The sequence below is a fragment of the Bacteroides graminisolvens DSM 19988 = JCM 15093 genome (assembly GCF_000428125.1).
In the GTDB taxonomy this organism is placed as follows: Bacteria; Bacteroidota; Bacteroidia; order Bacteroidales; family Bacteroidaceae; genus Bacteroides; species Bacteroides graminisolvens.
Map to the genome: position 1 here is coordinate 57672 of NZ_ATZI01000009.1, position 57671 is coordinate 115342.

Here is a 57671-nt window from a genome sequence, read left to right on the forward strand (position 1 = left end):
AAATAAGAGATCTTTTGATAAATCGTGGTGTGCTTGTATAGGGGATTTCCTTTTTCAAAAAGCTCATTATGTTTTTCAAAAAGCTGGTTATGTTTTTTAAAAAGCTCTTTATGTTTTCGGACTATACAAATAAAAGAACGACTGGTCAACTTGTTTTGGCCAGTCGTTTTCTTTTGAGAATCTACATAATTAATCACTTACCAAGTGCTGCAGTAAGCGCTTTTTCGTAATCGGGTTCCTGCGTAATTTCAGGCACCATTTCAGTATATACTACTTTACCGTCTTTATCAACCACCACAACAGAGCGAGCAAGCAATCCATACAAAGGACCATCTTCCATTAGCAAGCCATAGTTGTCAGCAAAAGGAGAAGGACGGAAATCTGAAAGGGCTACCACATTGGTAATACCTTCTGTACTACAGAAACGTCCATGTGCAAAGGGCAGGTCCTTGGATATAGCCAAAACAACTGTATCCGGCAATGAGGATGCCAATTTGTTAAATTGTCGTACCGAAGTGGCACAAACACTTGTATCCAAACTTGGAAATATATTTAAAATCACATTCTTTCCTTTGAATTCACTCAGTGAAACAGAAGATAAGTCTGATTTGGTGAGGTTGAAATCGGGGGCTGTTGCTCCTACTTTGATAAATTCACCTTTAATTTTTACAGGTTGACCTTTAAAATTTGTTGTTGTCATAATTCTACTTTATTAGTATTCTTTGTTTAAAATCATTTTATATCATATAAACAACGGACCAACCAATTGGTTCAAACAAAAAAAAGAAGAAGTCTCACAACCTCTTCTTTTTTGTTATTTTTTTGAATCTTCCTCAATATACGAAATCAGTAACAGTCCGTATATCAGTTGATGAAGCCCCTATGTACACTTTAAATTTTCCGGATTCTACTTTCCATTCACCACTTGCTTCGTCATAAAACTTCAAATCATCGGGTGTTAAAGTAAAGGTAATTAGTTTCTCTTCACCCGGATTCAAAGCAACCTTGGCGAATTTTTTCAATTCCTTCAATGGCCTTACAACAGAACACTTTTCATCTCCTACATACAACTGAACCACCTCTTTACCGCCTAACGTTCCATTGTTTTTCACCTTTAAAGAGATAGCTAAAGAGCCTTCGGCAGGCATTTGTTTCGAAGAGAGAGTTGCCTTATCGTAAGCAAAAGTAGTATAGCTCAAACCGTGACCAAATGGGAACAGTGCAGGAATCTTTTTAGTATCATGCCAACGGTATCCCACCAGAATGTCTTCTTTGTATTCTTGATTAATACTGTCGCCCGGGTAAGAGATCTCTCCGAAAGCATGCGCTCCATTATCAGCCAACTTCACCGGAAAAGAGAAAGGCAGTTTACCACTGGGGTTCACCTCACCGGTTAATATATTAGCGATAGCATTACCTGTTTCAGATCCCAGGTACCAACCTTGTATAATAGAAGGTACATCTTTTACCCAAGGCATCTCAACGGCGTTGCCACTTAATAGCACCATAACCATCTTCCTGTTCACATGTAGAAGCCCCTTTATCAAATCATTCTGCCCGAAAGGAAGTTCATAACTCAATCGGTCACCGGCTTCACAATCCTGCAGGTGGTTTTTATTCAAACCTCCTACGTAAATAACAAGATCAGCATCTGCAGCTTGTTTAATTGCTTCAGCGCGAAGTGAATCGGTCACAGATGGTGGTACAACATCCACATGATCGTACATCGCACGTCCTGATTCATAGCCTTGAGTATAAACAATCTTATCACCCAGCTTGGCTCTTAATCCATCCAAAGTAGAAATTTCTTGCTTCACTTTCAAAACAGAAGAGCCTCCGCCTTCGGTTAAGCGTCTCGTTGCATTTTCTCCAACAACCAATATTTTATTGTATTTCGTTGCATCAAGAGGAAGCAAAGCTTTTTCTTTTTTGGAAAGAGCTTTGTTTTGCAACAATACAATTCCTTCTTCAGCAACCTTGCGTGCAACCGAATAGTGTTCTTCCGAGGTAAACGATCCCCATGGCTTTTGGCTGTTCATCGCAGTACGAAAGATCAATTTCAAAATGCGGCTTGCTTTATCATCAATAGTAGACATCGGCACGCTACCTTCTTTTAGCATCTTCAGGTAAGGTTTAGCCAGATAATAATCATCATAAGTAAATGCCGATTCGGAAGTGAGTCCGTTAGTATACGACCCCATTTCAATGTCCAAACCATTCAAAGCCGCTTCACGTGTGTCATGTGCTCCACCCCAATCGGTAATCACCACGCCATCGAACTTCCAGTCTTTCTTTAAAATTCGCTGCAGCAACAATTCGTTGTGACAGGCATGCTGGCCCCTGACTTTATTATAGGAACCCATGATACTCCATACATGACCTTGCATGACGGCAGCCTTAAAGGCGGGAAGATAGATTTCCTGCAAAGCGCGATCGCTAAGTTCCACATTGATGTGCCCGCGCCACAATTCCTGATTGTTGAGCGCGTAATGTTTCACACAAGCAGCAACGCCATTTTTCTGTACGCCCTGAATATAAGGTACTACCATAACAGAAGCCAGATAAGGATCCTCACCCATGTATTCAAAGTTACGACCGTTGAGCGGTGTGCGATAGATATTCACACCAGGTCCCAGCAATACATCCTTTTCCCGGTAACGTGCTTCCTCGCCAATGGCTTTTCCGTAAAGTGCTGACATGTCAGGATTCCACGTGGCAGCCAGACAGGTCAGTGCAGGGAAAGCAGTGCACGAATCATTGGTCCAGGAGGCCACATTCCATGAGTTCCATTGAATTTCCTCCCTAACCCCATGAGGTCCGTCACTCATCCATATTTCAGGTATCCCTAAACGAGGAACACCCGGACTACTAAATTTGCTTTGTGCGTGACACATTTTCACCTTTTCCTCAAGCGTCATTCTGCTAAGTGCGTCTTTTACACGCTCTTCCAGAGGTTTAGTTTCGTCCAGATAAACGGGTGTCTGCGACAAAGCCGGTAATCCAAGGCTAGCAGCCAAGATAAAGACTGCTATAAATTGTTTTTTCATTTCAATAGTATTATATCCAAATTATTATTCTGCTAACGTGCTTCTAATGTCAATGCACCCTCTTGCAAACCGGCAGAAGTAGCTTTCAATGTAATCACACCTTGGGCTGTATTATTTTGAAGTACAACCAGGCATTTGCCATAGAAAGCCTTACGTTCCGGCTTTTTGAAACTCTCAGAAGAGATGGGACTGCCATTATCAACCCCACTCACAAAAGCAGCACCATCAACCTCAAACTTCACCAAGTTGTCTGCATGAGGGCAAAGATTTCCATCACGATCCAGAATATCCACCGTCACAAAACTCAAGTCAACTCCATCCGCCTTTATTGAATTCCTGTCGGCTGAGAGTCTGATCCTGGCCGGCTCACCTGCTGTGTGCAATTCACGGCTAAGCACCTCCTTGCCATTCTTTCGCGACACAACACGCACAGTGCCCGGCTCAAATGTAACTCGCCAGCTCACATGATAAACGTCCTTCTCTTTTTTCCTGATGCCACAAGATTTGCCATTGACAAAAAGCTCCACCTCATCTGCATTGCTATAATAAGCCCATAGATCAACCCTTTCACCTTTTTGCCAGTTCCAATGCGGAAAAACATGCAACACCGTTTTGTCAGTCCACTCACTCTGATACATATAGTACACATCTTTCGGAAATCCGGCCAAGTCAATCACGCCAAAATAAGAACTCCGGGCAGGCCACCAGTAGGGAGTTGGCTCACCTAAGTAATCAAATCCCGTCCACAAATACATGCCACTGATAAAATCATTGTTCTTCACCAGTTTCCAAGATTCTTCATGAGTAGTTCCCCAAGGAGCATGACAATTATCATAAGAAGAACAAGAGTACGAATCATCGTGAAAAGGAATATCCCAACGAGTAGGCCAGATATACATGGAGTCGCTAGGCATCCGATAATATCCGCGTGTCATTAGTGCAGAGGTTGATTCGGTCACAATAAACGGTTTGCCCGGAAAGTTACGTGGTACATCTTTGAAATAGGTTTCGTGATAATTAAATCCGATGAGATCCAGTGCTCCCGAGCGAAACAGGTGATTACTCGGATCGGGTTCATTGTTTCCTGCTGTTACGGGACGTGTGGGGTCAAGAGCCTTCACCATATCCACCAGTTTCTTGGTGAGGAGAGAATTCACACTCAGTTCCTTGCCATCTGCAGCCAATGATTTTTTATCACGTTTCATGTTCAGCAGCAGATTAGCCTCTTTGATATCAAGCGTATCAGCATCGGCATGCGTCCATTGTTCAAGAACTTCATTTCCAATACTCCACATAAAAATGGAAGGGTGATTCCTGTCACGTAATATATGGTCACTTAAATCACGTTCGTGCCATTCATTGAAATACAATGAGTAATCATACGTTGTTTTACGCTTTCGCCACATATCAAACGTTTCATCCATTACCACAAAGCCCATCCGATCACACAAATCGAGCAATTCGGGCGCAGGCGGATTGTGGCTGCAACGAATGCCGTTACATCCCATCTCTTTTAAGATCTCTAATTGCCTCTCCATGGCCCTCACGTTGATGGCAGCCCCCAGACAGCCCAAATCATGGTGCATGCAAACTCCCTTTATTTTTATTCGCTCTCCGTTCAGGATAAATCCTTGAGATGAATCAAAGGAGAAAGAACGAATACCCACAGGCGTGTCATACACATCTACCGTTTTACTGCCTACCTTGACCTCCGTGCGCAAGCTATAAAGATACGGAGTCTCCAAAGTCCAAAGCTTCGGCCTGTCCAAATGAAGCAGCTGACTGCAAACGGCCACTCCCTGAGGAGTAACAGATATGTTTTGTGCACTAGCTTGAGATACCACTTTCTGAGTGGCATCCAATAAATACGAAACAACCTCAGCCTTCAAGACCGATGCCGTGGTATTTTTCAGTGTAACATCAGCTTTTATGCTTGCCTTCTGTGCATTGGCAACGGGAGTCGTAACATACGTCCCCCATAAATCGACATGGAGAGAATTGGTAATAGAAAGCCATACATTCCGATAAATACCGGCTCCGCTATACCACCTGGAGTTGGGTTGTTCAGCATTGTCAACCCGTACCGCAAGCACATTTTCTTTTCCCTGTATGATATAAGGAGTCAGGTCATGACGGAACGAAATGTATCCATAGGGACGAATGCCTAATGACACACCGTTAATGAATACCTCCGCATTCATATACACCCCGTCGAAATCGATATATATCCGTTTACCCTTCATGGAAGCAGTGGCAACAAATGTTTTCCGGTACCACCCTATTCCACCCGGTAAAGCTCCACCTCCACTACCTGCAGGATGGTCCTCACTGAATTCTCCCTCGATGGCCCAATCATGAGGTAACGACAATTTGCGCCAAGAGCTATCATCATACGTTTTTGATTCCGCTCCTTTTATATCTCCTAAATGAAAGCTCCAATCTTGGTTGAACAGCAAACGCTGACGCACATTCTCGCCGGGTGCACCGACCATTGATAGCGGGAGCAACAAGAAACTCAGAAACAAGAGTAATGTTTTACCTTTTTTCATCGGAATCAAAGCTTTATCATGATTTCACTTCCTTCATAAGAAACCGTTTTGCCTTTTACCTCTTTTTCAATGCCCGCCGCATTTGTTTTATTGACAAATACCACTTCGAATGTACGCTTGTTCAACATGCCATCAAAACTGCCTTCACGGGTCCCTATTATCAGCGAACGTGTCGCATCGTTATAAATAAAAGGAATCATTGAATACTTTCCTTTTTCATAATTATAGTTCACCCCTTCATCTTCATACAACGTAAAGCTTCCATTTTTCCCTGCATAAACATAAATCTTGATGTTTACTGGTTGTTTCTCGGTGGTGTACTGCATATCAGGACCAAAAGGCACAATAGCACCTTCGCGCACATACAGTGGCATACGTTCGTATGGTGCTTCCACTGAAAGGAGCTGTCCACCCGCCAAATGCTTACCACTGTAAAAGTCATACCAGCCTGTGGTAGCAGGGAAATAGACATTTCTTTTACGTGCACCATATTCATATACCGGACAGGCCATCACCGATGGTCCAAACATATATTGATCACCAATATTATTCACCTGGGTATCTTTACCAAAATCCATGACCAAGGCCCTCATGATTGTATAATCATTGAAATAAGTCATTCCTGCCAAGGAGTAAATATAAGGCATCAAACGATAACGCAATTGAGTATAATAAACAATAGACTGATAAGCCGGGTGTCCTTCGGGAGCAATGTTCCATACCTCTCTATAGGGGAACTGTCCGTGAGCACGGAACAGAGGACAAAATGCTCCAAACTGATACCAACGCGTGTTCAGTTCTCTCCATTCTTTGTAATCAGCATTCTCTTTTCCGGTGGCGTTAAATTCATATTGTCCTTTCTCATAACGTTTTTCTACACAAAAGCCACCAATATCCATCGTCCAATAAGGGATGCCACTCATTGAGAAGTTTAAGCCGGCAGAAATCTGCGCTTTCATATCTTCCCAGCGAGTAGCAATATCGCCACTCCAGGTAGCAGTAGAATATCGTTGAAGCCCCGCAAAGCCCGAACGCGTAAGCAAGAATACACGTTTATCTGGATCAGTACCACGCTGTCCGTCATAAATAGCTTCCGCATTCATCAGAGCATATGCATTGAAGTACTTGGTTGAAGGACCCAATGCCGTAGGACCGCACAAGGCCTTTCTATATTCCATATCGGTGCAGTCGCGCACATTCGGTTCGCTCGCATCCATCCACCAGGCATCAATCCCCAACGGATACAAATGATCTTCCATTTGCTTCCAGAAAAGCTTACGTGCTTCGGCACTGTAGGCGTCATAAAATGAACCCACATAACCCGGACCTACCCAATCTCGTATACTGTCTTTCACGGCTTGCTGATACATCCATCCCTTTCTGTCAAACTCTTTATAATGTTCAGTGGTAACATAGAACTTAGGCCACACAGAAATCATCATCTTCGCATGCATTTGGTGAATGGAATCAACCATTCCTTTAGGATCGGGGAAACGCGCTTTGTCAAATTCATGGCTACCCCATGCATCTTCAGGCCAATAGTTCCAGTCAAGCACAATATTATCAATAGGAATTTGTCTTTTTCTAAACTCTTTGAGCACTCCCAGAATTTCGTCCTGCGTTTTATACCTTTCTCTACTTTGCCAATATCCCATGGCCCACTTAGGCATGATCTGCGATTTTCCAGTCAGCCTTCTGTAACCACTGATCACGTCATCCATTGAATGACCGGCCACGAAGTAATAATCAATTTCATCACCCATCTCACTATACAAAGCCAGCTTATTCTGCTCTTTGTCGGTTACCGGCGAAAGAGCACGTAATCCGCAATAAGAGACACCTCCATCGGGGCGCCATTGAATTCGTAACGGCACGCGTTTACCGGCTTGCATATTCACGGAGAACTTATAGCTATTGGGATTCCAGGCCGTACGCCAACGTTCGGGCACCACTTCTTTGTTGTCTAAGTATACGGTTACGTAACCCGCATAATAAAGTTGAAAACGATAAGCACCGTCTTCTTTAGCCTCAATCTCTCCCTCGTACGTCACCTTTGAACCGTCAAATGGAAAATCCTTGGGCAAATTCAGGATTGTTTTTATATCTTCAAAATAGATATTCTTTTCCGTACGAACCACAGGTTGAGCCTTCCTATTCGCGCCGGGTACGTATGTGCCGGTGAGACCGCCTTTGACACCTTTACTATCATAAAGTGTAAAGGTTTCATCTAACTGGGCATAATCTCTTTCATCACCAAATCTGCTCAATGAATAATTATCCCATAATATCCCATAGTTTTTATTTGATAAGACAAAAGGAACTGAAACCTTGGTATTGTATTGAAAAAGAGATTCGTTTTTACCTTTGTAGTTGAATTCATCCGCCTGATGCTGCCCTAATCCGTAAAACGCCTCATCATCCGGAGATTCAAACGACTGTTTAAGGGCATACCCATCTGTGGCCTCCACTGTAACCGGATCAAAACGTTTGCCTCCTCCCTCATTTTCGCGAAGAAGGATCTTCCCCGAAGCATCAAAGAACTGTACTTCACCAGTCTTAAGGCTAACTACAGCCTTCAAGTCGGCCGTGCTCACCACCACATCATCATTCTTCTCTTCCACAGAGAAATCACTGAATTTTTCTTGTGGAACAACGATCAGACTTTTTTCTTTGGAGAAAGATTTCTTTGGAGTAGCTGATACATGAATGATCTTACTATTTACCACATTCAATCTAACCAGCCGGGAGTCCGTTGATTCTTTTTGATCCAGACGGATCAATACACCCTCATCCGTTCTTTCGTACCCCGGTGAGGCACACGAAGCAAAAAACAATCCTGCTATCAACAACCAGTGCGTGTTCTTCATTATTTTAAAGTTTAAAAATTATAATAGGATAATTATTAGCGTAACAAAAATACGAATAACAACTCAACTGGAGCATTCACTTTGTATTATAGACAGGTGCCTTTTGTTTAGAAGAGGTATTTTAATTGTTTCCCATCAGGGCATATATTGTTAAATCCTAGAGAACGAGATGATTTCCCGGCTCTTTTTTCATTTCTGCCATGTAAGCTGAAGGCAGCATTCCGAATTCATCTTTGAAGTATTTGCTGAAATACTTTGGGTTATTGAATCCTACCTCATAAGCTATTTCAGAAATATTCATCTGACTTTCGCGCAATAGCTGAGCCGCTCGTTTTAATCTGAGTGTACGAATAAACTCTACCGGCGACTTTCCTGTTATATGAATCAATTTTTTATAAAGATGTACACGACTCATACCCAGTTCACGGCTCAGTTCTTCAACTGACAGTTCACTACGTGAAATATTGTTTTCAACATAAAGAATTGCCTTTTTAATCAGTTTCTCATCCAATGGAGTAATCGTTATCTCGCTAGGTTCAGGATCAATCTGTTTAGTAAATTTAGACCTTCTTACCTCTCTAAACTCAAGCATCTTTTTGATGCGTAAAGAAAGTATTTCAAAATTAAATGGTTTGGTTATATAATCATCAGCACCAATCTCTAATCCTTCAAGTTTATGTTCCTCTGCAGTACGGGCGGTCAGTAAAATGAGTGGAATGTGAGACGTTCTCACATCATTTTTAACCATGCTGCACAACTCGGTTCCATCCATCTCAGGCATCATTACATCACTAATGATGAGATCCGGCTGCAAATCAGGAATCATCTCCCATGCCTCACGCCCGTTCCGTGCTTCCCTAATTCGGTAATAACCACTCAAACTCTCTTTCATAAATGAGCGAAAATCTTCATTGTCATCCACAATCAGCAGCAACGGAATATCTTTGCCTGACAATTCAGGAGTGTTTTGTTTAAAAGCATTGCTAGCCGTATCTTTTCCATCAATAATAACTTCTTCAGTCATCGCGCCCTTTTCCATCCAATCAAATGATTCCTGAGCATTGACGACAGGGATAGTGAAAGTAAAAACACTTCCCCCTCCCACATTATCAGTGATTTGTATTTGTCCGCCGTGTAAATTCACAAATTCTTTCACCATATGCAAACCGATGCCACTACCTCCAAAGTCGTGAGCATCACCGTGTTGCACCTGATAAAAACGGTCGAATATGCGCTGCTTATCCTCATCTTTTATACCAATACCCGTGTCTGCCACACTGACCTGAAGCGATAGATCAGCATTCCCTTCCTCCTGACTCAGGCAAACGACCACATCAACCCTGCCCCCGGCATCCGTAAATTTAAACGCGTTCGACAAAAGATTCATCAGTATTTTATTCAATTTATCTTCATCAAAATCCATGTTAAGAGCATGGATAGCTGATTTCAGAGAAAGCTTAACATTTTTCTTATCCGACAAGTCGGCAAATGAAAGACAAGCATTGCGTATGCAAGCCATCGCGTCGGCAGTGACAGGCTTCAACACATTACCCTGTACATCACTTTTCCTGAAGTCCAAGATTTCATTTACCAAATTCAGCAACCGGAATGCATTGCGTTTCATCACCATTAATTTCTGCTTGTGTTCTTCGCTCTCCATGCTTTTAATCAGCCCGTCTATGGGTGAAATAATCAGTGTAAGCGGAGTACGCAATTCATGACTTACATTCGTAAAGAAACGTAATTTCATGTCGTCAAGCTCATGCTTTCGTTCAGCCTCCATCTCTATTTGTCGTATCCTAAACCTATTTCGTTCAGCTCTCAACACCATTCTGCGAGCCAAGATCAACAAACCCACCAATAACAAACCATACAAAGCATACGCCCAATAGGTTCTCCAAAACGGGGGACGGATAACAATAGTCAACGTAGCAGCTTCTTCATTCCAATACCCATCACTATTAGCCGCTTTGACTTTAAACGTGTAGGTTCCCGGAGCCAAATTAGTATAAGTAACCTCATGTACACTGCCGTCAACATACAACCAGTCAGGATTAAAACCTTCGAGCATATAAGCGAAACGACATTTTTCGGGTAAAATGTAATCCATTCCGGAAAAAGAAATCGAAAATACATTCTGACGATACTTCAATTCTACCTTATTCGTTTTATTTAATGCAGCAACTAATATTTTATGTCCGCTATACACGGAGTCAATTTGTACTTCTTCATTAAAAAGGGTGATACCCGTGAAACTCACTTTGGGCAATATCTGGTTATATTTTATCTTATCGGGGAAAAAATAATTTAACCCTCGCAAGCCTCCCATAATAATTTCACCATTCCGGGTGCCTGCTATGGAACGAATGTTAAACTCATTGCCTTGTAATCCGTCTTTCGAATCATAGTTATTAAACGAATACTTGTAGTCTCTGGTTTTGGGGTCTTCAGAAACCACCACATTAGATACTCCATTGGCCGTAGTTATCCACATATTTTTATGCTGATCCTCTACGATAGCACATATAATATCATCAGCCAAGCCGTCAGCCTTTCTTAAAATCCTGATTTGGTCCTGTTGAAAATTGAATATATTCAAGCCATCTCGAGTGGCTACCCATAAAAGCCCCCGGCTATCCTCATAAACCTGATTCACGTTCAAACTGGAAAACTGCTGAGTACCGGCACGATTACCGTTAAACCGTTCGAAACTCCCTTTATTCATGTCGAACACCGTCAGTCCGATGGCAGTACCAATAAACATTTTCCTGTTTTTACCCAGAAAGAGAGACGATACATAATTAGAAGTCAGATATTTATCGGCCTGATAAGTAATAAACTTTCCGGTTGCCGGATTCAACATCTGAAGCCCACCTCCCAAGGTGCCAATCCATATCATACCCTTCTCGTCTTCCACAACAGACCAGACATTATTATTAACCAATGAATTAGGATTCTTCGGATTGTGATTGTATCGAATAAATTTTCTCCCGTCAAAACAGTTCAGTCCGCCCAGGTAAGTTGCAATCCAAAGTTTCCCATCAGAAGCCTGGCACAACCCAACTATCACGTCTGCCGACAAAGAAGAAGCATCACTCGGATTATTTTTAAAAATAGTTTTTTCTCCGGTCAGTCTGTTTATCTGAATAAGTCCACTTCCATTGGTGCCAACCCATAAATTACCTTTTCCATCCTCCTCAATATACGTAATATCACTCTCAAAATTACCAATGTTTTGCAAAGATGTAAAATGCTCAACTCCAAATTTAAAAGTACTCTCACTGTAATATGACACACCTTTTTTATAAGTACCGATCCAAACAATTCCTACATCATCACAATACACGCAATTGATGCTGTTGTGCGATAAACTCCTATCATCCGCCAAATTATTTTTCAAGTTCACCAGAGAACCTTTTCTTTTATCAATGATGTCCACTCCTCCGTGATCAGTTGCCAGCCAGATCTTGCCATGAACATCCTGAGTGATATCTTGTACCACATCGCTCGACAATCGGTATGGCTTACTCTGCTTTCCATTGCTGTAATGCTCCCAGCGATTACTCTTTCGGTACCAGACCCATACGCCGGAAGCCCCTTTAGAATAAATCCAGAAATCACCGTCAGAATCAATAAAAAGAGAATACTTATCGGACCAATAGTACTGAGTTGAGACCATCATGAAATGATTCTGCATCACAATCCGCGACGAATTTTTATCAACAATATCTACGGCACCGTTATCAAAAAGAAAAACGCCCTTGTCTTTTAACGTACGAATACACGTTACCAGCCCTTTGCTCAAACCATTCTTCTGATTCTGAGGATAGAAGTGCAGCGTTTTGGTTTTGGTCAGATAAGAAAATCCCCCCAAATTCATCACATAAAACCAAAAGTTCTTATCCTCATCAATATAAACTACGGAGGGAATATGATTGATGCCGAATCCTTTCATGATTTCCGCCAAGTTGTTAACAAAAACTTCTTTTTTAGAGTCAAAAAACACATACCCCACTCCTGTATGTATCCAAAGATTGCCATCAGCATCCTCTTGAATCAAATCAACAAAGTTATCTGCAATAGAATGACCGATACTCTCTTTATGCCTGAATATTTTATAATTATATCCATCATACCTGTTTAATCCGCTAGCCGTTCCAAACCACATAAACCCTTTACTATCTTTGAATATATAGTTAACCTGGCTGTTAGAGAGTCCATTCTTCGTATCAAGGTGTTTGAACATATAACTGTCTTGGGCCATCAAGGGCCATGTACTCGTAAGTAAGAGGAAGAATAATGAAGAGAGGATGATACGTGCTTTCATAAATGTTTTTCATTAATAATGCAAACTTAATAAAAAAAATTCACTTTCACAACTGCTCAGAATAATACTTTCTTAATTAATTGTCATACTTTAGTTTCATAATGAGGTTGAATTAAATTTTTATACCTATTTTCGTAACCAGATAGAATTAAACCATTTGTTAAACGAATATTATGATGAAAAGAAAACTCTTTTTTGCAGCAACTTTATTGCTGGGAATTTTAGGTGGACAGGCCAAAGTCGTACTGCCTGACATTGTTGGCAACAACATGGTACTACAGCAAAATACAAAAGTTAAACTCTGGGGAAAAGCCAAGGCCCATGCAACCCTAAGCGTAAAAACATCTTGGAACTCAGAGACGTATACAACCAAGGTCGAAACTGACGGTAAATGGATCATTTCGATTCCAACTCCTAAAGCAAGCTTTACTCCGCAAACCATCAAACTGTCTGATGGCGAAGTGATGGAGTTAACGAATATACTCATCGGTGAAGTCTGGTTTTGTTCGGGACAATCCAACATGGAAATGCCATTAAACGGATTCACGAACTGTCCCATCCTCGGAGCCAACGAAACGATCGCTATGGCAAGTAAGTACAAAGCAGGCATACGCGTTGCGACCATCGCAAAAAAGGCTGCACTCACCCCTCAGGAATCCTGCGAAGGAAAATGGATGGAATCGACTCCGGAAAACGCCCAATGGTTTAGTGCAACAGCCTTTCACTTTGCAACAACACTCTTCCAGACATTGAATATTCCGGTGGGAATCATTAATTGCAGCTGGGGAGGCTCCACCGTTGAAGGGTGGCTACCCAAAGAAATCTTAAACAATTATTCAGACATTGACATCAAACAGGCATCCGGCAACGAAGGACCTGAATACATGAAACCGATGATTATGTACAACGGAATGCTAAAACCACTACAAAACTACACCATCAAAGGCTTCCTTTGGTACCAGGGCGAATCAAATCTGGGAAAACACAATACCTATGCACAAAGATTGGCCACCATGGTAAATCTATGGAGAGAAGAATGGGGATTGGGAACACTTCCATTTTATTTTGCAGAAATCGCCCCCTATGAATATGGAGACAATATATTAGGTGCTCTTTTGCGTGAAGCCCAATTCAAAGCACAAGAGCTTATCCCATCCAGTGGCATGATTTCAACCAATGATTTAGTGGAACCTTTCGAAGCTCGCAACATACATCCGCGTAACAAAACAACAGTGGGCAAACGCCTATGCTACCTGGCACTGACCAGAACCTATGGTGTGAAAGGCATTGTTGATCAAGGGCCCATTTACCAGTCCATGGAGATAAAAGACGGTAAAGCCATCATTCGTTTCAGTAACGCACCCGAAGGTTTCAGCCGGATGAATGGCATTGAGGGCTTTGAAGTAGCAGGAGCCAATAAAGTATTTTATCCGGCTGTGGCTGAGGTCGACTGGAATAAGCACATCATTGTAAGCAGTGATCAAGTACCCCAACCGGTAGCCGTAAGATATGCATTCAAGAACTTTCAACCGGGCAATCTGCACAACCACAGAGAACAGCCTGTATTCCCTTTCCGTACAGACAATTGGTAATCAGATAAAACGATATACATCATGACAATCAGAATCAAAGAATTACTCTGGATAGTGTTTGTTGGCATCGGCAGCACTACCTACGCCCAAAAGAGCTTTAAACTAACGTCACCCGACGGGCACTTGGTTACAACGATACAAACGGGGAATGAATTAACTTACTCCGTTGATTATAAACAAGAAAACATATTACTAGCCTCTCCGATCGCGTTAACTCCAACCACAGGAAGCGTAGAGGCGCCTCAAGTAAAATCGGCAAAAGGAAAAATTCAGCAAATAAAACAAACGATCCCCTCTCCTTTTTATCGGAAGAGTGAAATAAACGATCACTACAATGAACTCAAACTCAGTCTGGGAAAACAATGGAGCATCGAATTCAGAGCCTATGACGATGGAGTCGCTTACCGGTTTGTAAATCATTCAAAAAAGCCGTTCCATATTGAAAAGGAAACGGTTCGTTATAATTTCCCGGATGATCTGATGGCAACCGTACCTTACGTAGCGCGCGGTGAAGACGGTAACTATGAATCTCAGTTTCATAATTCCTTTGAAAACACCTACACCACCTTGCCTCTTTCTGAATTGAACAAGAAAAGGCTGATGTTTCTTCCTTTGGTCGTGCAGACTAAAAATGGAACAAAAATATGTATTACCGAAGCTGATTTAGAAAATTACCCAGGGCTTTACCTCAGCAGTGCAGAAGGTGGTAACTCCTTAAGCGGCGTGCAACCCGCATACCCTAAAACAACCGTTCAGGGAGGGCACAACAACTTACAATTCTTTGTCACCGCCCGCGAGTCATACCTTGCCCGCGTTGAAGGAGCACGTACATTTCCGTGGAGAACAATGATCATAACCGGCAATGACACTCAGTTGGCCGAAAGCGACATGACATACAAGCTGGCAAGTCCGTCACGACTAAAAGACATCTCATGGATCAAACCGGGGAAAGTAGCATGGGACTGGTGGAATGACTGGAATATTGACGGAGTTGACTTCGTTTCGGGAGTCAACAACCCAACCTATAAATATTACATAGACTTTGCGTCTAAGCACCACATGGAGTACGTGATATTAGACGAGGGATGGTCCGTTAACGGAGAAGCCGATTTAATGCAGGTAGTGAAAGATATCGACATCAAAGAGCTGATCGATTACGCCGAGGCGCGTCAGGTAAGCATCATCCTATGGGCCGGCTTTCACGCATTTAACCGCGATATGGAAAACATCTGCAAACATTACTCCGCTATGGGAGTAAAAGGATTTAAAGTCGACTTCATGGACCGCGATGATCAGGAAATAGTAGCCTTCAACCAACGTGCGGCAGAGACTTGTGCCCGTTATAAACTGATCCTTGATCTTCACGGCATGTACAAACCGGCCGGGATGAACAGGACATACCCTAATGTACTCAACTTTGAGGGTGTACACGGACTCGAACAAATGAAATGGAGTCCTGCATCGGTTGACCAAATGAAATATGATGTGACCATTCCCTTTATCCGCCAAGTGGCCGGTCCGATGGATTACACACAAGGAGCGATGCGCAACACAGCCCGCAACAGTTACTTCCCCTGTAATTCAGAACCGATGAGTCAAGGCACGCGGTGTCATCAGTTAGCTCTTTACACGATACTCGAGTCACCTTTTAATATGTTATGCGACAATCCGTCTAATTACATGCGCGAGCCCGAATCGCTGGAATTTATTACTCAGATTCCTACCGTATGGGATGAAACCCGCGTACTGGATGGGCAAATGGGTGAATACATCGTTACCGCCCGTCGCAAAGGCAATGTGTGGTACATAGGAGGCATTACCAACTGGACCGAACGAGATGTAACGGTCGACTTCAGCTTCCTGAACAATGCATCATTCCGTGGTGTCATGTTCAAAGACGGAGTCAACGCGCATCGTTCAGCCCGCGATTATACCAAGAAAGAGCTTGAAACAATAAGTCCGGTAAACATACACATGGCCCCCGGCGGAGGTTTCGTTATGAAACTTGTGTTGCCATAAATACAAGAAATACGGATCAACAAAAATGTCGCTTTGCTTTTTATGGAATAATTAAGCAAAGCGACATTCTTGTTATGTAGATGTTTATTGAAAAGCAACAAAGAAGCTTAAAACCACCATTTCTTTTTCCTATCCTTCTGAATAGGCATTGCATTATCCCGATAAATTTCTTCAAAGCTTACTTTTTCTTTAATAATGCGATAAATCAACCCCCAATCTGGCAAGCCGCCTAAATTCCGATCATCAATAAACATGTCAGCTTTCAGCTTACGAGAGAATCCTCTATCCTCACGAGTTTCTTCGGGATAATCGCGGTTAACGGCATAAAATTCCAAACCTCTTTCCTTGCACCATTGCACAGCCTCATCGAGTAAATGACCTTCGCGCACTGTCCATAAAATAAGTTTATGTCTGTCCTGTTGTAGCATTTTAAGTGTTTCTACTGAAAAAGGAATTTCTTTTCCTATCTCCGGATACCTATGTTCAACAATAGTACCATCAAAATCAATTGCAATAACCATATTTCTATTCTAAAATGTATTTGGAGTTGTACATCTATCTAATTAAAAGTTTGCAAATATACAGAAAAAAAACAATCCAAAACATTATCTTTGCAGACATTCACAAAATCACAAAAATCAATGAAAGAAAGAGAGCAGATTTTAATCCGTGCCTCATGGATCAGTATCATCGGTAATGCAATTCTTTCCATCTTAAAGATGGGAGTCGGCATATTTGCAGGTAGCTTGGCCGTGTTGGGTGATGGTATTGACTCAGCCACAGATGTGGTTATCTCCATCGTAACCCTATTCACCGCACGAATTGTTAGCCGCCCACCCAACTCGAACTATGCATACGGGTATGAAAAAGCCGACAGTGTAGCCGCCAAAGTACTCTCTTTCGTCATCTTCTTTGCAGGTATGCAAATGCTACTGTCAACGGGAAAAAGTATTATCTTTGCCGTGCCCCGGGAACTACCCTCTACCATTGCAATCTACGTCACCCTGTTATCTATCATTGGTAAATTGGGGTTAGCCTATTACCAATTTCGCCAAGGGAAAAAAGCCGGAAGCGTCATGCTTATTGCCAACGCCAAAAACATGCGAAACGATGTCATCATATCAACTGGCGTACTATGCGGACTCTTCTTTACATTCATATTAAAAATGCCAATCCTTGACTCAATTACGGGCCTGCTCATCAGTTTATATATTATTAAATCATCCATAGACATTTTCATGGAGACCAATGTGGTGCTGATGGACGGCGTCAAAGACACCTCTGTGTACAGCAAAATTTTCGATGCGGTAGATCGCGTGCCCGGTGCTGTTAATCCGCACAGAGTACGCTCACGCCAACTAGGCAATCTGTACATGATTTCGCTTGATATTGAGGTTGACGGTACTCTTTCTCTCAATGAAGCCCATGAAATAGGCAACAAAGTAGAACACAATATCAAAGAAACCGTGGATGTATATGATATCATTGTGCACATCGAACCCAAAGGAAAAACACACCATGAAGAGAAATTCGGTGTAGACAAAAACTCGTTGTCTGATAAATTAAGATAAAAGAAAGAACTCTTCCGGGCTCGAAATAACATCAGCCTTTCAGTGGCATCAAAGCATCCTGAAAGGCTGATGTTGTATTGATAATTAACCATGAAAAAGCGCACATGATTTCGCACACAAATTTAGGCACATAATACACTGATAATAAACAGTTTACAAGACCATACTTTTATTGAAACGAACATAATATGCCCACAATATAATATAGAATTAATAATATATATAATAATTCGGAGATTTCCTTTGTGTTTTCCTGAGTTGTCCTGCCGGTGAAGAGATTATATCGAAACAAAACTGCATCAATATGTGTTTCATAAAATAAAGTGTATCACATTGTGTTTTACTGAAATACATTAAATAAGCAGTTTTTAGTTATAATTGAAATTTAAAATAACATTTATAGGTCAAAAAGTATTTTTTTTATGAAAATTCCTTTGCGTTCTTAAAAAAATAACTACTTTTGCGTTATACAATGTTTAAAGACTATTGCAAACTATTGTACGTAAACGTTATAATTAAATCAGAATTATCAATTTTAATTTTTTTTGAGATGAAAATGAAAAGTAAATTATTCGGTTTGAGCGCAAAATCAGCGCTTTACCTGTTGGCAATTTGTAGCGCCCTTTTTACAAGTTGCTATGAGAAAGAAGAAGTTGACGTGACACCTCCTGTGGTTTTACCAGATGCAGCCTATGTCATTGTGGGTAATGTATACTTTGCTAAAAATGGCGAGCCGGTTGCTAATAAAACAGTCACAATTGATGGTGGAACTATACAGACCGACTCTAATGGCGCTTTCATAAAAGAAGGTCTCACTGCCGGACAACATGTTGTAACTGTTGATTTAGACGGATATGCAAAAGTAGCCAGAACAGTTTATTTAGTTGCAGTTCAAAAAGGTCAGACTAGTTTAGCCAATGTAGAAGTTGTTTTATATGACGCTAATGATGTCGCTGATTCACAGCCTGAACAAACAGCTCCGGGAACGCCTGCACAAGCAGAAGAACTTAAGGGTGCCGTAACAAGCTTAGTGCCAGGTGCTGCTGTAACAGTAAACACAAATGGTAATATCGTAGTTACAGAAGATACTCCGGTTAGCGTTGCTACAGGAGAAAGTGCTACAGTAAATATTGAAGTCTTTACCGGCTTTAATTCGAATATTACCCCTGCTACTACAAAAGCCTTAACTCCTGGAGAAATTTGGTTAGCTTCAGCTTCTAAATACCTGAACCGTACTTATGGGTTGCAAGTTAAATTGATTTCATACATCATTCCGGGTGTATTAGGTAAAACAATTACCGGATTCAAACAGACAAGTGTGTTGACTACAGAAACACTTACCTTCGACGGACTTACAGGTACTGTAATATATCAGGGAACTGCGAATAGTTATGTGATTGAACCGGTTTACGAATCACACGATTCACACGATGCTCATGGTGGTTCAAGCAATGCCGGTGGTGGTGCAGGTAGTGCTGAATAACTCCCAACCGAGTAAGTTGAATGAATTATCCAAATTAAAAAGTAAAAGTGATGAATAGTAAATTAGTAATATTATCCTTACTGTTGGCTGGTGCATCAACTGCGATGGCTCAAAGCAACGGCGCCAAAGATAAATACTTCTCTGAAAGATTCAAAGATAATATCTTTATCAGCGTTGGTGCGGGAGCTCAGTTGAATGTGAATCCTGACAACTTTGATTATGGCTTCGGACATGCCATAACTCCCCAGATTCATCTGTCGGTAGGTAAACTGTTCAACCCAACATGGGGTGTTCGTTTCCAGGCAGCCGGATTATGGTCTACCCTCTATTCTAAATATGGAATGCCGAGTGGTACTTACAATGAGATCAAGAACAAGCACTATCTGACAACCCGTATCGATGGATTGTATAACATCACAAACGCCATCGCAGGTTACAACCCCGATCGTTTGTTCACTGTATCTGCCTTTGCAGGTCCTGGTCTTACTTGGGCTAAAACATTCGGAGATCAAAAAGATATCAATGCTTTGATTAACGGTTCAGTTGGTTTGATGGGACAGTTCAATGTGAACAAATACCTTGATATCAACATCGAAGCACGTGGTGAAGTATCTCCTTCTATGTTTGGTCGCAAGAGCAGTGCATACACTGACGGAGCTGTATCATTGACAGCAGGTGTTACTTACACATTTGGTGGCAAAAACTTCGTATCATGCAACTCTATTGTTGACACAAAATCAATCAATGATGAAGTAAACAGATACAGAAATGAATTGGCTGCCGCTCAACAAGAGTTGGCTGCTGCTAAGAATGCTGCCGGCAGAGTAGAAACTGTAACCAAAGAGGTGGTTAAAGAAGTTCAGGTTCCCGGACCTCGTGCTATCTTCTTCCAAATTGGTAAAAGCAAGCTTAACGACCAAGGTAAAGTTAACTTATTGTTGGCTGCTAAGGCTATGAAAGCTAATCCTGACAAGAAATATAAGATTGCAGGATATGCAGACAAAGCTACAGGAAGTGCTCGCATCAACCAGAAGTTAAGCGAAAAACGTGCTAAAGTGGTTTATGATGCTCTCGTAGCAGAAGGTGTTAACCCCAACCAGATGGAAATCATCGCTAATGGTGGAACAGATAACATGTTCTATAACAAGAAAGAACTTAACCGCGTAGTGATACTTGAATAATTATTTTATTCTATCATAATAGAAACGGAGTACTAATTAGTGCTCCGTTTTTTTTGTATCTTTATTAAAAAATATATATTTGCAAAAAAACAACCTTTAGCGATGAAAAAAGACAGAATTCAATGGATGTGCCTGCTAGCAAGTTGCGCCATCCTCAGCAGTTGTAGCAGCGTTGCACTTACAGGGCGTAAGCAACTCATGCTAGTATCTGACGAGCAGGTGATGAGCCTGAGTGAACAAAGCTACACCGATTACATGAAAACAGCGACCCTTTCTACCGACAAGAAAAACACCGAAATGGTTGTGCGTGTAGGTAAGAAAATAGCGAGCGCAGTAGAGACCTATCTCACATCACAAGGTCGCCAGGCTGACATAAGTGGGTTTGCGTGGACTTTCAAACTAGTGAAAAATGCAGAAGCCAATGCATTCTGCTTGCCCGGAGGTAAAATTGTTGTCAACGAAGGCATCTTACCCATTACTCAAACGGAAGAAGGGTTGGCAGTGGTTCTGGGACACGAAGTGGCACATGCCGTAGCCAAACATTCAGCAGAAAGACTCAGCCAGCAAATGGTCATGCAATATGGCGGACAGGCACTCGATGTGATCCTGAGCGGTAAAACGACACAAACCAGGCAGCTAGCTCAAACAGTGTATGGATTGGGGGCGCAATATGGTGTCATGCTCCCTTATTCGCGTGCCAACGAAAACGAAGCCGACCAAATTGGCCTTATCTTCACTGCCATGGCCGGTTACAACCCGCAAGCTGCCGTATCCTTTTGGCAACGCATGTCTGCACAAGGGACACAAAAAGTACCTGAGTTTATGAGTACGCACCCTTCAGATGCTACTCGGGTAAGCAACATTCAGAAGCTCATTCCCGAAGCAATGAAATACTATAAGAAATAAAAAACATCTATAAAGAGAAAGCTCCCCACCGGTTTTTCCGTGTGGGGAGCTTTCTCTTTATAGATGTATCACCAGTTTTAATCAATAATCACCTTGTTTAAACCGTGATGGGGTACAATTAAAGTGCGCTTTAAAACATTTGCTAAAATAATAAGGATCATCAAAACCTACTTTATAAGAAACCTCCGAGACAGTCCAATTACCTTGCCTTAACAAGACTGCACTTTCATTAAGCCTTTTTAATTTAATCAGTTCATTAGGGGAAAAACCTGTAATCCCCTTCACTTTCTTAAAGAACAGCGTACGTTTCATGTCTGCTAATTCCACAAAGCGATCAATAGTGAAATGCACATCCTTGTAATTATCTTCAAGAATCTTTTCAATGCGTTCCATAAAGTCTTGATCTCGATCGGTAATAGCAACTAAACTACCATCAATTACGAAATCTTTAGAAAAACGTCTCTTTAGTTGTTCTCGCTGTTCAATAAGTTTCATCACTCGTTTCACAAGATATTTCAGACTGAAAGGTTTAGTTATGTAGGCATCCGCCCCACTCTCAATACCTTCCAACTGGTGTTCTGGTGACGAATGAGCCGTAAGCAATACAATGGGTATGTGACAGGTATGAAACTCACTTTTTAACTTCCTAGTTACTTCAAATCCATCCATTACCGGCATCATCACATCACAAATTATCAGATCAGGATTATTTTCTATCGCTTTATTTAGACCATTCTCACCATCTTCAGCCACATCTACCTCCATATAATTGGCAAAAGCATCTTGCAAAAAAATACGTATATCGTCATTGTCATCAATAATTAGTAAGCGGTATCCTGCAGGCACTTTTCCAGTCATTGCCAAACTAGGATCTTCAGGAGGAATCAAGCCATTAACAACAATTTTACCTATCGGTCCGGACAATTCTTCTTTTGCAACTTCTAACATTGGTAAATCCGATGATTCAAGAAAATTTTCACCTTCGTAAACATCTCTTCTAGCAGACAATATCACAGTAAAAATAGACCCTCCATCTATGTTGCTATCATAACTCACCTTACCTTTGTGAACTTCCACAAACTCCTTAACAAGAGACAATCCAATACCTGTACCCGAGGAAGAAAAATTGATTTGTGCAAAACGGCTAAACAACAAATCTTGTTTTTCTTTTGGAATGCCCACTCCATTATCCTTAACAGAAATAACACAAGAATCTGTTCCCTTATCGTATCTCAATACTAATTCTATTCTTCCACCACGAGGTGTAAATTTAAATGCATTCGACAGTAAATTATATAAAATTTTATCACACTTCTTCCTATCTAGAAAAATACATAACGAATCCACTTCTGTTATAAATAGATAATTCATATTTTTCTGATTGGCCAATTCCTGAAAGCCGGTGTAAATATCGTGAGCAAACTCCACCATATCCGTCTCCTCCAGATCCAATTTACGCATATCGTTTTGTAGCTTTCTGAATTCGAGCAGTTGATCAATCAATCTCGTTAAATTCATTGAATTACGATTTAAGATACACAATTGTTTTTCCATAGAAGAAGGTAAGCCACTATAACCATTCAAATTTTCCACAGCTCCCCTTATCAATGTTAGTGGAGTACGAAATTCATGTGAGATGTTAGTGAAAAATCTCAGTTTATGGTTAGTTAGTTGCTTCTCTACCTCAACAGCATTATTCAGACGATTAAATTTCATAACCAAACGTAAAGTCAAGTAAAACAAGCCACAAGTAATCAAGATATAAATGAAATAAGCGAGTGTCGACTTCCAGAAAGGAGGCAAAATGACTAATTCCAACGAAGTTTCAATCTCATTCCATACTCCGTCCGCATTAGCACCCTTTACCCGAAATACATAAGAACCCGGTGGAAGATTTTTGTAACCTACAGAGTTTTCATGCGTTGGAGCACTCCATTTCCTATCATAGTTTTCCAAAAAATAAGTATACATATTATTACCGGGTTTCTTCAGTGAAAGCGTAGCAAAATCAATGGATAAACTATTTTGTAGATAGTTCAATTCCACTCTATTTGTGTACGTTACAGAAGGAGCTTCTGGGCTTGGTTTCAACGTATTCCAGTCAACACCATCAACCTGCAACCGGGTTATCAACACATCCGGAACCTTTTTATCTGGCACAAACTTATCAGGATTAAACACAAGCATTCCGTCCAGACCTCCCCACAACATTGTTCCCTCTTTGCAATGATAATATGCCCCCTCATTGAATATGTTTCCGTACGGTTTTTCTGCAAACTGATATGTTACTACCGTTTCCTGTTTTTTATTAAAGCGCGACAAGCCGTTCTCACTGCTTATCCATAAATCATTTTTGTGTTCCAGAATTCCTAGTACATAATTATCTACCATCCCGTTAACAACAGTAAACGACTTGAATCTAAGCGCGCCTGCTTCGTGAAGTAATTTGTTCAGTCCACCTCCTGCTGTTCCTATCCACAACGTCCCTTCACTATCCTCGTATATTGTTTTAATGTCATTACTGCTCAGTGAATATGCCTGTTTCAGATCCTTCCTATAACACACAAATGCATTTTTATTTTTGAGTATCTTTTCCGGATTAAAAGAAATCAGTCCGTCGCTGCTTCCCGCCCATATCATTCCGCTTCGGTCTTGATGCAAACACCTTATTAGACTTTTATCACCCATTGATTGAATAAATCTCTTGAAGGAAACCTGTCCACCACTTTCTTGCACAAGATTCAATCCTCCACCAAAAGAACCTATCCACAAACGGTTTTCGCTATCTTTCAGAATATGAAAAACGACATCGTTACTCAACGACGAATTATCTTTCTCGCGATGTTTGAAATGAGCCAGTTCCCTACCCGTATTCACATCATACACATAAACTCCGTTTCCTTTAGTCCCCACCCACATTCGTTGTCGTGAATCCTCCACCATTGTATACGGATTCACTCCTTCGCCAATGCAACGGGCTTTTGTCAACATGGCATCATACACATACAAACTACCATTTTTCGTTCCTACCCATATTTCTTTTCGTGAACTTTCGCAAAGCGTCCTTACGTTATTCGTTTTCCCTATAATCGAAGTAGGTTCCGGTCTCACGTAGCGAATATATGAGGGAGTCTTTACAATACGAATGATTCCAGCATACTCGCTACCCACCCACAAATTCCCATATCGATCTTCTGTTACACAAAGCAAATAATCCGAAGGCAAACTGCTAGCATCAGTCGTATTGCGGTAATGACTTAACTTATCCGTACGTTCATCGTAACAAAACAAACCATTACCATAGGTCGTAATCCATACCAGCCCCTCCGTATCCATAAACACAGTATAGCGTTCTAAATCCACCACACGTGCAATCTCCTCTGGAAATAATCTCATTTTCTTCCATGAATGTCGCCGTGGGTTGTAATACCACACCATTCCCGAATAATTGTATAACCATATTCCATGCTTCCTGTCAGTAGCCAATCTCAAATCACCCTTTAATTGTTTGTCACTATTCAAAGGAACATCAACAAACACTTTCTTCTCTGTATTATAAATAAGTAAGCCCCTGTTTTGAGTTATCAACAATAAATTAGAACCTTCCAAAACTGCCATATTAAAAAAAACAGCCGATTGTTTGCATAGCACTTCGCGAAAACGATGAGTCTGCATATCATATATAAGAATGATTGATTCTTTCGTTGTAAAGTACACTTTTCCATTTACCTCTACCGCCTTGGTAAACGTATACTTTTTACGGCTACCATAATCTACCGGCCTCCTACCGGGAACCACCATCTTCAGGCCATGTTCTCCACCTAACCAGATTATTCCTTTCGAATCTTCAAATAGAAAAGAATTGCTCCCGTTTTTTTGATTTTTCATTAACATACGTTCCTGTAGAAACTTTCCTCCGTTACATTTGCGTATTCGTATCACTCCGTTGTTTGAGCCCCAAAGCCAAATTTCCCCTCGCACCGATTCATGCAAGCATGCATACGTAAGCGGTACCCCCTTCTCATCACTCAGTTGAATGAAGGAGTCGGTCAACGGATTATAGCAGCTATATTCATCTTTGTATGTTTTCACCCACAGTAGTCCGTCCCTGTCAACAAACAGTTCACGTATCCGGTGATCAGCAAGTGAATTAGGGTTACTGATCTGTGATTGATAAGAACGAATATTATACCCATCATAACGGTTTAGTCCGTCAAGTGTACCGGCCCAAATAAATCCATTTTTATCAGTTGCAATGGCACGTACGGTATTTTGCGATAACCCGTTTCGTGAACTAATCTGCGAAAAGTTAAACCCATCGGCATAAATTAAAGAGCAGGATAAAGAAAATCCGCATACTATCAGATAAAAGGTTAGCTTTCTCATGCGAGACGTGTGTTTTAGTATTTACAGACAAATATAGAAATATTTCTCCTAAAATATTTTTGTGTGCACTAGTTTACATCATTCTGAACTGAATTTCATTTCCATCCCTGTACCTCTTAGTAATTTTGTCGTGTAGCGATACAAATAATTAATCTTGTGGAAAACAAAACCTTTTAATCATGAAAAACAGGAAAAAAAGCAAAACTAGTTGTGCTACATGCACACGAGGAATGGTATTCACCTTATTCCTTTTCATCTCTTCTTTCGTCTTTGTGCTACATGCACAACAAAGAACCATACGGGGTTCCGTTGTCGACGAACGTAACGAACCCATGATCGGTGCCACTGTCATGGTCAACGGTACCCAAAACGGAACCATCACCGATATGGATGGAAATTTCACTATCCAGGCACAGACAGGCGATGTACTCCGTGTATTCTATGTAGGATATACTGAGAGCCTAGTCACTATTGACGGAAAAAGTGAAAAGAAAATCATATTAAAAGAGAATACCGAGATGATTGACGAAGTAGTAGTCGTTGGTTACGGTACTCAAAAGAAATCAGATGTAACAGGTGCTATGGTCAGCATCGGCGACAAAGAGCTTTCCGCCCGACCGGTATCCAATGCATTTGAAGCCATGCAGGGTAAAGCAGCCGGAGTAGATATTCGCACAAGTGATCGTCCTGGTGAAATGGGCGATGTCTTTATTCGAGGTACACGTTCACTAACAGCTTCCAGTTCTCCACTTTACGTAGTAGACGGTGTACCTTTGAATGGTACCGTTGGTAAAACACCTGAAGAAGATCTCAACGGACTTTCCAACTCACGTGGCGGTGTACTCGAATCGCTCAACCCATCAGACATCGAATCTGTGGAAATCCTAAAAGATGCCTCTGCTACTGCTATTTACGGTTCACGTGGAGCCAACGGTGTTGTTCTTATAACCACCAAAAAAGGAAAAGACGGACGTTTCACTGTTAATTACAGTGGTTCCGTATCAATTGACGAAATTAAAGATCGTACCACATGGATGTCGGCAGGAGAATATCTTGAATGGCGCCGTTGGGCTTATTACTACAGAGATTCATCCGTTTACCCAAGAGGAGATCAGCCTACTCAGGCAAACGATAAAGCTATTTTTAATGGTGATAATGATCCGTATGCTTGGAATAATATCATGAAAGGTTGGTCAGGAGGAACGTGGGACGGCTCCAAAGTCAGTACGACAGACTGGACTAAATATGTGACACAGACCGGAATCACTACAGAACATACAGTCAGCGGATCGGGTGGTAACGAGAAAAACCAATCGTATGTCTCATTCGGATGGCTGAACAACAAGGGCACCATCAAAGGGCAAGATTACAACCGCTACACAGCCAAAGTGAGCAACGACCTCAAACTAACCAACTGGCTATCATTGGGTGCCACCGTAAACGCTACTTACAGTATACAAAACTACGGAATGTCCAATGACGGAGGAACAACTTCTGGTCCCAACAGTGCCTATGCCGCTGCCACACGCAACTTAGTTTATGCTGTTCCCTACGATGATGAAGGAAGCCGCATCGAATATCCGGGAGCCGATTCCAAAATCAAGACCGTTGTCGACGAATGGCAGTATTCCAAAGATGAGCGTAAAGTATTCCGTGCTTTAGGAAGTTTCTATGCGCAGTTCAACCTTGGCAAAATATGGAAGCCCCTCGAAGGATTGTCTTATAAGGTGAATTTCGGTCCTGATTTCCGTTACTACCGTCGCGGTATGTTTAACGATGCTGAAAGTGTAAACCGCGAAGGTGTGAACTATGCCTCGCTAACCAAAAGCACAGACTTTTCATGGACACTCGATAATTTGCTTTACTACAACAAAAGCATCGGTAAGCACGATTTCGGATTTACTCTTTTGCAAACAGCCACTCAATACGAATATGAATCGAACTACATGGCAGCCGAAGGCATTCCTTTATCAAGTTCGCTATGGAATGCACTGAGCACTACAAATATCAGCGCTCTCAAAAGCTGGGATTCTTCGCTTACAGAAAAGCAACTCCTCTCTTACATGGGTCGCATCAATTACACCTACAACGGACGCTACATGCTTACCGCTTCCGTACGCCGTGATGGTGCCTCACAGTTAGCCGAAGGTTACAAATGGTCAACTTTCCCCTCTGTAGCTCTAGGCTGGCGCATAGATCAAGAAGAGTTCTTCAAAGAACTTCCGTGGATTAGTCAGTTGAAGCTCCGCCTAGGTTACGGTGTAACCGGTAATTCCGCCATCGCTCCCTATTCTACCAAAGGTGCTATTGCCAGTCTCTTCTACCCCTTCGGCAGTTCACCAACTGCAGGCTACGTAGGTTATGAATCACAACTGGCCGACGGAGCTATTACATTGGCCAACCAGAAATTAGGATGGGAAAAGACCAAACAATGGAACCTCGGGATCGATTTCGGATTCCTCAACGGACGCGTCAGTGGTATTTTCGATATTTATACATCGCGCACCAGTGATCTACTTATGCTTCAAAGCATTCCATCTTTAACAGGATACATGGCTACCTACAACAATATTGGTGAAACCAAAAACTTTGGTTATGATCTGACTCTCAATCTGGTTCCGATAAAAACACGCGATCTCGAATGGAATATAGGCCTCAACGCCGCTTACACAAAAAATGAAATCGTGTCATTAGCTAATGGAAAGCAAGACGATATCAGCAACGGATGGTTTATCGGTGAATCTGTAAACGTTATTTATGATTATGAATCGGCAGGAATCTGGAAAGAAGAAGATGCTGCAGAAATGGCTAAATTCAATGCTAACGGCCATAACTTCCAAGTAGGTATGGCACGACCGGCTGATCAGAACGATGATTACAAGATTGACGCCAACGATGATCGCAAGATTATTGGTCACACAGATCCTAGGTGGACTCTTGGTATTGGTTCCAATATCACCTATAAAGGTTGGGAACTAGGCATACAACTTTACGGACGTATGGATTATACATACAATACCGGAGGTGTATGGGTAGGTGGACGTTACAACGTACGCAGTTATGATTACTACAACGAGAATAACAAGAATGCCGAATACCAGAAACCCATATTCGACGAAGGTGGCAAAGACGCTTATTACTATGTGCTTGGCTTCAAGAATGGCTCCTATCTTAAGATACGAAACATCTCACTCGGTTATACATTCCCGGGAAAGATGCTCAAAGGTACAGGACTTTCTAATCTGAAACTCTATGCTCAATGCAAGAACCCCGGCATGGTTTTCAGTCACATCGACTTTATCGATATGGATACTTATAGTAATACGTATAATTCGGGCCTTACTTTTGGTTTGAACGTAACCTTTTAATAACCTTTAAATTTACTAAAAATGAAACTAAATAAAAACATACTATTTTGCATGTTGGCGGGCAGTCTAACATTACCGGTAATCACTTCATGCAGCGATTTTCTCGATGAAAAGCTCACAACAGATCAAAACACCGAATACTTTGATACTGACGAAGGAGTAGAATCACTCATGACAGGTATCTATTACAACTTACGCTATCATTTCGCTTTCGAATGGGGCTTCTCAACAACAAATTACGGAACCGACGAATTCATTGTAGGTGGTGACGGGTCCAATGCCATGTGGAACTCATATATCTCGAGTCTCAGTTCTGACATTCCGGTTGTGAACATCAACACCACCCATGCATACGACGTTTGGGATAATATGTATGCCGGTATTGCCACCGCCAACACGTTGATAAAAAAGTGCGAAACTTATACTGGAAGCAAAAAAAATGAAGCATTGGGAACAGCTCATTTCATACGTGGTTTCAATTACTTTAAACTACTACGTCAATACGGGGGGGTACCTATCAAGCTGGAACCTTCTACCAGTGTGGAACTCGAGTTCACTCGTGCCACATCACAAGAAGTAATGGACCAGGTAATTGCCGATCTACTCGAAGCTTATGCAAAATTACCCGAAACAGAATCTGTTGAAGGTAAATTAACTCAGTCGGCTGCCGCACATTTCTTGGCCAAGGCCTATCTGTGGCGTGCATCCGAAATAAATGACAGTTGGAATGCAAGTACCCAAAGTGCCGACTTGGACAATGTCATTAAATATGCTTCAGAAGTAATCACCGATCATCCGCTGGCTACTAATTTCCATGAGCTTTGGGCCTATACCACACCCGACGGAAGCAACGAGAAACTCTCTGAAGTTGTACTGGCAGCTCAGTTTACTTCGGCAGATGCCACACAAGGCAAATACGGCAACCCACAACATCTGTATTTTCTGAATATATATCGTGATTTGCCAGGAATGGCACGAGATATATCCGGCGGACGCGAATACCAACGCTTGCGTACCAGCTACTATACGTATAACGTGTTTAATCACCTGAATGATTCCCGTTTATGGAAATCATTCCGCACTAAATTCAACTGTACCAAAGCTTCGACTACCGGGACAAATGATACATATGTAGCGGGCGATCGTGGTTTAATGTTTATTCTCAACCAACCGGGCGATAATCGTTTTGCCGAAATATGGAACAAAGAAAGCGTGAAAGATGCAGAGACCGGTAAACTGGTGCCTACCACATTTGCTATCTATCCTTCGGGTAGCAATGAAACAAGTAATCCCATGGAAGGTGACACCTACCTTAAATATTATGCTCCGTTAAGTAAGTATATGGATGGTTCTCGTAAAACCGTATCACAAGAACAAGGTTATCGTGACGGAATTCTTGCACGTTCAGCAGAAGATTACCTCTTCATTGCCGAAGCATATATCCGTAAGGGAGAGTACACCGAAGCGCTGAAATACATCACTCCACTACGCACACGTGCCCAATGGAAAGCCGGTGAAGATCGTGCCAACTATATCGACGGAGGCGGTGCCTGGAACGAAAATGCACTCGGTTGGTCTGTTTACACTGCCGTAGCGGGTAAAGGAACCTACTGCAACCGTAACTCCTACTACGAGTCAAACAACGTAGCTGCAGGCACCCTCAACTCACAAGCTTCAGTACTAACCGTAACTGATATTACTTCCATAGCCAACTTGCCTGCCGAAGACCGCTCTGTTTGCGAAAAACTCGGTGTGAGTTCGGCATATGACGTAGCTATGTGCTTCCTCCTCAACGAAAAAACCCGTGAAATGTGTGGAGAATTTGTACGTTGGGAAGATCTGGCACGCACACAAACCCTGGTAAAACGTGCCAAAGCATTCAATAAAGATGCAGCACCTAATATTCAGAGTTACCACAGTCTGCGTCCTATCCCGCAAACCTATCTGGACATTATCCAGAAAGAGGGCAAAGCTCTGACGGCTGATGAAAAGAAAGCACAACAAAACCCGGGCTATTAACCAATACCAATCGCACGTATGAATAAAATAAGCTTTTGGACAGGTGCATGCCTGATGAGCTTCGCACTGGGTTCGTGCCAGCAACCTCCTAAGGGACATCCAGAACTCAACGACTCAAACACGGCATTACACCTGTTGGTCCCTCAACACGTCATTCCCTACAAGGAGTGGAATAAAGAAGAAATTAAAGCCTCACTGGACCAGATACTAAGCTACCTCGAAACGGCTACCCCCATGCGGGTAGCCGGCTCAGGGAGAACTACGCGGCTCGAGCATGGCGATTTCCGTCTGGCAAGCTACGAATGGGGAGTTACTTATTCGGGCATGTTGAAAGCTGCCCAGGCAACCGGAGATGTCCGTTACATTCGTTACGTAACAGACAGACTCAGTTTTCTGGCACGTGAAGCCCTCCGTTTCAAGCAGCTGATGAAAGACCAAGGAGTAATTGACAAACAGATGAAACAGCTCTTGCACCCCGAAGCGCTTGATGATGCTGGTTCCATGTGTGCAGCCTTCATCAAAGCCCGTAGGCTGGCCCCTGAAGTCGATTTCAGTAGTATAATTTCCAATTACATGCAATTTATTGAACACAAAGAGCATCGACTGTCTGATGGCACCTTTGCCCGTATGCGGCCCCAAGCCAACACACTATGGCTTGATGACATGTATATGGCCATTCCTGCTATTGCACAAATGGGCTCCTTAACAGGCGAAAATCGCTATTTTGATGAAGCAGTGAAACAGATTCGTCAGTTTAGCAACCGCATGTTTGTACCGGAAAAAAAACTCTACATGCATGGCTGGGTAGAAGAAGCCGATACGCATACTGCTTTCCACTGGGGGCGAGCCAACGGCTGGGCGTTACTCACGCTGACCGAAGTACTCGATGTATTACCAGCCGGGCACCCTGATCGAAACGAGGTGCTACAGCAATATCGTGAGCACGTCAAAGGCATTGCCTCCTGTCAATCAAGTGAAGGATTCTGGCATCAGCTGCTGGACCGTAACGACTCCTACCTGGAGACGTCCGCCACCGCCATCTTTGTCTATTGCATTGCCCACGGCATCAACCAAGGCTGGCTTAACCCCATATCATACGGTCCCGTAGCCCAGTTGGGATGGAGTGCAGTTGCATCATGCATTAGTGAAAAAGGTCAGGTAAAGGGGACTTGCGTCGGCACAGGTATGGCTTTTGACCCGGCATATTATTACTATCGCCCAGTCAATGTCTATGCAGCTCACGGTTATGGCCCCACCCTTTTGGCAGGATCCGAAATAATTATGATGTTACAAAATTTTTATCCACGAATGAATGACAGTGCCGTACAATACTATCGTAGTCAGCAAAAAGCCGCCACTCCTATCTTCGGAGTCGACGGTAAAGAGTACCGATAAGCATTAAAAAGCTTCATTCACTCTGCCGCTTTTTTACAATTACAAGCCAGAAGCGAACGTTATGAATAAAACGTATCGACTTCTGGCTATTTGCGTCCTCCTATTACATTCAGCACTCAACCTGTCTCATTTCCGCAAACTAAACATCAATCACTTCACCTGCTTTTTTATCCAAAGCATGTGCCCATATTCCGTATCATCAGATGTCCAGTGTTCATTAATGGGAGTAATCAAAGCCTCCTTGGGTGCCTGAATCAGGTTGTACACCCGATAACTGGTTGTGGGCGGACACACATCATCATTAAATCCCCAGGTGAGATACGTGTTGCAACGAACAAATCGTGCAAAGTTCACCACATCATAATAAGCCAGCGTCTTCACCTTTTCCGGAGTCAGCATGTTTCTCATGCGGTTAAAATGCGGATACCCTCCGGTACCCCACAGGTAGCCTGCCATGTCACTCAGAGCCGGATGATTGGCCACACACGCCGTTACACGCTCATCCAGTCCCGCCGTTACAAGCGCCAGTGCACCTCCCTGACTACCACCTTGAGCAATCACATTCTTTCCATCCCATTCGGGTAGCGAAGTCAGGAAATCAACCGCACGCACACAAGCCAGATACACCCGCTTCATATAATAATTATCTTTATCGTCCAGGTTATTGGTCAGATACCCATTCTCCGCCCCGTTGAAAGCGCGGCTCACCTCAGTAAAATCATCCTCACTCATCTCAGGATTCAATCCATGAATCTCCATCTCCAGGCGTATTAAACCATTCTGAGCATAATAAATACGTTTCATGGGTTCTTTGATTGTCTTGATTCCGGCACCCGGCGGACAAATTACCACCGGATACTTACCGGGCTTCACCGGCATGGTAAGATAACCGTATACCGCCTGCTTCTTGTTATTCACATACAGCTTTACCAAGTAACAATTCACCTCATCCGAACTGTACTTTTCTACTTTCTTCATGGTAAACGTCAGCGGATACTGATCCAGTTCCTCCTTAGCCTTTTTCCAGAACTCCGTAAAATCGGCCGGCAATTGAGTATACGGTTTCAGCTTCTCGGGTGAGAATCCCACCTTCACATGATGTTTGTACGTCTTGCCATCAGCCACAGCAGTCAGCCTGCAATCCAAAAATCCGGGCTCCTTCATCGTTCCCAACGCAATGACCCCTCTACCATTTTTCAGCACCAACTTTCCCTTGTCATGAGCAGGCAGCATGTCATATCCCAGTTCATAACTCACCTCCACATCTCTCGGAATACCATATTTGTAAAACTGTATTTCCACCTTAGCTTTCTCCCCTGTTTGGTAGAGCCAATCGGCCTTGTCGGGTACAGTTACCCAAAGCACATCACTCCGGTAAGGATAATTTTCAGCACGGGCCAACGTAACAAACTGGATGCCTACAAAAAGTAATAAAAGCAAGCGCATTCTCTGTGTCATAATTACATCTGATAAATGGTTATTATTAGCATACGCTTACAAATATAAAACATAAATAAAAGAACCAACAGAAACTCCGACTAAAAAGTGTAATTACACCTTTACTTGCTTTGCTTCACGAAGAATTCTGTCATCTTTTTGAAAGTAGCCTCATTGAAAGTCACCGGACCGTGCTGACCGCCCGGAACCGAAATAAACTCCTCCAACAAGCCCTTTGCTTTCAATGCATCAGAGAAATAAATACTCTGGCAATTAGGCACTACCGTGTCGGCATCTCCATGAATCACTAAGAACTTCGGATCCTTCACATCCAGATAAGTCATCGGATTAAGCAACGCCAACATCTCCGGATGATCGGCCGGAGCACCACCTATCAGAGCAGCCTCGGGTGAATCGGCACCCTTCGTGGTGTTGCAATTCTCCATGCGCGTCATGTCAATAGGGCCAAACCAGTCGACCACTGCATCTACATCACTGCTAAAAGAACCGTATGCTCCCACACTGCCCTCTATATCTACCGTAGTATTGCCCACCGTATAAGCTTTCACCCCATTGGTTGCCCCTGCCAGTGCCGACAGATGACCGCCCGATGAGAAACCGGTGATACCGATAAACGACGCATCAATTTTGTATTTCTCCGCATTGGCACGAATGAAGCGTATGGCCGCCTTCACATCATTAATCTGTGCCGGGAATTTGGCATCTCCACTCGACCGGTGATTGATGCTTATCACTGCAAAACCACTCTCAAGCAACGGCTTCCCCATGGCCTGAAAAGCCATCTGCTTCATGTTATTGGCAAACCATGCACTACCGTAAATCAACACCACCGCTTTGTAAGAAGGCTGATTGGTGTCCGGCAGCACAATGTCCAGTTTGTGTCCTTCTAAATCATCATCGGCATAACTAACATTCGTCCATTGCGTTTGCGCAAAAGAACCGGCACATATAAAAAGAGCCGCAAAAATCAGGATAAAGTTTTTCATTCTTCTTTAGTTAACATGTTATTTTATTCCTCAAATGTACTCATCTTCCCGCAAATCGCTACCACCTCATGATACAAATCTTTATGGTGAAGATACAGATTTGCCCCGTTAAGGCGTAAATAAACGGTAAAACGGGGCACTGACAAAAAGAAGTTCATTTCGTATTAAAAAAAACTGTAATTTTGTAGAAATACAACCTAATATTATTTATGATATCATGAAAAAACATCTGTTATTATTTTGTCTACTCCTCGCATGCGGCATGCTCCATGCTCAGGATATGAGTGTATTAACCTCTCCCGTTATTAATCCGAACGGCACCATCACCTTTCGCATCAAAGCACCTGCTGCCCAACGGGTGGAAGTAAGAGGCCAATTCATGTCGGGCACCGCACCGTTAATCAAAGGAACCGATGGGATATGGAGCGTTACCCTTCCATCACCCACAGCCGACATCTATCCCTACAACCTGATCATCGACGGAGTGGAAGTAGCCGATCCCGGTAACCCCCACATCTTCCCCAATGAAACCTTCAAGGCCAGTCTGCTCGAAATCCCCGATCCCAACGCACTCTACACCGTCAACCCCGTGCCTCACGGCAAAGTGCAGTATGGCATCTATCAATCGCACGTGTTGAATCAATACCGCAACGTACTGGTCTACACCCCTGCAGAGTACGACCAAAACCCAACGAAGAAATACCCCGTGTTCTACCTCATCAGCGGTACCACCGATACCGAAGAAACCTGGTTCAAGGTAGGACGCGCCAACACCATACTCGACAACCTCATTGCCCGTCAGCAAGCGGAGCCCATGATCATCGTCATGCCCTACGGCTACATGAACACCGGCGTCACACCGGGACCGTCGACCATGGCCGCAGCCGAGAAATATGTCACCTTCGCTCAAGAGCTTACCGAGTGTGTCATGCCATTCGTGGAACAGAACTACCGAACCATCAACGATCGCGACCACCGCGCCATAGCCGGTTTCTCACGTGGAGGCGGACAAGCCATGTTCACCGCCCTGCAGCATCCCGACAAGTTTGCCTGGTTAGCTTCCTACAGCGCATACCTCACCCCCGAATGCATGGACAAATACTTCCCTAACCTGGCGAAAGACGCCAACAGCTTCAAGATGTTGTGGCTCGGTGTAGGAACCAGTGACTTCCTCTACCAAGGAGTGATCGACAACCTCAATTACTTCAAGACAAAAGGCATTCAGCACCAGCAAGTAATCCGTGAAGGCAGCCACACCTGGATGCACGCCCGCTTCTGCCTGGCCGAAACCCTCAAGAAAATGTTCCGCTAACGATCAGACTTCGCGAATGCTATAAAAAACGTACCCGATTTCTCCAAAGGCTCAGTTTGCCGGATCAATCGGGTACGTATTATTCCTCAATATAAAATCAAAGTCGATTAACGCTTGAACAGATGCGGTATAAATTCATTCAAGCACCTGCGCCAGGTTAGCCATTCGTGTGCCGTGCCCTGAGACACATACTCAGTCAGATTGATATTCATGTCGCGCAGAGACTTCACCAAAGCCGCTGTGCCCATGTTTTCTTCCGTGCCGCTACCCAGGAAAAGATAGTTCACCTTCTTATTGAACGCCTTGGCATCCGCAAACACACCGTTGAACGCATCCTTCACATTCAGTCCGAAGATAGCACCGCTGAAAGCACCGATGTACGAGAACTTATCCAAGTTCGTCAGCGTAATGTCAAACGTCTGCTTGCCACCCCATGACAAACCCGCCATGGCTCTGTTTTCACGATCCGTATACGTACGGAACGTTTTGTCAATCATCGGAATCAAATCCTGTACCATCAGCGTGGCAAACGAAGCACCGTATAAATTGCGTTCGGCATTTGCATCCTTGTTGGGGCGCGGACGGAAGCCCACTTCCACATCACCGCTTTCCATCACCACAATCATCGGCACACACTTACCTTGGGCAATCTGGTTATCCAAGATGTTATACATATACCCCTGCGTAGACCATCCCGTTTCATCCTCACCCATACCGTGTTGCAAGTAAAGCACCGGATAACGCTTCTTCGTATTCTTTTCATATTCGGCCGGTGTATACACTACACAACGGCGGAACTTCTGCTGGCTTTCCGAGAAATAAGTCACCGTGCGCACCTGTCCGTGAGGCACATTCTGCGTCCGATAATAATCCCCCTCCTTGCCTTCGGGTACCTCGATGCCACTCGCCATGCGGCTACAGCCAAAGAACGTGTTACTCATCGGGTCAATCACAGAGAAACCGTCCACCAGCAAGAAATAATAGTGGAACCCCACCACCAATTTATCCGTTTTAGCACTCCACCAGCCCTTTTCATCCTTCAGCATATCATAACGCTTGCCGCACACATCCACCTGCAAACGCTTCACATCGGGAGCGAACAGACGAAAGTAAGCACGGTTATCCTGATCCAGACGAGGAAAATCACAACCGTGCATGTTAGTCGACGCCGGCACCGTACGCTCCATGAGCTCCTCCGCGGTAGGCAAGCCAACACCCAGCAACTTCAGCGCCTGCGCCGCATACCGTTGACCGAATATACGATAACCAGCCGCATCAAAATGCAAATGATCGAACGCACAGCCCAGTCCGGCCGACGAAATCACGTAACTGTTCGGAATCACCTCCGGCAGCGTCGCAATGATCGGATTCATCGAAGCACACGTCCCCCCGTGATCCGCATTCACCACCTCACCGGCAATCAACGGCACATCCTGCCCACGCAGATTCAAGTCCGCCAATAAATTATCGTACACATCCTTCACCTTCAACGGCCATTCCTTTTCGCCCGTGTTCGACTCACCCTGGTGCATCAAAATCCCCTTGATCACCCCGTCCTTTTGAGCCAGCTTCGCCATCTCCACCAGTCGGGCATACGGATCATCATCATACGCCTTCAGCATCCCCTTCATCCACTCGGGTGCAGTTTTTATGTATTCCTTGTACTTATCCTTCTGAAACAACTCAATGCGGCAACCACCAATGGCTACGTGCACCACCCCCACCCGTACATTCTCGGGCAGATTCTCCACCATCGTACGACCAAAATAATCGGCAGGTCCCAGTCCCGTACCCTTACGGCATAGCGGCGCCCTTGCCGGATACCATTTTCCTTTCAACCGTCCCACCTCACTGTTATCCACAGCAGATAAAACCTGGAAACGCGGATTCACAATAGTATCTTGCGCCTCATAACGGGCATTGCCCTCCATGTTCGACTGACCGAAACAAAGGTAAATGTAAAAATTAGGATCTTGCGCAAAAGATCCCACGCTCAACAGCAGAGCGCAACATGCGATTAATAACTTTTTCATTCTTCTTTTTGATTAGACATAAGTATTTTACAGCTCCAAAAGTATCCATAAAAAACGGATCATCCGTTTATTCATGATACAAATACTTTTAGTGACGTTACATACTACTGTCTAACCAAAGAAACTACTCCGTTCCGTGCAACGTTCTGATGTGCGTGCTCATCTCCCCATTCTCGTTGATTTCAATCACCCGCGCACCCTTCTCCAGTATGCCGTACGAGAGGAATCCCGTTTTTCTCCCGTAACATAACTCGATACCCGCCAGGGAACCTACAAAATCATTGTTGTGATCATGCCCCACAAAAGTAGCCTTCACATTCTGCTGCTGCATGAAAGCAAAAAACAGCCCACTGTTCAGCAACGGCGAGCACACCTTCTCCGATGTATTTCCCACCGTATTCTTCTGCAAGCGCACATACTCATATTCCGGAACAGGAATATGGAAGAAAGCCAGAGCCGGCACGTTCCGTTTGTTCTTCGCGGCACTCCGGTTACTTTCCGCCACAAACCAGTCCACCTGACTTTTCTTTATCCAATCATAATACCCCAGCGTTGAGTCGTTGGTATACGCATGAGAGTCAAACAGAAAAAGATTCCAAGCCGTAGCATCCTCCTTTTCGTTTCTGACGGGCAACACACAGTTGCCCACCCCCTCTACTCCGCCGCCGGCGTTTGTCGTTACATTATACGGCCTCTTTGCTATGAAAGCCAACACATCCGTTGTGGGCACATCCGCTTCCGTATCGTGGTTACCAAACGTCACCGCAAAAGGAATCTTGCGCAACTCCACAGGAGCCAGCACACGCTCCCAACCTTCCAGCGCATTCTTTGAAACCACCACATCACCGGTAAACACCACCAAGTCGGGCTTCTCAGCATCAAGCACCGCATTCATAACCAACAGCGTACTATCGTTTTTCACCTCGTACTTGCTGCCCACACTCCAGTGAACATCCGTAAACTGAACTATCTTAAAATTCCCCTTGTGCAATTTCAGCACAGGCCTGCCCGCATGCAGCAGCAGAGAGGAGAAAAGAAAACACAAAAAAAACACTTTCTTCATTTTCGCGATTTATTTAATATATTGCAAACATAACCTTTTGAATTATTTCAGCCACCACGTTGCATCAGTTATTTTTTCCTATCCGCAGAAGATATCCTCATAAAGTGCCCTTTAGCGACAAAATTTGCATAGATAATTAGAAAAAATCTAATTAAGTATGCAAATAATTACTATATTTGCGAAAATGTTTATTTATGTCTATGGAAATAAACCTCAAACAATTCGGAAATGTACCCGTAAATGCAGATGTTATAACATCTTTATTGAAAGGATACAATGCCCCGCTTCAAAAACTAATGAATATGGAGCGACAAGGTGATCTGATACGCATCAAGCGTGGTATTTATGTCGTTGCGCCCAAAATCTCCGGTAAAAAACTATCTTCCGGGCTTATAGCCAATCATCTCTATGGTCGTTCATACGTATCCATGCAAACCGCCCTTCGTGAATACGGTTTAATTCCGGAACGGGTTTTCTCCATAAAGTCTATGACCACCGAGCGTTCAAGACGAATAGAAACCACGTTAGGTGAATTTGTGTACGTGCAGTGCCCACCAAAATATTACAGTATAGGTGTTACCATATACACCGAGGAAGGAGTAAGCTACATGATAGCCTCTCCCGAAAAAGCCCTTTGTGATTTGGTTATATCAACGCCTAATCTTAATTTGCGGTTTCTCACTTCCACGGAACAATATCTTGAAGAAGACATCCGCTTTGATATGGATGCCTTAAAGAAGATGAATTCCTCTATATTCCGTGAATGTGCTCAAATCGGCCGGAAGAAAACATCATTGCTAAACATCGCCAAATTGATAGATAAAGATTGAAGTAGATACCCAACCTCCATTGCATTTCTCCACTGAGCAGAAGTTATTACTTCAACCATTCTCATTTATGACAAGATGCTATACATTATCTGACCTTTTTGCAGGAAAAATGCACGCATTAGTTTTCCGTTCTTGGAAACATAGAGTAAAAGGTCGTGATTGGTATGATTTTGAATGGTACGTGCGCAACGGTATCAAACTGAACTTTGCACATTTACAGGAACGTATTCTGCAATTCAATGGAAAAGTGATGTCGAAAGAGGAATTTATGGGAATTCTCAAGGAACATCTTGCCACAACCAACATGAATCAAGTGAAAGCCGATGTCGAAGATTTCGTCATTAATCGTCAAGAGCTAGCTATCTGGTCAAATGAATATTTCCTGCAAATCTCAGACATGATACAATTTGAATAAAGCCCCACCTAACCATAAATATATTTATTTTTATCTCTATTATTTCCACATAACCATAAATTTATTTATGTCAGCTTACTCAACAAGAAGCAGCAAACAAGGCCGGAATAAGTGTGGTGACATTACGCTAATAAAAACGAACAAAAGATAATTTCTGAAGTCACACTTGCCGTCAGCCATTTCCACGAATACGCTTTAAAACACCATGTGCCCCCCTATTGGGCAGAAAGAATAGATCATCATTTAAGGCACTTATCTAAACAATCAGGTAATAAAAAAGCGCCATGAAACGATTAAATTTCATGGCGCAATGGCATACAAAGAGAGAATAAATATTATTTGCTTTCTTCTTTAATGGTACAAATACTCACACGATTCCAGTCCGGATCCGAATACATATTGCCCACTCCCTCACCTTGTGCAAGAATGCGTTCGCTACTTATTCCATATTTCTTTATCAGCATATTTTTCACGGCATAAGCCCTTGCCAAAGCCAGTCGCTCATTCAGTTCAAGAGCACCTTCCGGAGAGGCAAAACCCTTGATTACCACTTTTGCTTCATTATGTCTCTTCATATACATACCAATTCTTTCCACATTGGGTAGTTGAGAATTGTCGATGGTTGACTTTCCCTGACGGAAAGACACTACAGACTCCAGCATTCGGGTTGAAGAAGTCTCTATCACCTGCTGAATCACCGGTTTCTTGTTAAGGCATTCATCCAACAACACGCTTAGCTCCCTGTTCTTTGAATGCAAAGATGCTTGTTGGTTTCTTTCAGCATTCAGATTGCTACGCAAATCATTGATGTCACCGTTCAACGCATCTATTTCCGCCTGATTATACGGTTTGGCATGGCCAAAATAACGTTTCCCATTGCTGTTTTTAAAATGATAAATCAGTCCGGCCGTCAATTCCACTTGAGCATTATTGGCATTGAAGCGACTTTTATGCGCATTAAAATCGCCATCCATATCATACACCAACCCCGGTTTCAGGGCGAAAGTCCACGCTTTAGCTTCACCAAGGTTAAAATTAAAATTCATACCCACTTTGGTTGACCAGCTATTATCATCACCGTCTCCATTTACAAAAGAATGCATCCATCCCGTACCAAGTACCCCTTCCATTTCGAAAGTACGCGGTTCACCCGGGTAACCACCCAGTAAATTCATCAGATTCACTTTACCTAACAGACTCACATTCGACGCATCAAAAGCCGTTTTACTTTCACTAACATTCATATAGCCCATACCTTCAACTCCCAGTCCGAATACCGGAGTTAACTGTTTGGAAAGCTCCACCCCCATAGCCGGTCGCATGTTCTTCACAAAAGCGCTATGCTTAAAAGGAGTTACCGCGCCTCCGCGCACACCCAGTGACCAATTATCACGCGTTCCGTTCCCGTCGAGCAATGACTGACTATTCATCCCTAAAAAGGGAATAGTTAACAAAAAAACAAATAAAAAATTCTTTTTCATAAAATTAAGAATTTAGTGTATCATAGTTAGAACAAAGCATTGTTAACTATAGTTGCAAAAAGTAGCGATAAAAAGTTATTTACCAAAAACATTATACAATTTTTACCAATAAGACCATTTGTTAACCTTGTTGAAGTACGCATATCGTCTGTTTGAGGTATCCGTTCATTTTCCCCGACGTGTGTCATATCAAGCATACTTGCCGCCTTTAAGCCTGTTTAGATACCTAAAAAACAAAAGGCTTGCTCGGTTTAAAAGAAGCATTAACCACCCATTATAAGTTGCAAAATTACTCAAGTCAAGTTTCATTATTTTCCCTTTCTTCTCACTTAGATCAAAGCCCTTCAAATCTACCCAGCTTACCGTTTATGTCTTCAAAGATGGCATTATCACCATCCGCATCGGATAAAGACAGATGCAAAGTCGTAAACTTATCTGTTCCGGGAATATAATCACTGACTACCAAGAACGGTTCATTCTTCATGTAACCGACGGCCTCTTTCACAGTAGCAAAATTATCTAACATATATTGCGCCCAGAGTGAAATGGCCAAACCCTGCTTTCCTCCTTGCGGATCGAAACGAGGATACTCCGATTCTGCCAACCATAACACATTCGCTACCAACCCCTTTTCACTCATACCATCTGCAGTAGCAATATCCCAGGCACTGGCAATAACACTGCCATACCTCGACGTCCACTTTACAGACAGCGACCCCACCTGTCCGTCTCTACTTATACCTCTGGGAAAAACCCACAGATTGGCATCAATCTCAGTTTTCCAATCCATAGAACGAGCAGTCAGCACAGTGTTATGTGGACCTTTATATACCACACGCGTACAAGCTTCACTTTGATTAGCAACACTAACAATCCCTGCAAGAAAAAGTAAAAAATAAATTCTTTTCATAATGACTTACGTTTAAGAGTTAACCTATACAATGTAACAAGCCAAGCGTTTAGTTTTTCAAACAATGTTGCTGATTGAAATTGATTCAATCGTAATAATAAAGGAGATAATAATAAATCCTTCGGATCACTGTCCCGTGGCTGTGCAAGTGGTGTTGTAAAAGTAAACACTACACAGTTATATTTTCAAAAAAACCTTCTGTTTGTATAAGAAATAAAGAAAGAGCCAGCAAACCGATACGTAACCCAGACTAAGAATCAATGCAAATACTTCTTTTTCGAAAAGAGAAGCCAAACCGCCTATAAAATAATGGGCTATTCCGCCAAAATCAATGATACATTGCCCCAGGTAAATAATCAATGAATTGACTCCGATCACCCGGAAAAAGAAAGCCCATTTTTTATACCCTCTGATGTCGATCAGCCAATAGAATAAGAGCAAAAAGACCAACGCGATACCTCCACTGATTAGGGTAAACGAGCCCGACCACAATGATTTATTAATCGGTTCAAACAAGCTCCATATCATTCCCAAAGACAACAATAAGCTTCCGTAAATAGCTAATGTTCCGCAAATGAGGCTTCCCGTATACCCCTTTTTATTTAGCAGCACTTCCCCTGTTGCCATACCCAGCAGAGCTGTCGATACAGCAGGAATAATACCCAATAACCCTTCAGGGTCAAAATCACCCCCATACAGTTTACCGGGAAGGAACATTCTATCCATCCAGCCTACAACAGAGCCCCGGGCAGAGTATATATCTGTTCCCGGCAAAGCATCAGGAGCAAGTATAGTTCCTATCATCAAACTATACAGCAATAAAATAGCCAATGGCAATAGCAAACGAATTTTCCTGTTTGACACATGCATCACGATCAGCGCTGCAAACATCCAGGCCAGTCCGATCCGTCCCAGCACACTGGCGTAACGCATGTTGTCGAAATCAAAAGCAAGTAATCCGTTGTAAACACAACCCAGCAAAATCATCCAGCAGGTTCTTACCCAAATATGCTTATATATTCGCCGGTTTGTTTCTCCGTTCTCCCTCCGCTTTGCCAAAGACAGCGAGAAAGAACAGCCTGCTATAAACAAGAACGTAGGAAAAACAAGGTCCATTATAGTCAGCCCGTGCCACTCGGCATGATGCATCTCATGCGAAGCCCATACCAGTAAATCGCCACCCCATAGTTGCTTCAAAGCTTCTATAATGCCGGGAGCTCCCATAATCCATAACATATCAAACCCGCGCAGGGCATCCAGTGATTCCAATCTCTTCATATCACACAACTCATTTACATGCCCCCATCGTATAAGTAGCAGGCATACAACCGTTAAAGTTCTGATCAGGCATACGGATCCCAAATTCTTTTTTCAAATCCAGCCCTTTATAGCGTAAGGGTGAATCTTCAGCCAGGCAATAAGCATCGTATTCGTGCAAAAGGGTAGGGTCAGTCAACACCGTTTTTCCAGGTCTTTTAAAGATCGGTTTAACATTCAGTCCCACTATTTTCCCTTTCCATAACTCCTGTCCGGTCGCTTCAGCCCACTGTTCAAAATTCAGAGTTCCCCCCATATTAAAGCCCGTGCCGCTAAGCAAACTAAACCAATTATTTCCAATGAAATGACCTGAAACGGGAGCCTCTTTATTCAGATCATCTCTTCCTACAAATATATTGTTATAATAAAAGAAGTTTTTATTATTGCTCTTTTTCTCAAAACACATGGCACCTCCCCTTTCGTTGTAAATCGTGTTGTTATAAATATAGCAGTCCTTTAACTCCTCAGGATCCTCCGAATTGTTCCATACAAAAATCCCTCCCATACCGTTCGACACATTTCCATCGTTTTCACTGATACAATAACGCACCACGTTGTTATACCACAAACTAGCACCTTTGTATTGAAACAAACTATATCCTGCTCCTTCGTTCTCATAAGAAAGACAGTATTGAATGGTTGAATTAGTCACTCCCCCGTCAAAGTCATACCCTCCTCCGTCCTGACCTCCTTTAGACGTTTTGTTGCGATACGATATGCAATACTGAATAAGTATGCTATCCGCCTCAAAGGCCCATATCCCAACCGGACCGTTTCCTATACGCGGCATATCCCAGCCATTGTTTGTGGCCACACAATATTCAATAGTCACCTTTTTGCAACGCCCTACAACGATGCCATTCCCGCTATGATTATCCATATTGGTCGGATCACCCGGATTGTTTACCGCCTTGCAATGACTGATCAGCACATCATACGCAGCATCTTTCCGACCCGATTCACCCGAGACCTGAATCCCGGCATAACCGTTATCATGCGCATAAACACGCTCCGCCACCACCTGAGAACAACAATAAATTTCCAGTCCGGACTTCTGATACCCTTCTATCTCCACATCTGCCACATCCATGCAGCGACTATTCGACAGGCATACCCCCTCTTTGGTATTCCCTTTTTTACGACCACTGCCTACAAAATGCAGATTCTCAATCTTTATGTATTCAGAATCGTAAACTAACAGTCCCGTTTTATTGCCCGACGCAATGGTCGCTTTCGCATTCCCCCAAGAAGAAATAACAATAGGATTTTCCCGAGTCCCCGCACGTAACGAATGAATATAAAGACTCGTATCAAAACGCTCTCCTCCCATAAAATACACCGTATCACCGGCATTCAACTTCGATAATACCACCGAATCGAGTGCAGCAAACGGCTTCCTTATGGAACCGTCATTTTTAGGGCTCCCCTTGCGACTGATATAATAAGCTCTTCCCGAATCGTTATCTGTTTTAAAAGAAGAAACGGGCAATCCTCCCGTACCAAAGAGTTCCCCTTTTACATAATTACGAAAGGCATAACGCACGGCTACCGGCTTCTCCACCCATTTTGACGTACACACCACCGTTCCGTTATTTTCGTCAATATACGCCTCTGCTTTTTGAAAAACCTTATTATCACCCGCTATTTCAAACAATTCCAGCGGTTTACCGTACGACGTAATTCCGTTGTACTGTTTGGTAAAATGAACAATGGCTTTGTTGCCCTCAATCTCTAATTTTTCATATTCAGGACTCTCCGCCTCAAAACCTTTGAATCCGTATATTTTTGATAAAGCCAGCAACCCCAGCCGTTGTCCGACTTCTTCTTTGCGTGAAGGATGAATCACATACTCCTCACCTGCATCCAGCAACACCGCCATGGCACTATGCGGTATCAACTTCATACACATCCGTTGGGCCTCACGCTGATAAGCAGATATTTCGGGCCATTGCGGCGTAAAAAAATTCCAGCACTTATATTCATACGGAGCTATCTGAACATAATAAAACGGAAAATCTCCCCTGTTCCATCTTTTTCTATATTGTGCCACCATCGAAGCCACTGAATGCGCATATCGGGGTACATTAAAAATATTCGATTCTCCCTGATACCATAACATACCTTTGATGGCATACCCCACTATCGGATGAATCATCGCATTAAACAATGCCGTTGGCGTATTAGCCTCATTCGGTACCGGTTCATCGCTTGCACCGGGCACCGGAATATCCTTAAACTGCCTGCAAGCCTGTGCATCCATCCACGCTTCAACGGACGATCCGCCGTAGCTGGCATTGATAATACCAATGGGTATTCCAACATGCTTATTGATGAAATCGGCAAAAAACCACGCCACGGCGGAACAGTCGCCCGTATCTTGAAGCGAAGCCTTCTTCCATTCGCCCCGAAAATCCTCCTGAGGCTTATATGCTCCTTTGGCTGCTATGTTGATAAAACGAATCTGCTTCCCCACAGAGTTTAGTATGGCCTCATTCGATCCGCATACCGGCTGACAGTAATACCCTTTTAGCGGCATGCTCATATTCGACTGTCCGCTACACAACCACACGTCCCCAATCAGCACATTGTTCAGAACAATTGCCTCTTTACCGCACACAATACGCATTTCGTATGCAACGGCCGAAGCTTTGGGCGTTAATATGTTAACCTTCCAGTTCCCGTCAGGAGACGGAGATACCTTGTAACAACTATCGTTCCACGAAGTAGTGATCACCACCTCTTTTCCGGCCTGTGCCTTGCCCCATATCGGTACGCTACATTCCCGCTGAAGCACCATATCATTGCTAAATATACCGGCTACACGTAACTCTTTAGCCTGTGCTACCAGGCAAATGGCCATATTCAGCATCCATATCCAAACTCTTTTCTTCATTTTACTCGTATCATTCATTTAACACCATCCTGTATTCAGGTATTATCTTACATCTCTTCACAAAAGCACGATCGTACTCGTCCGCCCCGGGAGGTACATCAAAAAACACTTTCGTATCCCTGCTCAGCGGATACACCACCAGCCTCATGTTTTTTCCCAAAGGAGAAATGGATAAACGGTTCAACCCGATCTGCCAAGGCACATTCGCATTAAAATCATCGGCCAGAAGCCTGTAATCAGCATACAACTCAGCTCTGTCGCCTGCATAGCTTATGTGCAGATACAAGTTACTCAACCCATCAAGCTGATCAAAAGCCACCGGCAACTCCCATTCTTTGAATCCTTCGTATTCGATGGATCCGGAATACAACGGAGGTTCCACTACCCGGGGGGCAACAGGGCGGTCATAAGCCCGCATGGTTGACGGATTCGTGTACATATCCGTTGTAAGCCAAGATTCATCGGTTAAAAAATCAACAACATCATCATTCTCATATTCCACAATCAATCTCGCTGCCATCTTTTTCTCTCCTATCACATAGGGGAACGACAGGAACAGTTTGTTTTCATCTTTTCGAACGTAACCTGTCAAATCAATGACATTCAGGCATCCCGGGGTAACCGGCTGGTTCACCCATCGTTCATTCACATTCAGTTCACAACCCTCTTCGGGATAGATGAAAAGCGTCGCCTTTTTCACGGCCGACGAGTTATTCAGGCTAAACTCCTTAAAGAAGAAACGGTGGTAACGTTGTCTATTTGCTTCAATCGTTTTGAAGTTAGCCGTTTCCAGCCACCGGGTCCCCGTCAGTATGCTTCGTTTGGTAAGCGCCAACTGAGCATCCTTAGCCTGTGTAGTCACCTCCCTTTTATCAAACACCCCCGTGGCAGCATTCCATTGATAAACAGTTGCTTTATTCTGATTGGAAAGCACATATACACTATCCGCAGACGCATACAGATTGGCCGTGGTAATATACAGATTCGTACCCCTTCCTGTCTTGGTCAGCCAGGCATTATCCGCATCCTCTTCCGCCAGCACCACCAGCGTCACCCGGTCACCTTGTGCCGATTGAAGCCGAATGCGACAATTCTTTCCCGGTTCCATACCGGTAATAATCGTACAGTCGGGTGTATGCCGTGTTTGAAAAGCCCCCGGTTCCACAGTGGCATCCTTTACAGCTATTTCAACAGGAATCCGTTTGTTTTGAAACAGAACATACGTATCACCTATGCGCGTTAATAACTGAGCAGTAGCATATTTCAAGGTCATACCCTTCATCGCCAGGTTAAAAGGCCAGATAAAAACAGTGCTATCCTCCACACAGAACGCCTTGGAAGGAAACTGCAAACGTTCATTGTCGAGCCCGATGGAAAACCTCACCTCTTTTCTGGTAGGTTGTGGAAAATACCTGCCATAATTTATCCCAAACAGAAAGCCCGATTTATTATCCGTTCTCACGGCCACCTGCATCTCATTTTCCCCTCCCTTATACACAACCGGCAACATCGGAGCCAGTTGTTCTCCGAAAGCATTGGTAAACAGATGCAGCTTTTTAACCTGTTTGTAACTCGCTGCTATCTCGCCCGACTCCTTGATGGCCGCCTGAAAATCGTATGACCTGGCCGGCACACGGCTCCAATATCCGGTTTGCTGCTGCTCCTCCTCGTTCGAGAAGAGCTCACCTCTCACCTGCGTGCCCCCGGCAAACATATAATACCCCAGCAAGTTACTTCCCGATCCCAGCTTAGCCGTAAGCATCCCCAAGCCATCCAACGCACCAATACGCAACCTTCTGTGATACGTATTCTGAACACCGACTCCCATCTCACAGGTAAAATAAGGATAGTCCTCATAAGTCATATACTCGTCACGCCCGCTAATCTGCTCGTTGCCTATATTTTTATTATCCCGGAACGAGTCAAACTGAAAATTACCTGGTTGAAATTCTTTCCCTACATGTTCCGCCCACGGAGCATCCGCATATCCTCCCCACAGCGGAATAAACTCGTAAGGAGGAACCGAACCGCCTCCCCATCCGGTAACCGTATATAAAGGAACATCTCCTCCCAGCTGCATCACTGTCTGCTTCAGCCAAGTCATGTGCGCCTCCCCTTCCTTGGCAAACCAATATTCATTTTCCAGCTGCAAACCGATTATATTACCGCCATCTTTGTAGTACAGCCCCTTAAACTGATTCAGTAACTGAGTAAAATATCGCTTTACATACATCTGATACACCACATCATTGGAGCGGTCTTTGATGAACTTCTTCTTCAATATCCAGTCGGGTGTCCCCCCGTTACGAGCTTCACCGTGTGCCCAGGGACCTATCCGCGGGTAGCATAACATGCCATGCTTTGCACACAATTTAATAAACGCGCGAATATCTTTATCGCCGCTCCAGTTAAATTGTCCTTCTATCTCCTCGTGCTGATTCCAGAATAAATAAGTAGAAATGATATTCACCCCGCACGCCTTCATTTTAAGGATATAATCCTCCCACATATCGCGATTCACTCTCGAGAAATGGAGTTCCCCCATAATGGGCAGGCAAGGTTTCCCACCCAACGTAAGATACAAACTGTTGGGAACAATTTCTTTTCCGGTCGGACCGGCGTTTCCCATTTTCAAGTGCCCGTAACGGGGTTGTCTCATCACGTTACGCGCATCTATTACAAACGTCTGCGCTTTCACTCCGTAACCAATCGCCATCAACAGCAGAAAGGCACCATAACATAGCCCATACTTTCTCATAGCATCATTCTTTTTTTCCAGGTAATCACAAGTTTCTCCTTTTCAAATGAAACAGGCAACCAAATATACGTAGAATGAATCAAATTCTTTTTATTCCATCGGTCAAATAGAGCAATATACCGATCTTCCCCTTCCAGTTGCAAAACAAACGTGCTCTGTGCATAAAAAGTCTTCTTCGCATTCGGCCCGCTACAAGGGTTTCCCTGCGCAACCCATGTTCCTAACAGAGAGTCGGCCACAGCGTATGACGCCTCGTTGGGATCCCATCCCGTGCATCCCGATGACAGAAGATAATACTTCCCCTTTCTTTTAAAAACAGCCGGCGCCTCACGCTTTTCGTGAACAAGAATACGCTTATACACCCCTGTGGTACCGGTATAATCGTCCGTCAGCAAGCTAACGAGTAACGTCTCGTTCCAGTCGGTTGCACAAATATGATAAGCCCTGCCGTCGGTATCCTTAAACAAAGTCTGATCCCTGCAATCAAAGCCATTGGGTTTAAAAGAACCCCGGTACACAAACGGACCCGTAGGTTTGTCGGCAACAGCCACCCCCGCCATGCCTTTTTCATAATCCGGACTATCTATGTGCAGCCAGAGCACAAACTTCCCTGTCTTCTCATTATACAAAACTTTGGGCCTTTCCATGATTTGCGACGGGTGAAGGTCCGGCAGAGAATCCTGGGGAACAGAAGGCAATACAATACCTTCGAATTTCCAGTGCACCAGGTCGGCCGACGAATAGCACGACACCCCCTTGGCATCCGCCCTCCAGCACTCCCACGACTTCACACGCTCCAACCGGTAAGTAGAATCACCTTTGCATTCCCCGTACCAATAATAGCGCCCCTTGTAATGAAGAATACCTCCCCCATGCGCATTAATTAACTGTCCATCCACATCCTTCCATAATTCATCCGAAACAATTTCGGTTGTCATAGCAGCCTGCCTCTTCGTGCAGGACCACAGCATACATACTGCAAAGACCCCAAGTCCCAACAAGCGTAATTTCCTATTATTTCCCATTATTCTTTATTATTTCATTTCACATGGATTCGAATAGAGTCCGGTTCTAATCCCGGCGAGCAGACCGTTAAAACCATCTCTCCCCGTACCCCTTCGGGACGCATGATAACCAATGCCTGTCCCCTGTACGCGCGTGGCGAGAGCGACCGGAAACTCTCCATATCCGTGGGCGATGCATTACCAGATCCGGCAATAGAGCCTACCCCCTTTGCATGCAGAGACAACGATGCACTGCTGTCGTCCACCCGGTTCCCCGTCTTGTCCACCACCATCACCTTCACATACGCCAACTCATTGGGTGACGCATTCAAGTGATAACGGTCGGCTACCAGCTTCAGCGCATAAGGTCTCCCGGTAGTACTCAATACCACCTCCTCCTCTTCCTCCTTGTTAACCACGTTCACAGCTTTCAGCACACCCGGCATGTATTTCAGGCGAAAAGACGCCGTGTACCTCTTCTCCGCGCCCACCGCCTTCTCTTCCACAAGTTTACCGTTCAGATACAGTCGCACCGCCGGCGCACAGCTATACACATTCACCGTCACCACCTCATTCAAAAAAGCAGCCCAGTTCCACGAAGGATACTCATTCGGCCATCCCCAGTAACTCACCTTCTCAACCAGCCCCTTTTCCAGCGGAGGATGCACGCACATGCTCACGGGCAACCTTCGCCAAACCACATCACGGTAGTATGACTGTGGCTTCTTGTCGCCACACAAGTCAATATCACCACACCAGGCATTAAACCACGGCCACTCCATAAACTGCGGATTCTTATCTTTTTCCTTCAGATTCAGTACATGTCCGATACCCGCCTCTCCCAGGTAATCAAGGGCCGTCCACACAAAATCACCTATCAGAAAAGCATGCTTCTCCACCAAATCCCAATTCAGAGCCGTTTCACCGGGGGCCGACTCACTGCCATATACTATCCGTTGCGGAAATTTCCTGTGGTCATTCTCATACTCATACCACATGTAGTTATACCCGCACACATCCAGCACATCACAAGCCGTTTGCGCATTATGCTTCCAGGAAAGCTGCGGATTATCCCAAAAGTCATTCACCGCAGCCGTAACCGGACGCGTGGCATCCAACCGCCTCACTATATTCTTCAAATAACCCGCTATCGCCACACCCGCCAAATCGGCACGTTCCTGAATTTCATTCCCTATGCTCCACATAATAACCGACGGGTGATTCCTGTCGCGCAACACCATAGCGGCTACATCTCCTCCCGCATAACGTTCAAAAAAGCGGTGGTAATCATCCGGGTTCTTGGGTTTCTTCCATTGATCGAAAGCCTCGTCAATGACCAACAGCCCCAGCGTGTCGCAAGCATGCAAAAACGCTTCCGAAGGAGGATTGTGAGCACACCTCACGGCATTGAACCCGTTGGCCTTCAACAACTCAACCTTTCGCACCTCCGCCCTGTCTATGGCCGCCGCTCCCAGAAAACCATTATCATGGTGCACACACCCTCCTTTTAACTTGGTAGGCACACCGTTCAGCAGAAATCCCTTCGACGCCGAAAAGGCAAGCGTCCGTATCCCAAAAGGCACTGCCTCCTTACCGATGACCTGCCCCTTGTTATTACGTACGGACAATACCGTGCGGTACATCGCCGGACTCGCGGTCGACCAGAGCTGCGGATCCTTCACAGTCAGAGGCACAGTCACCTCACGCTCACCACCGGCAGCCACAGAAACCGTTCGTTCCTCCGTCGCCACCACTTTCCCTTGCGGAGACAACACAGAAACCGTCAGCCAAGCATGCTGCACCGTGTCATACCTGTTGCAAACCGTTGTCGATAGTTGCAGCTGTGCCAAATCGGGTGCCACAGCCTTCGTCACCACAGCACTGCCCCAGTTCTTGAAATGAAGCTTATCGGTAACCATCATCCACACATGCCTGTAAATACCCGATCCGGAATACCACCGGCTGTTCCTTCCCCGGTTAGTGACCCTCACCACCAGCGTATTGGGTTTTCCCGTCACCAGCAATCGGGCAGGTATTTCGCAACAGAAAGACGTATATCCGTGCGGGTGATACCCTATCCGTTGCCCGTTCACCCACACATCCGTCTCCATGTAAGCCCCCTCAAAATAAAGAAAATGCAGTTGGTCCAGTTCACCGGCAGGCACGTCAAACGTTCGCGCGTACCACCCGGTTCCGCCAAGGGTGTATCCCGTCGAAAGACCTCCCGGACTGTGGCGCACAAACACCCCGCACACACTATCATTGAGCTGTTGCGCGTATCTGTCCACACTCCAGTCGTGAGGCAGATCCACCTTCTTCCACCCACCGTTATCCGCTGCACCGCCGGATGCTCCTTCCAAACGGAAGTACCATCCGCGGTCCATGCACATTCTGTCTGCCGTCAGATCCCCTTCCTGCCTGCAAGCCCAGAGAGCCAACAACACAAGAGCCACCCAGCCGATTTTCTTCATTGCCATCAGTTGTATATCGGATTTTGAATAAGAGACGTATTCTTCTGCATCTCCGTACGAGATATGGGAATCAGGTAATGACTATTGTTCCATGCCCTGTTCTCAAAAGTAAATTCCTCATATCCTCCGGTAGCCACCTTCACTCCTTTGGCAGGCACATAAGCCTCCGGCGCAATCATCCACCTGCGCACATCGAAGAAACGATGTCCTTCCCATGCCAGTTCCACACGGCGTTCATTCCTGTAACGCGCCAGTAGCGTACTACCCGTTTCCGTATCGGGCACATCAGGCATTCCCGCTCTTTCACGTATCCTGTTGATGGCCGACCGTGCCGATGCCTCATCCTTCAGTCCCAGACACGCTTCGGCATAATTCAGCAACACCTCTGCAAACCGGATCTGTATATAAGGTTGCGGTTGTCGTGACCCATAATAATAGTTATTCTCCGACGGCGAAATAAATTTGCTGATGTAATACCCCGTGGTATTCCCCTTGTTGCTATCGGTACTTGTTATATCAATTGTAGTGGGCGTCAGCGTACCCCATGAGTTAATGTACCACGAAGCCCCGTTATACAGAATGGAAGCATAGAAACGCGGATCTCTTCCGGCGTACGGATTACCCTTCTGCTCATCAAAAGCAAAGGTCGTTCCATCGGCATTCTCAAAAGCATCGGCCAAATTGGCTGTTACCTGATTCAGTGCAAACCCTCCGTAAGAAGGCGTTCCGCAAACCCAGGCCACCCAATCGGTTGCATAATACGGGAAGTTCTGCTTGTCATACTGCGTAATAAAAATCTGTTCAGCCGATTGCATCTGCAAAAACAGCTGACGGAAGTTTACCGCCGCATCACTATACCCCTTATACAAATCATAGTTCAATGCCATCACCTTCTCGGCAGCCGCTTTGGCCCCTTCATAAAGAGCCTTCCTGTTATCGGTCACATAGCCAATCAGTTCCGGATGGGCATAGGTGCCCGCCCATGATCCGTTTGAATGATACAAATCACTGGCTGCATACAGCAACACCCTCGACTTCAGCGCATACGCCGCCCCAACCGTTGCCCGTGTTTTATCGGCCTGACTGTTGAGTTTGTTATCAGCCACCGCCGCATCAAGATCATCCACAATAAACTGCACCGTTTCCTCAAACGTGTTGCGCGGAATGTTATAATTATCACCAATATTAATCACCTTATCAATCAGCGGCACGCCACCGTATTGAGCCATGAGCAGGTAATAAAAATAAGCCCTCAGAAAGTGCACCTCACCAATCAGCTGTTGCTTCTTGGCCTCATCGGTAAACTCAACGCCATCAATTTTCGACAAGAAAAGATTGCACGACCTGATGTTAGTGTACACCGACTTCCACCACCAGTTTTCCATGCAGGTAGCCCAGTTGTTCACAAACGCTCCCTGATCGTCGGGCGTCATGGTCGACGTAAGTACCCGGGTGGTTACTCCGTCATTCTGAATGGGCACCGCCTCATCAACAAGCGAAGCACTCATGTACCATTGATACGGATAAGGCACACCCAGATATATCTTATAAACAAAACTCTCTACCAGATCCGGACTCGACCACACTGCATTGTCGTCATACTGATCTCCGGGCACTGTATCAAGATAATCACTGCATGAAGAAAGCATGCATCCCAACCATATCGATAGGATAAAAAATAACCGTTTCATAGTTTCCTGATTTAAAAGTTAATAGAAATACCGGCAGTTAGAATTCGCTGTATGGGGTATCCCTGACCGGCAAAGCCATCCCCTTTGTATTCCAGCTCAGGATCAAAGTCTTTCATGTGAGGTGCATACGTAAACAAATTCATCCCACTAACGCAGACCCGTACCTTCTCCAGTCCCCATTTGCGTACCAAGGTTGCCGGAATCGTGTAACCCAGCTCCATGGTTTTAAGCCGGATAAAATCCGTGCTGTGCAACCAGAACGTATTGGGATTTTCAGAGCTCACCCAATACTCCTCGTTCCGGTTAAACGTACGCGGATAATTGGCATTGGGGTTATCGGCAGTCCAGCGATTATCATAAAAAGATTTGAAGTAATTAATTCCGTCTTTGCTTCCCAGCGCCTGAACATAGCGCACCGCGCCGGCCTGTCCCTGAAAGAGAATCGAAGCATCAAACCCCTTGTAGCGGGCCGATATGTTTAAACCACCCGTCCACCGCGGCACATCACTCTTGTAAATGCGCGTTTTGTCCTCACCGGTAATCTTATCGTCTCCGTTTACATTCTTAAATTTTATATCTCCGGGCACAGTACCATCCATGTGCGGATAGTTATCAATTTCCTCCTGATTGTGGAAAATGCCTATTGCCTCGTAATAGAGACTAGAGTTCATGGGGTGCCCCGTTTGCTTCTGCCAGGCAAGCGCCCCCTCGGCCTCATCAAAGAAGATGATTTTGTTTTTTGCATACCCGCCGTTCAGCCCGATGCGGTATTCAAAGTCGCGCACCTTATCCGTCCACGCCATCTCAAAATCAAACCCACTGTTGCGCACCTTTCCCAGGTTGATATCCGGCAAAATATCTGTCATACCGGTAGCATCGGGCACAGAAGCTGTTTGCGGAATCAATATCTTCGAACGTAAGTTGTTGAAATAATCCGCTGTCAGTGACAAACGATTATCCAGCAGCGTCACATCGAAGCCCACATTCATCTGCTCAGCCTCCTCCCACTGCACCTTCACGTTGGCAGCCAGACTCTCGTAATACGTAGAATTGTTAGTCAGATCTCCGGTCACAAAATCCTGCCAGTATTTAGCATAAAGAGAATAATACTGGTACGGATCAATCAAGTCGTTACCCGTTTTACCGTATGACGCTCTTAGCTTCAAATTCCCCATCAGTCGCCCCAGCTTACTGTCCTTCCAGAACTCTTCTTCAGAGAGGCGGTACGCCAGAGATACTCCCGGGAAAAATCCCCACCTCGTTTCCGAAGCAAACTTGCTGGAACCCTGATACCTCCATACAAACTCCACCATGTACTTGCTTTTATACGAATAGTTCACACGTCCGAAATAATTCAGCCAACGGTTTTTACCCGGATTAGAACCGTTTGAATACTGACTGTTCGGATCACCGAAGTTCAGCTCATCCGGAAAGCTCACCGTATAATTCCTGCGTTCGGCGCTAAACCAGTTCGATGTATTTTCAATGCTCTCCACACCCAGCAACACAGACACATCATGTACCTTGTTGAAAGTGCGTTGGTAATTGGCCAGCAAGTTCAGCAGATACTCCTTGCTGATGTCCAGTTGCTGAACCAAGTTACTTGACGAGCCATATTGTCCCTTCACCAGCGTAGGCAAACCGTCGGTTCCCACAGTGGTCCCGTCCCAAGTGTACAGATCATACTTTTTATTGAACTTCTTGGTGTAATTCAACCCCCTGTCAATAGCAGCCACCCCCGTAAGCGATAAACCTTTCACCCACGGAATCTTCACATTCACTTTGGCGTTGATGTTGAAAACATAATTCTCCCCTTTATTATAGCCGGCTTGCGAAGTTGACTGCACCACCGGGTTGTTCTGATTCTGCAAGTCGAGTGGAGGTCCGGGCAATCCGTTGGGCCACACAGCAGGCAGTATCGGACTGGCAGTCATCAAGTCGCGAAACAACCGGGGCGATCCCACCGACAAAAAATTACTCTGCTCCATACGCATGCTCGCATCCAGTGACAGGCTGATGTAATCATTCACCTTGCCATCAATATTAGCCCTGAAATCATGTTGGGCATACTTACTGCCGCTATTCTTAAAGAATCCGTCTTGCGAACGCGTCGACAGCGAAACATACGCCTGTAACTTCTCCGTTCCGCCGGACATGGTTACGTTGGCATTCTGTTGCAGAGACCATGTTTTCAGCACCGTGTCAAACCAGTCGGTATTCGGATAACGCCACGGGTCACTACCGTCTGCAAACTTCCTGATCTCATCGGCAGAGTACGTATTCGGACTTATCTCATTCACCAGCGTGGCATATTCGGCCGCATTGGTCAGCTCGGGAAC

Annotated in this window: 31 protein-coding genes and 2 pseudogenes (2 of these 33 cut by a window edge); 13 read left to right on the forward strand and 20 right to left on the reverse strand. The window is 44.1% G+C overall.

The annotated features are described in order from the left end of the window. Nucleotides 1–6 carry the 3' portion of a DedA family protein gene (locus C511_RS0108535; RefSeq protein WP_024996554.1) on the forward strand. Its footprint begins 639 nt before the window's first position, so 6 of the gene's 645 nt are visible here — the last part of the coding sequence; its start codon lies off the left edge, out of view; it ends in the stop codon at nt 4–6. Nucleotides 7–193: 187 nt separating this feature from the next. Here C511_RS0108535 and tpx read toward each other — a convergent pair whose 3' ends face one another. From tpx to C511_RS0108560, 5 genes are all read right to left on the reverse strand, one after another. Continuing rightward, nucleotides 194–700, reverse strand: coding sequence for a thiol peroxidase (tpx, locus tag C511_RS0108540; protein ID WP_024996555.1), 507 nt, complete (start codon nt 698–700; stop codon nt 194–196). A gap of 133 nt (nt 701–833) precedes the next feature. After that, a complete protein-coding gene (locus tag C511_RS0108545; protein ID WP_027318048.1) occupies nt 834–3047 on the reverse strand; it encodes a glycoside hydrolase family 3 C-terminal domain-containing protein in 2214 nt (737 codons plus the stop codon). Between the two features lie 32 nt (nt 3048–3079). Further along, complete coding sequence (locus tag C511_RS0108550; protein ID WP_024996556.1) at nt 3080–5596, reverse strand: glycoside hydrolase family 2 TIM barrel-domain containing protein; 2517 nt, start codon at nt 5594–5596, stop codon at nt 3080–3082. A 5-nt stretch (nt 5597–5601) separates the two neighbouring features. Beyond that, the gene (locus tag C511_RS0108555) at nt 5602–8463 is read right to left on the reverse strand and encodes a TIM-barrel domain-containing protein (protein ID WP_024996557.1); all 2862 of its coding nucleotides are present in this window, start codon (nt 8461–8463) and stop codon (nt 5602–5604) included. A gap of 157 nt (nt 8464–8620) precedes the next feature. Beyond that, nucleotides 8621–12790 (reverse strand): hybrid sensor histidine kinase/response regulator transcription factor, encoded by a 4170-nt coding sequence (locus C511_RS0108560; RefSeq protein ID WP_027318050.1) that lies wholly within the window; start codon nt 12788–12790, stop codon nt 8621–8623. A gap of 176 nt (nt 12791–12966) precedes the next feature. Between C511_RS0108560 and C511_RS0108565 the strand changes: the two genes are divergently transcribed. Both C511_RS0108565 and C511_RS0108570 read left to right on the forward strand, forming a co-directional pair. Further along, the gene (locus C511_RS0108565; protein ID WP_024996558.1) at nt 12967–14382 is read left to right on the forward strand and encodes a sialate O-acetylesterase; all 1416 of its coding nucleotides are present in this window, start codon (nt 12967–12969) and stop codon (nt 14380–14382) included. 21 nt (nt 14383–14403) lie between these two features. Further along, complete coding sequence (locus C511_RS0108570) at nt 14404–16401, forward strand: glycoside hydrolase family 97 protein (RefSeq protein ID WP_034782034.1); 1998 nt, start codon at nt 14404–14406, stop codon at nt 16399–16401. Between the two features lie 107 nt (nt 16402–16508). On the opposite strand, the gene C511_RS0108575 is transcribed toward C511_RS0108570, so the two are convergent. Further along, nucleotides 16509–16922, reverse strand: a complete 414-nt coding sequence (locus C511_RS0108575) for a BT0820 family HAD-type phosphatase (protein ID WP_024996560.1) — start codon at nt 16920–16922, stop codon at nt 16509–16511. A 120-nt stretch (nt 16923–17042) separates the two neighbouring features. Between C511_RS0108575 and C511_RS0108580 the strand changes: the two genes are divergently transcribed. The 4 genes from C511_RS0108580 to C511_RS0108595 all read left to right on the forward strand — a co-directional run bounded on the left by C511_RS0108580 (nt 17043) and on the right by C511_RS0108595 (nt 21542). Further along, nucleotides 17043–17972: a cation diffusion facilitator family transporter gene (locus tag C511_RS0108580; protein WP_024996561.1), complete on the forward strand. Its 930-nt coding sequence runs from the start codon at nt 17043–17045 to the stop codon at nt 17970–17972. A gap of 550 nt (nt 17973–18522) precedes the next feature. Continuing rightward, nucleotides 18523–19455 carry a carboxypeptidase-like regulatory domain-containing protein gene (locus C511_RS0108585; protein WP_158332558.1) on the forward strand — a complete coding sequence of 311 codons (933 nt, stop codon included), beginning with the start codon at nt 18523–18525 and terminating at the stop codon, nt 19453–19455. A gap of 50 nt (nt 19456–19505) precedes the next feature. Next, complete coding sequence (locus tag C511_RS0108590) at nt 19506–20636, forward strand: OmpA family protein (RefSeq protein WP_024996563.1); 1131 nt, start codon at nt 19506–19508, stop codon at nt 20634–20636. Nucleotides 20637–20738: 102 nt separating this feature from the next. Continuing rightward, nucleotides 20739–21542 carry a M48 family metallopeptidase gene (locus C511_RS0108595; protein ID WP_024996564.1) on the forward strand — a complete coding sequence of 268 codons (804 nt, stop codon included), beginning with the start codon at nt 20739–20741 and terminating at the stop codon, nt 21540–21542. An 81-nt stretch (nt 21543–21623) separates the two neighbouring features. Here the strand turns inward: C511_RS0108595 and C511_RS0108600 are convergent, their stop codons facing one another. Continuing rightward, entirely contained in the window at nt 21624–25928 is a 4305-nt protein-coding gene (locus C511_RS0108600; protein WP_027318052.1) for a hybrid sensor histidine kinase/response regulator transcription factor, read from the reverse strand. A gap of 179 nt (nt 25929–26107) precedes the next feature. Here C511_RS0108600 and C511_RS0108605 point away from each other — a divergent pair, with 179 nt between their 5' ends. The 3 genes from C511_RS0108605 to C511_RS0108615 are packed head-to-tail and all read left to right on the forward strand — an operon-like array spanning nt 26108 to nt 32710. Continuing rightward, nucleotides 26108–29296 (forward strand): SusC/RagA family TonB-linked outer membrane protein, encoded by a 3189-nt coding sequence (locus C511_RS0108605; protein ID WP_024996565.1) that lies wholly within the window; start codon nt 26108–26110, stop codon nt 29294–29296. Nucleotides 29297–29317: 21 nt separating this feature from the next. Then, the gene (locus C511_RS0108610) at nt 29318–31315 is read left to right on the forward strand and encodes a RagB/SusD family nutrient uptake outer membrane protein (RefSeq protein ID WP_024996566.1); all 1998 of its coding nucleotides are present in this window, start codon (nt 29318–29320) and stop codon (nt 31313–31315) included. Nucleotides 31316–31333: 18 nt separating this feature from the next. After that, nucleotides 31334–32710: a glycoside hydrolase family 88/105 protein gene (locus C511_RS0108615; RefSeq protein ID WP_027318053.1), complete on the forward strand. Its 1377-nt coding sequence runs from the start codon at nt 31334–31336 to the stop codon at nt 32708–32710. Between the two features lie 150 nt (nt 32711–32860). Here the strand turns inward: C511_RS0108615 and C511_RS0108620 are convergent, their stop codons facing one another. Both C511_RS0108620 and C511_RS0108625 read right to left on the reverse strand, forming a co-directional pair. Beyond that, nucleotides 32861–34168, reverse strand: coding sequence for an acetylxylan esterase (locus C511_RS0108620; RefSeq protein ID WP_024996567.1), 1308 nt, complete (start codon nt 34166–34168; stop codon nt 32861–32863). Between the two features lie 101 nt (nt 34169–34269). Beyond that, the gene (locus C511_RS0108625; RefSeq protein WP_024996568.1) at nt 34270–35154 is read right to left on the reverse strand and encodes an alpha/beta hydrolase; all 885 of its coding nucleotides are present in this window, start codon (nt 35152–35154) and stop codon (nt 34270–34272) included. Nucleotides 35155–35371: 217 nt separating this feature from the next. Between C511_RS0108625 and C511_RS0108630 the strand changes: the two genes are divergently transcribed. Beyond that, nucleotides 35372–36466 carry an esterase gene (locus C511_RS0108630; protein WP_027318054.1) on the forward strand — a complete coding sequence of 365 codons (1095 nt, stop codon included), beginning with the start codon at nt 35372–35374 and terminating at the stop codon, nt 36464–36466. Between the two features lie 107 nt (nt 36467–36573). Here C511_RS0108630 and C511_RS0108635 read toward each other — a convergent pair whose 3' ends face one another. Together C511_RS0108635 and C511_RS16515 are read right to left on the reverse strand one after the other, a co-directional pair. Continuing rightward, complete coding sequence (locus tag C511_RS0108635) at nt 36574–38499, reverse strand: sialate O-acetylesterase (protein ID WP_027318055.1); 1926 nt, start codon at nt 38497–38499, stop codon at nt 36574–36576. Nucleotides 38500–38623: 124 nt separating this feature from the next. Further along, complete coding sequence (locus tag C511_RS16515) at nt 38624–39562, reverse strand: metallophosphoesterase family protein (RefSeq protein ID WP_024996570.1); 939 nt, start codon at nt 39560–39562, stop codon at nt 38624–38626. Between the two features lie 194 nt (nt 39563–39756). Here C511_RS16515 and C511_RS18555 point away from each other — a divergent pair, with 194 nt between their 5' ends. Together C511_RS18555 and C511_RS18130 are read left to right on the forward strand one after the other, a co-directional pair. Continuing rightward, the gene (locus C511_RS18555) at nt 39757–40392 is read left to right on the forward strand and encodes a type IV toxin-antitoxin system AbiEi family antitoxin domain-containing protein (RefSeq protein WP_169815756.1); all 636 of its coding nucleotides are present in this window, start codon (nt 39757–39759) and stop codon (nt 40390–40392) included. After that, a pseudogene (locus tag C511_RS18130) lies at nt 40382–40807 on the forward strand (nucleotidyl transferase AbiEii/AbiGii toxin family protein); the annotation flags it as partial. The gene C511_RS18555 and the pseudogene C511_RS18130, both read left to right, overlap by 11 nt. Before the next feature lie 335 nt (nt 40808–41142). Here C511_RS18130 and C511_RS0108655 read toward each other — a convergent pair. From C511_RS0108655 to C511_RS0108700, 9 genes and pseudogenes are all read right to left on the reverse strand, one after another. Next, the gene (locus C511_RS0108655; protein ID WP_024996572.1) at nt 41143–42288 is read right to left on the reverse strand and encodes an OmpA family protein; all 1146 of its coding nucleotides are present in this window, start codon (nt 42286–42288) and stop codon (nt 41143–41145) included. A 355-nt stretch (nt 42289–42643) separates the two neighbouring features. Next, nucleotides 42644–43198 (reverse strand): annotated as a pseudogene (locus tag C511_RS16525) (linear amide C-N hydrolase); the annotation flags it as partial. A 177-nt stretch (nt 43199–43375) separates the two neighbouring features. Continuing rightward, complete coding sequence (locus C511_RS0108670) at nt 43376–44476, reverse strand: acyltransferase family protein (RefSeq protein WP_051260496.1); 1101 nt, start codon at nt 44474–44476, stop codon at nt 43376–43378. 10 nt (nt 44477–44486) lie between these two features. Further along, nucleotides 44487–47408, reverse strand: coding sequence for a sialate O-acetylesterase (locus tag C511_RS17520; RefSeq protein WP_154657491.1), 2922 nt, complete (start codon nt 47406–47408; stop codon nt 44487–44489). Nucleotides 47409–47418: 10 nt separating this feature from the next. Beyond that, nucleotides 47419–50166: a beta-galactosidase gene (locus tag C511_RS16535; protein WP_081698292.1), complete on the reverse strand. Its 2748-nt coding sequence runs from the start codon at nt 50164–50166 to the stop codon at nt 47419–47421. Beyond that, nucleotides 50163–51191, reverse strand: coding sequence for a glycoside hydrolase family 43 protein (locus C511_RS0108685; RefSeq protein ID WP_034782037.1), 1029 nt, complete (start codon nt 51189–51191; stop codon nt 50163–50165). The genes C511_RS16535 and C511_RS0108685 overlap by 4 nt, the downstream gene beginning before the upstream one ends. Nucleotides 51192–51205: 14 nt before the next feature. Then, nucleotides 51206–53647, reverse strand: coding sequence for a glycoside hydrolase family 2 TIM barrel-domain containing protein (locus C511_RS0108690; RefSeq protein ID WP_024996575.1), 2442 nt, complete (start codon nt 53645–53647; stop codon nt 51206–51208). Further along, nucleotides 53647–55332 (reverse strand): RagB/SusD family nutrient uptake outer membrane protein, encoded by a 1686-nt coding sequence (locus tag C511_RS0108695; RefSeq protein WP_024996576.1) that lies wholly within the window; start codon nt 55330–55332, stop codon nt 53647–53649. The genes C511_RS0108690 and C511_RS0108695 overlap by 1 nt, the downstream gene beginning before the upstream one ends. Before the next feature lie 11 nt (nt 55333–55343). Further along, on the reverse strand, nt 55344–57671 hold the 3' portion of the coding sequence (locus tag C511_RS0108700) for a SusC/RagA family TonB-linked outer membrane protein (protein WP_051260497.1). Its footprint extends 789 nt past the window's final position; only the last 2328 of its 3117 coding nucleotides appear in the window; its start codon lies beyond the right edge, outside the window; its stop codon occupies nt 55344–55346.

Bases quoted from the DNA above. Each gene is read 5' to 3' on its own strand.
- C511_RS0108595 (WP_024996564.1), top strand. From the start codon at position 20,739: ATGAAAAAAGACAGAATTCAATGGATGTGCCTGCTAGCAAGTTGCGCC.
- C511_RS18555 (WP_169815756.1), top strand. From the start codon at position 39,757: ATGTCTATGGAAATAAACCTCAAACAATTCGGAAATGTACCCGTAAAT.
- C511_RS0108695 (WP_024996576.1), bottom strand. From the start codon at position 55,332: ATGAAACGGTTATTTTTTATCCTATCGATATGGTTGGGATGCATGCTT.
- C511_RS0108605 (WP_024996565.1), top strand. From the start codon at position 26,108: ATGAAAAACAGGAAAAAAAGCAAAACTAGTTGTGCTACATGCACACGA.
- C511_RS0108685 (WP_034782037.1), bottom strand. From the start codon at position 51,191: ATGGGAAATAATAGGAAATTACGCTTGTTGGGACTTGGGGTCTTTGCA.
- C511_RS16515 (WP_024996570.1), bottom strand. From the start codon at position 39,562: ATGAAGAAAGTGTTTTTTTTGTGTTTTCTTTTCTCCTCTCTGCTGCTG.
- C511_RS0108635 (WP_027318055.1), bottom strand. From the start codon at position 38,499: ATGAAAAAGTTATTAATCGCATGTTGCGCTCTGCTGTTGAGCGTGGGA.
- C511_RS0108580 (WP_024996561.1), top strand. From the start codon at position 17,043: ATGAAAGAAAGAGAGCAGATTTTAATCCGTGCCTCATGGATCAGTATC.
- C511_RS0108630 (WP_027318054.1), top strand. From the start codon at position 35,372: ATGAAAAAACATCTGTTATTATTTTGTCTACTCCTCGCATGCGGCATG.
- C511_RS0108670 (WP_051260496.1), bottom strand. From the start codon at position 44,476: ATGAAGAGATTGGAATCACTGGATGCCCTGCGCGGGTTTGATATGTTA.
- C511_RS0108590 (WP_024996563.1), top strand. From the start codon at position 19,506: ATGAATAGTAAATTAGTAATATTATCCTTACTGTTGGCTGGTGCATCA.
- C511_RS0108555 (WP_024996557.1), bottom strand. From the start codon at position 8,463: ATGAAGAACACGCACTGGTTGTTGATAGCAGGATTGTTTTTTGCTTCG.
- C511_RS0108545 (WP_027318048.1), bottom strand. From the start codon at position 3,047: ATGAAAAAACAATTTATAGCAGTCTTTATCTTGGCTGCTAGCCTTGGA.
- C511_RS0108600 (WP_027318052.1), bottom strand. From the start codon at position 25,928: ATGAGAAAGCTAACCTTTTATCTGATAGTATGCGGATTTTCTTTATCC.
- C511_RS0108615 (WP_027318053.1), top strand. From the start codon at position 31,334: ATGAATAAAATAAGCTTTTGGACAGGTGCATGCCTGATGAGCTTCGCA.
- C511_RS0108560 (WP_027318050.1), bottom strand. From the start codon at position 12,790: ATGAAAGCACGTATCATCCTCTCTTCATTATTCTTCCTCTTACTTACG.
- C511_RS0108585 (WP_158332558.1), top strand. From the start codon at position 18,523: ATGAAAATGAAAAGTAAATTATTCGGTTTGAGCGCAAAATCAGCGCTT.
- C511_RS17520 (WP_154657491.1), bottom strand. From the start codon at position 47,408: ATGAAGAAAAGAGTTTGGATATGGATGCTGAATATGGCCATTTGCCTG.
- tpx (WP_024996555.1), bottom strand. From the start codon at position 700: ATGACAACAACAAATTTTAAAGGTCAACCTGTAAAAATTAAAGGTGAA.
- C511_RS0108570 (WP_034782034.1), top strand. From the start codon at position 14,404: ATGACAATCAGAATCAAAGAATTACTCTGGATAGTGTTTGTTGGCATC.
- C511_RS16535 (WP_081698292.1), bottom strand. From the start codon at position 50,166: ATGAGAAAGTATGGGCTATGTTATGGTGCCTTTCTGCTGTTGATGGCG.
- C511_RS0108550 (WP_024996556.1), bottom strand. From the start codon at position 5,596: ATGAAAAAAGGTAAAACATTACTCTTGTTTCTGAGTTTCTTGTTGCTC.
- C511_RS0108610 (WP_024996566.1), top strand. From the start codon at position 29,318: ATGAAACTAAATAAAAACATACTATTTTGCATGTTGGCGGGCAGTCTA.
- C511_RS0108620 (WP_024996567.1), bottom strand. From the start codon at position 34,168: ATGACACAGAGAATGCGCTTGCTTTTATTACTTTTTGTAGGCATCCAG.
- C511_RS0108690 (WP_024996575.1), bottom strand. From the start codon at position 53,647: ATGGCAATGAAGAAAATCGGCTGGGTGGCTCTTGTGTTGTTGGCTCTC.
- C511_RS0108565 (WP_024996558.1), top strand. From the start codon at position 12,967: ATGAAAAGAAAACTCTTTTTTGCAGCAACTTTATTGCTGGGAATTTTA.
- C511_RS0108575 (WP_024996560.1), bottom strand. From the start codon at position 16,922: ATGGTTATTGCAATTGATTTTGATGGTACTATTGTTGAACATAGGTAT.
- C511_RS0108655 (WP_024996572.1), bottom strand. From the start codon at position 42,288: ATGAAAAAGAATTTTTTATTTGTTTTTTTGTTAACTATTCCCTTTTTA.
- C511_RS0108625 (WP_024996568.1), bottom strand. From the start codon at position 35,154: ATGAAAAACTTTATCCTGATTTTTGCGGCTCTTTTTATATGTGCCGGT.